The sequence below is a fragment of the Paenibacillus sp. 2TAB26 genome (assembly GCF_052115145.1).
In the GTDB taxonomy this organism is placed as follows: Bacteria; Bacillota; Bacilli; order Paenibacillales; family Paenibacillaceae; genus Pristimantibacillus.
Map to the genome: position 1 here is coordinate 115,343 of NZ_JBFRGC010000005.1, position 57,671 is coordinate 173,013.

Here is a 57,671-nt window from a genome sequence, read left to right on the forward strand (position 1 = left end):
CGGATCGACTGAATATTGGCATAATGGCCGGCATGCGCCACCTCCTGCTCAACCGAGCAAAACTCCTCGCCATTGTTTAAGCTGAATCGCATAAAATCACTTAAGCTGCCTACCATATCGGCCGTCTTCTCATCTTGATTCATGAGCGCCATCCAGTGGATAGAGGATAGAGTATTGTACAAGAAATGAGGATTGATTTGCGCTTGCAGCGCATGCATATCCGCTTCTTTTTTTGATGATTCCTCCAGCTTTACCTGCTCCGTCAAACCTTCAATTCGCTCGCTTAGCTTATTGTAGCTTCGCACGAGCTGTCCTACCTCATCCATCGTTTCCACCGGATACGTTTGCATCGGCTCTTCCGGGTTCGAGTGCTTTAGAAACTGCGTCAGCATAATAAGCGGATTGGTCACGCGTTGAACGAAGTATAGAACGAGTACGGCCACGAGCAGCATCGAAAAAATAATGACGATCGCCATCAGCTGCAGGACGTAATTATTTTGAGCTTTGTATTCTGTGAAGGGCATGACGCCCGTCAGCCGCCAGCCTACATCAGCAACCGTGTCATAAAGTATGGTCTGTTTACTTTCACCATGGCCGTAGTTGAGCGTTCCTGCATTCCCTCTTATCGTCAAGCCGGGCAGCAGGGCTTCCATTGTCATCATTGACCTGCTTTGATCACTGCCGGACAAGATTTGTCCCTTCTCATTGGACAGAACGACGTAGCCCCCCGCTGAAATGCCCGCCTGATTCATCAGCTTGGAAACAGCTTCTTCGTTAAGGCTAATGACCAACGTTCCAATTTGTTTGAAGCTGTTCAGACTGCGAATCGGCCGGACGAGTGAGATTACCTGCTTCACCCCAGCTGCTGTATCCGTCTCGTAACGGCTTGTCCACCATTTTGCACTAGATTGATAATGCTCAATATCTTCTCCAGTCAGCTCGGATAATTCCGTCTCAAAAATCGTTGTATTTGAAACGGGATGGGACTGGCTTTGCGGATAAATCGTGATGTCCGAAATATACGATTTGGAGAACACCAGATTAGATAGAAACTCAATCATTTGCGTTTGTTTAACCGCATTTTCTCCTGAACTGCTCAAATATTGCTGTACATCCTTTTGCCCAATCAAAAATAATGACATATTCTCGATATCTTGAACGATAAATTCGAGATTCGTACCCGTCTGACGCAATAGGCTCTTGCCCGATTGCTTTGCCTTCTCTTCCGTAGCTGTCGCTGCCATGTTGTAGGCAAATAAGCCCAGCGCGAGCAGCGGAATGAGAACCGATAGCAGCAGCAAAAAGGATAACTTACGCTTTAATGAGCTACTAATCCAGCGCATCTCTCATCCCCACTCTCCTTTTCTCGTAGCAATAAAAAGTTTAAAAACATCCTATCACACTTTTTTTTAGGTTAACAGATTTTTTGTTTGATTTTTCGAGTAAGTCGTAGTACCATGTGGGCAATGAGGCTTTAAGAAAGTGGAGAGTGAATGCAAGTGGAATCAATATCTCAAGAATTACTATTTTTGACGGAGATGGCCAAAGGTATAACCGCGCAGTTTGGAGACAATTGCGAGGTCGTTGTGCATGACTGGTCAAAGCCCGTAGACAGCACCATTGTTGTCATCGAGAACGGCCACGTCACCGGAAGAAATGTAGGAGATCCTGGCACGAATCTTGGACTGGAAATTATGAGAGGCACCTCCGAGGGTGATAACCGCCATAATTATGTTACCCAGACGAAGGATGGACGTATTCTCCGTTCGACCTCCATGTATGTAAAAAATAACGCTGGCACCATCATTGGAGCGCTCTGCATCAACTTCGACATTACCGATCTGATGGTTGCCGAGAAAACGCTTCAATCGCTGACAGCGAGCGGACTACAGCCGGTTCGGGAATCGTTTGTCAGCAACGTGAACGACCTGCTCGATACGCTCATACAGGAAGCGCAGGTCACGATTGGCAAGCCGCCAGCTGCCATGACCAAAGAAGATAAAATTAAAATCATTCAATTGCTTGATCAAAAGGGTGCTTTTCTCATTAAAAAGTCAGGCGAGAAGGTTTGCAGCTATTTGAGCATTTCAAAATTTACGTTATACAGCTATTTGGAAGAATCCAAAGGTGTAGATAGCGATGAAGGAGCAAGCGAATGAGCGAGATATTGAACGTACGCAAAGATGAGGAAGCCTTGCTTAAGCTAGAAACACCATGCGTTGTCATCGACAGTGATGCTGTCGATAACAACATTGCTGCAATGGCAGAAGCTATCGCGAAACGCGGCGTAAAGCTTCGTCCCCATGCCAAAACACATAAGCTGCCGGAAATGGCCTCAAAGCAGCTCTCAGCTGGTGCCATCGGCATCACCGTAGCCAAAATTTCCGAAGCGGAGATCATGGCAAGCGGCGGCATTCGTGATATTTTTGTCGCTTATCCGTTAGTGGCCAAATCCAAGCTTGAGCGTGCAGCTCGGCTCAGTCTATCCGGCGTTCGATTAATTATCGGAGTCGATAGCTTAGAGGGTGCGAAGCGCATATCTGAGACAGCCGTGCGTGAAGGCGCAGTGTTGGAAGTACGCCTGGAGCTAGAAACGGGACTTCGTCGTACAGGAGTTGCGATCGACAAAGCCGTGGAGCTTGCGAAGCAAATCAATGATCTTGTCGGCATAAAGCTTAGCGGTATTTTCACCTATCGAGGGGCTATGGTCGGCGGAGCATCGACGCTCGATTTGCAAGCAGCCGGCCATGAAGAGGGGCGCTTAATGGTTGAGGCTGCTGCAGTACTACGGAGCGCAGGCATCGCCATTGAGGATGTAAGTGTAGGCTCTTCGCCTACTGCGCTGTTCGCTGCAGAAGTTGACGGCATCACTGAAGTTCGTCCCGGGACTTACATTTATCAAGACCGAATGCAGGCAGCTTTCGGAACATGTACGCTTGAGGATTGTGCCGGCGTTGTGCTGGCTACCATTGTCAGCAGGCCCTATGAAGATTTAATCATCATTGACGGCGGCAGCAAAACATTCGCAACGGACGTACAACCGGGCAATTCACCTTTATTCCTTAAGGGCTTCGGCCATATCATCGGAGATCCTGAAGCGATTTTGGAGCGAATGAATGAGGAGCACGGCATGATTCGTGTACAGCCGGATTCCAACTATCAGGTTGGCGACTTGGTGCGTATCATCCCCAATCATATTTGCAGCACCGTTAATTTGCACAGCTTTGTCTACATCAAGGATTCCAGTGGGCAGCTTCACAAAACGACTGTAGCGGCTCGCGGAATGCTCGAATAACGAGAAGGAGGAGGCTTATAACATGCTCGATCTTATTTTGAAAAACGGCAAAATCGTCGATGGCAGCGGCAATCCTTGGTACGGCGGCGATGTTGGAGTCAAAGATGGCATCATTGTTTCTATCGGCCAAATTGATCAAGAGGCTAGCCAAATTATTGATGTGGGACGCAAAGTGATTTCTCCTGGCTTCATCGATGGGCATTGCCACTCGGATCTGATGATTATTGATCATCCTTACAGTGAAATTAAGCTGCAGCAAGGGGTAACAACTGAGGTTGTCGGCAACTGCGGCCTCGCCCCTGCTCCATTTATTCGGAGTAAAGGCGCACTGCTGCAGTCGTATGTGCAGCCCGTACTTGGGAGTACAAGCTGGGAGTGGCCCTGGGAAACGGTTGGTCAATATATGGATTTTGTCAGCAAATCCAATCCTTCGGAGCACATCGCCACCTATGTAGCACACGGTGCACTGCGTATCGCAGTCATGGGCTTCGAGAACCGTCCTGCGACGAAAGACGAAATCGAGCGGATGAAGACACTGCTTGAAGAAGGGCTGCGAGCAGGCGCAATCGGATTATCAATTGGTTTGTTGTATGCACCTGGCAGCTATACTTCACGCGAAGAGCTGGTTGAGCTTTGCAGCGTTTTGCCTAAATACAACGGTCTGCTCTCCACACATATTCGCGGTGAGGGCAATAACTTGCTGCCGTCCGTTGCAGAGGTCATATGGATCGCTGAACGAGTCGGCATCTCGCTGCATATCAGTCATTTGAAAGCAGCTGGCCGCGCCAATTGGGGTAAAGCGCTTGATGCGCTGGAGCTTGTAGAAGCGGCAAGAGCACGTGGTATGGACGTCACAGTTGATGTTTATCCCTACGCGGCAGGCTCCACCACCTTAACAACCGTCCTCCCTCCTTGGGTACTAGAGGGCGGCATTCATGCAACACTTGAAGCGTTCCGCGATAAGGCGCTGCGCCTGCGGATCAAAGAAGAGCTAAGCCGCGAGCAGGACACTTGGGATAATCTTGTATGTTCAACTGGCTGGTCCAGCATCATTATTTCTTCGATTCAGACCGAAGCGAACAAGGCGCTCGAAGGCAAATCAATCGCCGAGGTTGCCGAGCTTCGAGGAGAACATCCCGTCGATTGCATGATGGATCTTCTGCTTGAGGAGAATGCTCAAATCGCGATTGTCTACTTCCATATGTCCGACGACGATGTGAAGCAGGTCATCGGTTATGAGAAATCATTGATTGCATCCGACAGCTTGAACTGCGAGATCGGCAAGCCTCATCCGCGCACGTACGGCACCTTTCCACGCGTTTTTGCCAAATATGTGCGTGAAGATAAGGTACTGTCGCTTGAGCAAGCGGTTCGCAAGCTAACCTCATTTCCCGTACAGCGCTTTAAACTTGGCAAAAGAGGACTGCTTGTGCCAGGATATGCTGCTGACATCACGGTATTCGACCCAGCTGTCATTCAAGACACAGCAACGTTCGAGGACCCGCGTCAATATCCGTCCGGCATCTCGCATGTTATCGTTGCCGGCCAGCTCACGCTTTCACATGGTGAACACACGCATAAGCGCGAAGGTAATCTTATTCGCGCGCAGCACTGCTGCACGCATTAGTTAACCCGCAATACACAATTGATAAACAAGGAGCTGTTTTATAATGTCTATTATTGAAAAACGTCTTGCTGAGCTAGGAATTGTTTTGCCTGAAACGACTAAACCTAAGTTCTCCTACATTCCGGTCAACCAAACGGGCAATCTCATCTATACTTCCGGCTTCGACTGCCGTATCGATGGTGTTCTCATGTATGAAGGTAAAATCGGCTCTGATCTAACGATCGAGCAAGGACAAGAAGCAGCGCGCCAAGTCGTTATCAACCTGCTTGCGGCGATGAAAGCTCACCTAGGCGACCTTGACCGTGTCGTAAAAATCGTAAAAATTCTTGGTTTCATCAACAGCGCTCCCGGTTTCGGCGATCAGCCTTATGTGCTGAACGGCGCATCGGATCTGCTCATTGAAGTATTCGGAGAAAATGGACGCCATGCAAGGTCCGCGATCGGTACAAGCGATCTTCCATTCCATACGCCAGTTGAAATCGAACTCATTGCAGAGGTTCGAGAATAGCATAAACAGGCAAAACCCCCAAGGCTCAGGCACTTGGGGGTTTAATACTATTTCAATTAGTGGAAAACGCATTGATTCCGATTTACAAGCAAGCTTTGTTGACTACCAGCATACAGCGCGGGAAATAATAACAAGCAAAATGAAAAGTACCAATATAATACCGATACCAGTTCCCCAGCCGCCAACTCCAGCTCCACAATTGCTAACACCTGCAACTGGATAAGAAGGTCCGCAATTTCCTGCGCCAACCCCTGCTACTCCATAGCCCATTTGTTCATCTCCTTTTTACTAAGGTACAGTATCCTATGATTTTTAGTAAAAAGGGTATAGGCTATTTCGTAAAATGTGCTCCTGCTCATTTTTTATGCCCGCCCACACTTTCTTGCAATGACTAAACGCCTCTGCTCTGGGTGAACAAGTCTATTTATTCTGGCTATCGATGAGCGTCAAAATAAACGTCAATGCTTCTGCACGAGTAGCCTTTGCCTGCGGTTCAAAGCGATTGCCGCTTCTCCCCTTAAGCAGATTACGAGAAACAGCAGCCGCTACAGCCGGCTTAGCCCAAGCTGGTATTTGCGAGGCATCCGCAAAACGAATTGACGGGTTCTCGTCGAGCGGAAAACCAGATGTACGCATCGTCATTGCCACCATTTCCGCTCTTGTAATATGGCGGTTTGGCCGGAAAGTACCATCGTCATAACCGCTAATTACATCAGCATTCACAGCCTCCGCTATGAACGCCTCTGCCCAAGCTGGAAATTGTCCCTTGTCTTTAAAATTAACTTCCTTCGCTTGCTTAGCATTCAACTCGAATGCACGGCCGATCATAGCAACAAATTGCGAACGCGTTACCCAGCCATTAGGTTGAAAAGCACCGTTCTCAAAGCCTGTTACGATGCCAAGCGAAGCCGCTCTTGTAATATTTGCCTCAGCCCAGTGGCCTTTTATGTCACTGAAGGATACTAGCGTCGAAGAGCTTAAGAGCAAAGCCAGCTTCGCCGCATTTTTCAGCTGAACCGCCTTGACCTGACTATCGACCAGCTTTGCTTCTACCAGCTCAACGTTCGCCTTTCCACTCGCAACTCCCTCAAAAGTAAACGTGGCAATAGCTGCCGATCCGCTCACTCCGCTATCCTTCCCAATCTTCGTATGAGCGAATGTTATAACCCCATCCTTATCAATCGGTGAAATGGGCATTCCTTTCCACGCTGCTGTTGCCTGTTTGAATTTAAGTTTTGCTGTGTTGTACTTCAGTTTAATCTCGAAGCCATATAAATCATTTAATTGCTCCCCTTTTACAACGACCTCAACTGGTTGTCCGACTGCCGCATTTTTCTGATTGACGGTAAGCGACAACGTTGCAGCCGCAGCATGTGCAGAAGGCAGCAAGGCTGAGCGGCCAACGCCCGTTAGCGTAGAGACGCCAGAAAACAACGTCATCACTATTAACAAAATTGCTATTTTTTTCACTCTCAACAACATGTCCATTCTCCTTCCAAATCGTGTTTTTCGTTATGTTCAATAGGGAGCGTGCTAGTGAAAAGGCTGACAGCAGCTTAACTAGCGCTTGTCAGCCTTTTTCTTTATACAACTATTATGATTTCGGCTCGCTCTTGCTGTCGTAGCGGTTGCTCCACTCTTTTAAAATAGTATCTCTTTGTTTAGCCGCTTCTTGCAGATCGTATTTGATTAATTGCTCAATCGGGTTTTTAGTATAACCTTCTGGAATGACGCTAGTGTCACTCTTCACAGCTACGATCGGATAGTTTTTGCTATATTCAGCCATTGCATCGTCTGTAATTGCCCAGTCCAAAAACGTCTGTGCTGCTTTTTTCATTTTCGATTTCTTAACCATTGCATTTGCCTCAACATCCCAGCCTGAGCCTTCTGTCGGGAAAACTACTTCAACTGGCGATCCGCCGTTTTTTTCTTTAATACCGCGGTATCCGAAGGAGATCCCGATTGGATATTCGCCAGTACCAGCCATTTTTGCCGGCTTCGAACCTGAGTGCGTGTAGATGCCAATGTTCTCATGCAGTTTGTCCAAGTATTCCCATGCTTTATCTGCTCCAAGCAGCTGCGCCAAGCCCGATACCGTGAGGAAACCCGTACCAGATGATGCAGGGTTAGGCATCGTGATTAGACCTTTATATTCTGGCTTAAGCAGATCCTCGTAAGTTTTCGGTACGGCCAAACCTTTTTTCTCCAGCTCAACTGTATTAGCAATAAAAGCAGTCTCCCATGCATCAATGCCTACCCAATGCTCCGGACTTCTAGTATCTTTAAACTCAGCAAGAATCCGATCTACGCCAGCAGGAGAATAAGGCTCCAGCATGCTGTTTTGATCCAGTACTAGCAAGCTTGTTGCTGCAACGCCCCACACGACATCCGCTTGCGGATTATCCTTCTCAGCAAGCAGCTTTGCTGTAATAATACCTGTTGAATCACGAACGATATTTAATTTAATGTCTGGGTATTTTTCATAAAAAGTTTTCAAATACTCTTTAATAAGATCATCCTCAAGCGCAGTATATACGGTAAGTTCTTTGCTATCTGTATCAAGCGACGATTCTGTTGATTCTGTTGATTCTGTTGCTTCTGAAGTATTGCCCATTTTGTTATTTCCTTTATTGCTCGATCCTCCGTTACCTCCGCATGCGGATAAAACCGTAACAATAACTATCATGCTCACAAGCAGAAACCAGCTTCTTTYCATTTTTTTCTCTCCCTTTGTTTGTTCTTCTTCTCTATTCCTACTATATGCTTGTTTGTTTAACGCACTGTAAAATACAAGTAAATAAATTGTTTTGTTTTTGATTTCCACTAATTAGATGTGTTTTTCCTTTGAGTAATTTGCATTTGGTTGGTATAAAAAAAAGAACCTCCAAGTCTTATTAGACTCGAAGATTCCTTTGCCATAAACAGCTATTCTGCTACAATCCAGTGCACATCCTGATCATCAAGCTTGGAACGCCAAGCCTGCGGAGGCGCTACATCGCTAATAATCATATCAATCTCTTTAAAATCGGCAATCTTATAAAAATGGTTCGTCCCAATCTTCGTATAATCAGCTAACACGATCGTTTGCTTGGCTTGTTTCATGAAAGTTCTAGCCAACACGCCGCGCTCATCCTCATAGCTTGTTACACCGCTATCAATCTGTAGGCCGTCAGCAACGATAAAAGCCTTGTCCACATTAAAATTGGACATAAACTCCATCGCAAGCGTACCGGATGTCCGGTAATGCTTCGGGTTAATGCGACCGCCAATAAGCACGATTTCACCATCAAATATATTGCGATTTTTGTAGCCAATCAGCAAGTTTAAGGTATAAACGGATGTAACAAGAACGGTAAGTTGTTTTTTGTAAGCAAGTGAATCGATCATTTGCAGCGTGGTTGTTCCATCGTCGATGACAACAACGTCTTTATCCTGAATGAGAGAGGAGGCAGCTCGTCCGATCCTTCTTTTCTCTTCAGCCTGCTGCACCTCGCGCCGAACATAAGCGGGCTCTTCCCGCTCCACATTAATCTTAACGGCGCCGCCGTATACTCGCTTGAGCTTAAGCTCATCCTCCAGCTCCTCCAAATAACGGCGGATCGTTTCCGATGATACATCAAGCGCCTGCACAAGCTCCGGCGTTCGAACCTTCCCTTTTAGCTGCAGCATATTAATGATGATCTGCTTCCGCTCTTCTCCGGCTAGCGACATCTCTATTTCCCCTTCGTCTTCAGCTTAGTCTACTGTTTTGATTATTAATCGTATTCTAGCCTACTTCAACTAAACTCTCAATCTTTTCATGAATGAGAATGCCGCGCTTGCTTAGCTGCTCAAATATAATGCTCGGTTCAAAAGCTTCTTCCGGTGTGATGATTCCTGTTTGATCTTTGCATAACGTCTGACCGCTCGCAATAAGCTCCGTCGCTATCGCAAGTGGAATTCCGACGTTTCTAGTGTACGCACGGAGTTTCTCCCAGCCTTCTACTGAACCATCCGATGCAGGATGTGTATGGGTAAGTGTATGTTTGCAAGCTTCGCCAGTCTGTGCCGATATTCCCGTTACTTCAATATGAAGAGAATAACCGTATAATTCTGTTTCATGGCCTTCTTGCGATTCGAATAAGTATTGCCCAATCGCATCCATAATGCCAATTTCCTGGCCTGCAATGTTTATACGATCGTTGCGCATAAACCCATAGTCATATAACGCACGGACGAGTCTCATATTTTGCTGAGGCCATGTACCGCGTACTTCAATTAACTGAACATCCTTGCTCTCAAGCGCTTTTGCCAGCGTTCGTGTCTCTGCGTGCGGAATAATGTATTGAATCGATTTGCCGTAAGGCTCTGGCAGCTCAATTTCACGTGGACGAGCAAACGGCTCCACCTGAATGAATTGCCCCTTCTCATAAACTACGCGTCCCGGCAGCTTCGGATCATACTCATAAACCGTCGTTTCCGCTATCGATTTGGAGAATGCAATCGGCCGGTATGAGCCATGACTAACCCGTACCTCATGCACTTCCTTCAACTGATTAGCAGCATGCATCGCCATCATTTGCGTTACACCCGGCGTCATCCCGAAGCCAGGCAAACACATTTTTCCGTTGCGGACAAATACATCGTGGCTTGCATCTTCTTCGCCAAAGCCGTTCAAATTAATGCCGTGGCAGCCAGCCTCTGCAATACATGCCGTCGACAAGCCGTTTAATGTAATTGTAGTTCCATCCATTACAATATCGTAGCCGCGAAGCTGTTCTACCGTTGCCGCATGATCATGCACATTCACTCTGACTGCATTGACACGTTTATCATTCAGTGAGGCAGCAAGCTGCTGCGCCGCTTCCAGATTGAAATCACCAATCGTAATGACCTCAAATGAGGAGTACTGAACAAGGTCCAGCACCGCTTCCATACAAATTCGACCTGCACCGCCAAGACAAAATACTTTCATCGTCTTCACTCTCCTACTGTTCCTTGTCAAAGGATGAATAAATGCTTTTGATCACATGAACCAATCGTTCCATATCTGCTGGATTAACATCACCGATGCTGCCAATTCGGAAAGTCGGCTCCGAGGTCAGCTTCCCTGGATACAGAACAAAACCTGCCTTCTTCAAGCTTCCGTAAAATGATTCAAATGAAAAGTTAGCGCTTGGGTAACGAAATGCCGTAATAATAGGAGATTGCCACTCACGAGGAAGCAGCGCACTGAAACCAGCAGCCTCCATCCCCTCAGTTATTACTTGTTGATTGCTACTATAACGAGCTTCACGAGCCGCGATTCCGCCTTCAAGCTCCAGCTCCTTCAGCGCTTGATCGAATGCGCGAACAACATGTGTCGGCGAAGTATAACGCCATTTGCTATTCGAGCGCTCCATCATGTCCCATTGGTCATACAAATCAAGCGATAAAGAGCGCGCATGGCCTTTGCATTTGGCAATGGCATCACGGCGGGCAACTACAAAACCAAAACCCGGTACCCCTTGTATACATTTATTGCTGCTGCTAATGAGGAAATCAATGCCCAGCTCATCTATGTCCATAGCTACACCGCCAAAGCTGCTCATAGCGTCAACAATAAACGTGACATTATGGCGCTTAACAACTTGAGCTATTTCATTCAAAGGGTTAAGGATACCTGTTGTCGTTTCGCAATGTACGATGGCAACATGTGTAATCTGCGGATCATCCTTAAGTGCTTTCTCGATGACTTCCGGATTGATAGGGCTGCGCTCGTCAAAACGGATTGGCGTAACTGAAATACCAAGCACGTCAGCAATTTGAACCATTCGCTCGCCATAAGCTCCATTAACGGCAATAGCCAATTTTCCGCCTTGCTTCGGCATCGCCGTGCCTATTGTGGCTTCCACGCTAAACGTCCCGCTGCCCTGCATCAATATAGCAGTATAGTCTTCTGCCGCCGATTGTGCAGCAAGCTTAACGAGCCGCTCTCTTATCGAAGATACCAGCTGATTGTATTGATCATCCCACGTACACCAATCCTTCATCATCGCTTCCTTCACGGTTCGAGTCGTCGTTAGCGGTCCTGGCGTAAGAAGTAGATATGGATTTTCTGTTAGCAATAATGCATCATTATGTGATTTCATGGACGATCCCCCGCTTGTAGTCTTTCGTTGATGTGTGAAATAACGCCATCCAGCTCGCCAATCTCACGAATGATAAAATGTGCTCCCGCTTGCATCAAGCGATCCGAAACTTCAACAAACAGCTTCTCCTTCTCGCCCTCAGACAGGGCTTCCGTTTCCGCTTGTGTCAAACCCACTTCATTTCCGCCGAAAATAACGCCTACTGACCATACGCCTGCATGACGGCCTTCTCTCATATCTGCTTCGGTATCGCCGCATTTGACGATATGGCTCATCGGATACGTACCGAGCAGCTCCGCATTGCGGAAGATCATCCATGGATGCGGGCGGCCTTCGGCTGCTTCATCTGGCGTTACTGTACAATCTGGCGAATATCCTTGCTTCGCAGCTTCCGGTGCAATAATGTCCATCATGGGACGCGTATATCCTGTCGTCGTTCCAATCTTGATGCCCTGCTCGCGCAGTCTCTCAATAAGTGCTAGCGCACCGGGCACTGGTGTTGCATATTGATGAAGAATGGAGAACAACATCGGTTCAAACTTTTCATACATTTCATCAATATCATTTTCATTTGGCATGCTGCCAAACTTCGCTTGCCATGCAGCAGACACATCAGGATCGGAGCAAATATCGCGCAAATGATCTTTTTTCATGCGACCCATCGGCTTCCGAATCGCTTTGAACGACGCCTCAATGTCTCTTTCTTCGAATAAGCGGCGAAACGCTTCAACCGGTGCAAAGCTTCCATAATCAACCACTGTACCTGCCCAATCCAATATGACTGTTTTAATCATGAGTAAAAACCTCCATCGTATAATGTATAATTGTTTTTTTGAAAAATTGTTTTTGGCATCGCCTTATCGCTTCTGCCAAGCTGACATTTTGCGTCTCAGCCTTGCGGTGCCCGCTTCATACAGAAAGCGAACGACAACATTGAGGAGCACTACGAGTACTGACATCGCTGCCGCCGCCGCCGTATCGCCCGCATCGTCCATGCTGACGATGGAAACCGAGGCAATTCGCAAGTCCGACGCATACAGAAAGACCAGTGCAGATACCGTCACCATTGCATTTACGAAAAAGTAAACTGCCATTTCTAATATGGCCGGCAAGGACAATGGCACCGTAATGCGATAAAATGTCCGCAGCTTCGAGACATTCATGGACTCCGAGACGTTGTCGAACTCCTTGTCCAGCATTTTTAAAGTTGCGGTCGCCGTCATGAATGGAACGGAGTAAAAATGCACAACATTAGCCAAAACAAGAATGATCATCGTTCCATAAATAAAGTGAAACGGGTTGGACGGATGATTAAAGAAATAAATAAAAGATAATCCGATGACCAGCCCTGGAAGCGCCAGTGGCAAAATCGACAAGAAATAAGCAGCTTGCCGGATCGGACGATAGACACGTCCATTTTCGATCAAATAAGCAAACAAGAACGTAATGATCGTTCCGATTACCGCTGTCCAAGCGGCCATCTCAATGCTGTTCCAGAACGGATCGAAGCCACCTGCCGCTGCATTGGAGAAGTCGAAGTTGCTCCACGTTAGTGACATGTCATACGGCCACTTCTTCACGACCGAAGCAAGCAGAACAGCTCCCATTAACAGCAAAATCATGGCTGATAAAGCAATCGCATACGTATACGCCCAAACATTGCGCAGCCGATTGTTCTTCACGGAATAAGGAACAGACTTTGATGTGACGTACGCCTGCTGCTTCCGCGTGACGATTCGATCCACGATAAACGCGAGAATGGCGGGAATGGTCAGCACGATGCCGACTACAGCTCCCATAGACATATTTTGCTGGCCGACAACCTGTTTAAAAATATCAGTGGCCAGCACGTTATACTGTCCGCCTACGACCTTCGGTGCGCCAAAATCGGTGAAGCTGAGCGTAAAACAAATGACGACCGCGCTGAGCAGCGCATATTTTACAGACGGCAGCGTTACGGTAAACATTTTTCGCAAGCTGCTCGCGCCCATCGACTCGGCTGCCTCATACAAGCGATAATCGCTGACGGCAAGCCCCGCGCACAAAATAAGAAACGCCTGCGGAAACGTATAGATGACCTCAGAAATGATGATGCCTACTTTTCCATAGAGTGGAATTCGCCATTCGAACGGCAGCAGTCCGAACAACCCCGTAGAGATAAGACCTTGATGACCAAATAAATAAGTAAGCGCGAGCCCGTGCATCATGGTTGGTGCGAATAAGGGCAGCATGGCAAGAGCTTTGAAGAAGGACTTGCCTTTAATATTTGTGCGAGTCAATACGAACGCCAGCCCAAAGGCAAGCGGCACAGCAATCGCGGTTGTAGCTGTGGATACGGTAATCGTGTTCAGCATCGATTGAATGAGTGATCTTGACTGCAGATACGATGAAAAATGAGTGAAGCCAACCAGATTTCCATCTGAATCCATGAACGCCTGCTTAAACATCGCGAACAGTGGCAGGACAATAACAGTAATAAGTGTGAGCAGGACTAGCACTAGCAGGAGCTTTATAACGCCATTGCTCTCCCGTAACTTTTGATTGCTTTTTCTCACCCACTGCGAGGGCAGAGCTTGATCTATTTTCCCTTTCATTCTCTACCTCCCCACGTTCCCAGCGATTGCCGCAGGATAATGAAGCATACGCTCTTGCGGCATTTGAAGATGAAACAGCTTATTGCGCGACCATTCAAATCGATTAGCTATTTGCGCTGATATATCTACCGTTACGCTTATGTCTGAATGATTCCCGTGTTCATTCGCTAGCTGCAAGCTTACACGATAGAATGCGCCACGAAACTCCACATGCTGAACAAATCCGCTAATTCCGCTATCATTAGATAGGCCGCCCGTATGCTTTTCCTCATCAATCTGGATATGTTCCGGCCTTATAGCTAACAAATCATTTGGGCTTGCCCCCATCCATCTTTCTGTTCCTACAGGAAAAAAATTAATAGCTCCAATGAAATCAGCGACAAAAGGCGTATTCGGCTTGTCATATACCTCCTGCGGCGTGCCAATTTGGACAACCCGTCCTTGATCCATGACGACAATCTGATCCGCCATCGTCAGCGCTTCCTCTTGGTCATGCGTAACCATAACCGTCGTAATGCCAAGCCGCTCTTGCAGCTCGCATAGCTGTTCGCGCAGCTTCTCCCGCACCTTCGCATCAAGCGCAGAAAGCGGCTCATCCAGCAATAAAATATCAGGCGATAAGGCGATTGCTCTTGCGAGCGCCACCCGCTGCTGCTGGCCTCCGGAGAGCTGTGCTGGATACCGATCCCTCACCTCAGTCAGTCCAATGAGCTCCAGCATCTCCTTCACACGTTCTTCAATTTGACGCTTCGGCTGTTTCCCTTTGAGACCGTAGCCAATGTTGTCGCTCACGCTTAGATTTGGAAATAGCGCATACGATTGAAAAACGATGCCAAAGTTGCGTTTGGACGTATGCTGCGTCGTAATATCATTTCCATCAAGGATTACGGTGCCGGCATCAGTCTGTTCAAGACCTGCGATAATACGCAGCAATGTCGTCTTGCCGCAGCCGCTTGGGCCGAGCAGACATGTGAATTTCCCTTTCGGAATATGAACGCTGACATCATGGAGTGCTTGAAAGCTGCCAAATGCCTTGCGAATACCATTAATCGCTAATCCTTCATTTTTCATTCTCATTCTCCTTGTGTTCTCGTAATAATCGTTCAAGAACGGTATTATGAAGTTAAAGCATTTGCATCGTTGATCTATTAGCAGTTTAAAATAGATTTGTTAAGTGAGTGTCAAACACAAGTAAAGATTGTGTGTTTAATTGCTTTTATTATGGTTTTAAGTTGTTTTAAAGATCCGAATGCTGTATTTTATGTGCAACAACCTTTTTTTCATTTCTTTAGCAAAGACAACAAACTAAAAAAAGGACGGGTACTACACTTATGACAACGATTATTTTCGACTTAGACAACACGCTGATTTGGGATGAGAAAAGTACAGACGAGGCACTCGATGCGACATGCGAAGCAGCCGAGCAAGCATTAGGTTTACAAATAGGACTTTTAAAGCAATCTATCATTCGATCTGCTCATTCTGTATTTCGTGAATTGGAATGTTACGCTTACTTAGCGAATATTGAAGTAACTGCGATGGAAGCGATGTGGGCTCGGTTTGATGATGGAGAAGCAGCAGAGCTGCAATTAATGAAAGAGGCAGCACCTGCTTTCCGTAAAAACGTTTGGGAGAGAGGACTACAAGAGCTCGGCATCCACGATGAAGACCTTGCAGTCAAGCTTGCTGAACAGTTTCCAGCCGAGCGGCGCAAGCGCCCTTATGTATATGAAGAAACATTTGAGGTGCTCGAAGCATTATCTGCAAAATACCCGCTTATGCTGCTGACCAATGGAACACCTGATTTACAGAAAGAGAAGCTCTATGGCATCAACGGTTTATCCGATTTTTTTCCCCATATCGTTATTTCTGGAGAAGTCGGCTGCGGCAAGCCGGCTCCGCAAATTTTCGAGCACACGATGAATCTCGCGGGGCTAAAACCAGAGCAATGTCTAATGGTAGGAGATAATTTGTTTACCGACATTTTGGGGGCGAGCCGAACCGGTATAGCAAGCGCCTGGCTAAATCGATCGAGACAGCAGCTGCCAGAAGGTGCCGCACGTCCAACTTTTGAAATTCAATCCTTGAGAGATATTGAAGCGCTGCTTCCTCTATAAGTTGTTCTTACTACTATAAAAAGAGGCTCCACCTTGTCGTTTCGACGAGGTGGAGCCTCTTTTTAGTAATTTCTTCATATTCCGATTACACCTGTTTAACAACACAACCTTATGATAAAGAAGAATCAAAAACACACAAAAACAATTAATCACATTATTTAATGACATTATTTGTTTTGTTTTTAATCTATGTGTGGGAAGGATGTTGGATTATGGCCCATATGCCATAAAAGTAAATCTACTGTCCCCTATTCGATTTCACGAGACACCCATTCGAAAAATTGGAGGTTATTATTCATGAATAAGACGATAAAAAAAGCATTTGTATCCACGCTTGCTGCCGTTACATTAATTACCGCATCAGGAGGATTTGTTCCGCTCAGCCAAACTGCTTTTGCAGCTGTCGTGAATGCCGACCTTCATGCAAAATTCAGCTTTGAGAACAATGCCGCTGATAGTTCCACAAACAATCTCACGGCTGACATCGTCGGCACTCCTACTTACGTTCCCGGTAGAATCGGACAAGCCCTTTCATTAAGTTCAACTAGTGCCAATAAACAATACGTAAATCTGGGCAAGCCATCACAACTCCAATTCGGAGTCGATAAAAGCTTCAGCTTCTCCTTCTGGGTGAAGTCCTCCGGCGTAGATTCCGATCCTTCCATTTTATCCAATAAAGACTGGAACAGCGGAGCTAATGTTGGCTACAACCTTTCTCTTCATTCCGATAAGAAATTAAGATGGAATTTCAATACGGCAGGCGGAACACGCATTGATGCTGATATTCCAAACGTTGCTAATGGGAGCTGGCACCATATCGTCATCTCGCATGACCGTACCGTCGGACGCGTAGATTTTTATAAAGATGGCGTGCCTGTTGCAGTCTCTACGTCGAACGGAACCAAATTCAATAATATCGCAAGTGCAATTAGCATTACCGGCCGCACAGGAACGATCGATTCTGGTCTTTCCACAATGCTCGGCAATGACGGCACTGGCAAATATTCTGCAGCTTTGGAAGCACAGCTCGATGAGGTTCTCATATTGAATCGTGCAATCACCCCTGAAGAGGTTACAGAAATTTTCAATAGTGCTCCGCCCATTGTAGTCAGCGATAAATTCAATGGCACGCTAAAATTCGTAGGTGCAACAGCCACAGCTCCTGGCACAGAATTTAGGCAGATGCTCGACCTGCGCACCCCTTCCATGACAACCGCGATCGACGGCGCGAGCGTAGAAATTGCCTATGACAGCAGCAAATTCACATTCTCACGTGCAACGAAAGCAACGAAAGTAGACACTTCAACACCAGGCATCGTTAAGCTGGAGCTCCCAGCTGGAAGCGTATATAACAAAACCAACCCTTTAGAATTCGCGTCATCTACACTGTCCAATGTTTACTTTTTTGCAAAGGATGCAAGTGGACAAGGCACGATTCAAGTGACCTCTGCTGAGTTTTTTGTAGGCGGTAATAAATATGTGAAGGAAACGTTGAACACGCCTGCGCAAACTGTTCAGATTAAAACAAAAGCATCTGAAGATATTAACAAAGACAGTCATATTACGATTGGTGATGTTGCCTTGGCTCAAGGGAAGTCCGTTCAAGAACTAACCAATATTGCTGATAAAGTAAAATATATGCCTTACAAACGAGTTGTCGTAATCGGCATTGACGGTGCCGGCATGTCGGTATCGAAGGATGCGCCCTACTGGGAAACGCCAAGCTCTGTGAAGGAAACGGTAGGCGACCGATTAAATCTGCCCGCACTGCGCGGCATCATCGAGAAAGGTGCTGCTAGTTATTCCGTCACAACGACGCTGCCTACCGTTTCATCTCCAAACTGGGGTGCCATGTTAAATGGTGTGGACTACAGCAAGCATCAAATTGACAATACGATTAGCGCAAATAATACCTATAGTGAAACATCGCCTTACCCGTCCGTCTTCAAAAAATTGCGTGAACAATTCCCGGAGACTAAGCTTGCTGCCTTCACAACCTGGTCCAACATCATTAATGGACATATCGAACCGTCCCTTGGTGCCGAAGGATATTCTGCGGGCGATAAAGCAAACGTAAATGCTTTTGCAAAATATGCGGCAGACGGCAGAGCATACGATGCATCCCTTATTTTCTTCCAATTGGATGATGTGGACGGTGTCGGACACTCGCTCGGTTTCTATACGAAGGATTATTATGCAAAACTTATGGAAACAGATAACCTTGTAAAAACGATCTATGACTCGCTCGGCAGCAAAAACCTGCTGGACGATACGCTTATTCTAATGACAGCCGATCATGGCGGCGGCACAGAAAACGCAGATCATACGCTCGGCAGCGCTACTGCCCATGGACAAGATTCGCCGCTTGCCAAAACGGTATTTATCGCAGCAAACGGAAGAACGATTGCAACGGATGTAGGTAAGGAGAAGCTTTTGCAAGGAGGAACAACGAAGGATATTGCTGCAACGATATTAGCTGCACTGGAGGTCGATTCTCCGATTGGCGATTCCAAGACGATTGATGGTATGTTCGTCCCTCAGAAGGATCAGAACAAACCGGATGCTCCGAATCTCCAGTTAACCAAAATTGTTGACACCACTTCTAAACAATTAAAAGGTTATGAGTTCGCCGTTAGTCATCTGAACACAGATGCTAAAGCCTTGGATATCGAATTAGAGACTGGCGATCTGACTGTTCAATCGATTAAGCCGCTTCAAGCTGGCGTTACCGTATTACGAAATGAAAGTGCCAATGGAAAAACAAGAATCGTCCTCGCAGCAGATTCCGCCATCTCGCCGGATCAGCCTATTGTACGGTTAGTAACGCAGTCCCAAAATAACGGTGCATCTGCGGTGCTTCATCAAGCGATGATCGCAAGTGGACAAGGAACAGAGTCATTGCCTAATTTCACCGCTTCCGTTAAAGAAGAAGAGACAGAAATATCCGGTCCAACTGCTGTATTGGAAGGAAAGACGTCTGTCGTATCCGGTTCAACCTTTACGATTAAGCTAGGCTTGAATGATGTTTCGGACAACGTTTATGCACAAGATATCTCATTTAACTATGACCCGAATGCATTTGAATATGTAGCTAGCCGTTCACTTCTTGAAAAGGTCCAAATTGTGAATACCATCCATGATGAGAAGGGCAAAATCCGACTCATTCTTGCTAGTGAAGGGGTAGAAAACGCGGTTACCGGCAGTAAACAGGTTGTGGAGCTTACTTTTAAAGCAAAAGAAACACAAACGGTTACTACAGGTAAAGTGACTGCGGATTCGATCTTAATTTCAAACGGCGAAACTGAAGTTAATGCTGCTCCATACACATTAAATATCCAAGTAACGCCAAAAGAAACGACAAACCCTGCCGATCAAAACCAAGATGGCAAAGTCAGCATTTCGGATTTGGCCCTCATCGTTATTCATTACGGCAAACGCGAAGGCTCAGCGGATTGGGAACAAATTAAACAAGCTGACGTTAACAAAGACGGTGTCATCGATCTATTAGATCTTATTCTCGTCGCTCGCTCCATTGTAGAATAATAAGTATCATTAGCAACTTGTCCCATATGATAAACTATAACATCCCCATGGCTCAGGCCTATGGGGATGTTATTATACTTTCATTTAGTTAGAAAGCGTTTGGAAAGCCTTGCGTTTACGCTTTGGCTTAATTATGGCTTACAGCCAAGAACGAGAAATGATGACAAGAAGGATAAAAAGGACAAGAATAAATCCAATACTTGAGAATCCGCCACCGCCGCAGCCTACGCCTACTCCTGCAACTGGGTAAGGTGCGCAGTTTCCAGGACCTACATTAGCACCTGCTACTCCATAGCTCATTTGTTCATCTCCTTTTTGTTAACTTACACAGTATCCTATGATTCTGGGGCAAAAGTGTATGGGCTTTTGCAGGAAATGAGCAGATGCCTAAAAAAGCCATCTATTATTGCTTGTCTGCGCATAAAGTAAACGAAGGAACCTTTTTTAGGTACATATGGAATTAGAGGGATGGTGTTAAAATGGGCTTTTTGGACGCATTAATGGGGAACGCCTCTGAAGTAAATCCTGATGAGGCGCAAATAGAATTTGGCAACTTGCTCAGTAGATCGGAGAATGTAGAAAGAGCGTACAAACTGATTCGCGACATGTTCATTTTTACGAACAAACGCCTCATCATCATTGATAAACAAGGAATAACCGGCAAAAAAATTGATTTTCATTCCTATCCTTACAAAAGCATTACTCATTTCAGCATCGAAACAGCCGGAAACTATGATCTGGATGCCGAGCTGAAGATTTGGATATCAGGCAGCGTCGCGCCCATCCAAAAAACATTCAACAAAAACCTGAACATCTACGATCTCCAGAAGGTTTTAGCTGAATATGTCTTAAAATAAATGATGAACCCCGCAGACCTTAAAGGTCGGCGGGGTTCATTTATTTTCGCGAGAGTATCATTGTATTCAGCCATGCCAGTTCCGAGAGCGTTAACGTACCTTGCTCCGCTTTCTCCCTCCATTTGGTGTCTTGTAGAAGCTTTTGATCCTTAAATTGTCCGAGGGTGTTAATTAAAAGCCTTTGTTCTGCTTCTGATAGATTCAGATCTGATTTTCGATTGTCGGTTGGCCGTTTCATTTTCTCCAGTACCTTCTGTTTGAAATGGTCCCATCCTGTCCATTTGCCATTATCGTACATCAATCTTGGACAAATTTTCCCGCTCCAATCGTAATGGCGACGCAGGCGATCGATTCCCCAGCCGTACTGCTTCAGTAGCTTTGCTGCTAATTCGCAAGTATTGGAAAGTGTTTTTTCATAGTCTCCACTCTCGCAAATCTCAATGCTTATCGATGTTCGATTCCCGCTTGCAGCGCCGCTCCCGTCGCCCGCATGCCACGCATTCTCATTCAGCGGCAAACACTCAATGACCTCATGCTCGTCCACAACAAGATGATAGGATGCGGTGCGATTATTAGTCAGGTTCGTGAGCCACGCCCTTTCGTTTCTCGCTGAGCTGGTAGGGTTGCCTGTGTTGTGAATGGTAATAAATTGCGGCAAAAGCAAATGGCCTGGGCGGCGATTGTTGGGGGTGGATGGGGGGATGTGGTTGATTGTATAATTAGCCATTGTTGGACTTCCTTTTATTCGTAGTAGATTCGTTATTAATAGATTGATCAGAATCGTTAATTATATCTGGGCTGCTGCCTCGCTTTGTCGCTCGCTCTACCTTCGCTTTCAGCTCACTATCAATATGCTCGATGACCGATTTAGGAATCCACTTCTCCCAGCCCGCTCTGTAGGCGTTGGCGGTCAAAGACTGCCATGTGTGATAAATGATGCCTAGCGTAATGGCGTAAAAGAACAGCCCCGGCATGCTGAGCATAGAGTCCAGCAGCTTGGCTAGGACGGGTAATGCCAAAAGAAAAAGGGTACGAAGTACCCCAAACATCCCATACTCGGAGGAGTATGTCTTGTCTTTATGTGAAGCGGCAATGCCTGTTATCCAATCCAGTACGATAACTGCTATTAGAAGCGCTATTGGAATTAATCGACCTCCTCCATAAATCGAATCAATCACAGGGGCAAAAAAAGCGCCCACCGCGGCTGCGGTGAGCTTTCCTTCTGATAGATATTGGGATAGGAATTGTTTGTACATGGAAAGCTCCTTTCTGGAATTTCTGAATACGAGAAAGAACGGGTTAAACTCATGTCCATGGTAATGAAACTATAGTAGTTTATTCCCTAAAGCATTCTACTTCATTATATAACGATAATAAGTCAATCTAGCCCTTATTCATCCTGCAAGATCCGGACGTATTTCATAGAAAGCTTTAAGAACTTTAACAAAATCAATATCGGATAAGGCATAAGTTGAAATGATTTCTTCCGGTGTACCTTCTCCGTTGTTATACCTCGTATTAGTTCCATTTGCATATATTCGAACTTTAAAATTCAACATCATTTCGCACCTCCGAACAACTCAATAAGAGAGAGTTCAATATCAGCAACTCTTGTCTTAAGTGCTGTATTTTCTTCCTCAAAAACAGAGAGTCTAAAAGAATGTTTAAGTTCATTGTTTTTCATTTCGTCCTCTGAAACCCCATAGTTTTGGTAAAGTAAACCTCGAACGATACGGTTTTTCATAAGCATCACTTCCTCGTCAACGTTAGCTAAAGTAAGCGCACCACCCGCATCGGAAGTGGTTTGTATTGTTTCTACAGTATTAACTTTTAAAACGTAATAAACTGTTTCCTCAACACCGTTAATGTTTTCTGACTGTTTCCCGTTAAAAGGTTGATTATATGCATGGATTGTATATGAAGACACTATTTTCGAAAGAAATATATCTATGTCTGCTTGATCGGCATCTAATATCATATCGTCATAATTTATCATTTTTTCTACCTCCTTATACTTTTACAGATCGAGTTCCAGTTATTTTTACATTTCTATACATTGATTGCCAACCACCATTTTTCAACTCAATTTTTAGCAATTGACCAGCAAATAGTTTTGGTGAGTTGACTACAGTAGTTGCATATCCATAGTTATTCCCACCATTTGCAGGAGAAGTTGTCTCGTAAGTAATATATCCATTGTAATCAATCGCTTGGGTATTAGTAAGGAGAAAATATGGTCTAACTCCTGAATCTCCCATTTGAGTGGATTCTGACGTAACTGTATAAATACCATCATAAGGCGCCTGAAAATAAGTTGGATTGCCAGAGAATCTATCTACATTATCAATCCTTGAATAGAATTGCTCACCCGTCCCTGCAACAATTTCGCTTGTCTGTAACGGTGACCAAACTGTCCAAGCACTTCCATATCTCGTCCTAGCCCATGATAAATTGCTATAAAAATCATATGAAATTTGCTTGCAGTAATTTGGTGTATTTGAGTGAACAATTACATCCAAGTATATCCAATCCGATGCACCACTTGGTCTATTAAGTGCACCAGATACATCGTAACGCCCTGGATTAGTTATAGTATCCAAATTTGTTCCAGCATTCAAAATAGTACCTAAAGCACTTCTTACAAATTGAGTAGTTGCGATTTGCGTGGTATTTGTTCCTATTACAGCTGTTGGCGCTGTTGGCGTCCCAAAAAATGCTGGGCTTGCAAGTGGTGCGCGACTTGTATCCGTCGGGTGTACGTGGTTTTCCCGTGCTAACTTTAAGCTATTACCTGCAGTGGCTACTCCACTCATTGGTGGCGCAACCGTAGCAAGGTCGTTAGTTATCTCTTGCTGTACAAATGCTGTCGTAGCAACTTGTGTTGTGTTTGAGCCCATAGCTGCTGTCGGTGCAGTAGGAGTACCTGTTAACACAGGACTTGCGCTATTCGCCTTCAAACCTAGCGCGGTAATAATTGCGGTAATCGTCATCGAAGGCAGCGTGTACCAGTTACCAGAGCCTGTCACACCTTTAATCATATTCGCCAACTTCGACCATAACCGTGTAGGTGTGTCTGCACCCGCTGCAGCTGTTATCGTATCATCAATCGTTCGTGTACCTATTACGGGATCCGTTGCACTATTTACGCTTCCTGCCCCAGCCGCAATCCCATCCAGCTTCACCTTATCAGCCGCAGACTGAAGACCAGCTGCGGAAGTGGTAGCTACAGCCGTGCTCGCCTTAGCGTTCCAAGCCGTTTTCTCAGCGTCAGTCACAAATCTGCTGCTCGCATCCTGAGTAATAACGGATGCAGGATGATTAGCCGGATGCACATATGCATTAGCCCCAGTAGCAACGCCTGCCAGCTTCGTTTTCTCCGCTGTCGTATAGTCCTCTGTAGATAGCTGCTTCCCAGCCACTTTATCTACTTTGTTACTAACAGCCGCATCCAAAATATCCGCATTCCCATTCAAATCCGCAATATCGACAACATCTGTTCCTTCCGGTTTTTTTAATCCTAAATTCCCTGTCGTTTGCATATTTTCACACTCCCTCGTAAACTCTTAATTCACTCCATGTCTTGCTTCGCGCTTGATTCCATGTCATTGTTCCTATCTGATTCCACACTGTATAGGTGTATTTCAATGCAAAAGCTAAATGAGCCGGCTTAATATCCTCTAGCATTTGAATAAAGCCAGCCATATTGGGCGGAATCCCCTTCGTCCCGACAAATACGACCTCGAAACGACTCTCTGCCGGATATTCAACTACATTCACCTCACCGCCAGAGAAAGCGATAGCTGTTTGGATAATTTTAACCTTAGTCGTCGTACCAGCTCCGCGCAGCTTGGCTAAAATACTCTCGCGTCGTCGAGCATCCGGCAAAGAGGAGTCGCTTTTCAGTCCAAGCACATTTTCCCAGCGCGTCAGTCCCCATGTAGCCGAATGTACAAAATATTGATCAAATGCCGTTTCAATTGCCTCAGCCTGCTCCCCTATTTCGCCGCCAAGCTTAGATTGAATAGCTAGCATTTCTACGATTTCATAATAATAGGGAGGCAAATATTTCATGAGATCTATTTCCGTATGGAGAGCCTCCTCCCCGTCGTCCCTATCTTCCCCATACGTCTGTTCTCCAAATAAAGCTAGACTATAGGACAATACCTACACCCCCTTTAGCTGATTCCAGGTTACTCCCGGTCCAAGCTTTCCGCTGGCTAGATCATAAGCGAGTTTCACCGCATTGGCCGTCGCCGCTTGTACAACACTCGTGCTGTTAACCGCATTGGTTAATTGAACAACACCAGCAGCAGTTACCGATGCAGCAGGCAATCTGGCCACGGCAACGGTACCCGAGGTAATATCTGCAGCCGCGTGAGCATGCGCAGCCGGGGCAAAACTTACAGGTTTGCCGCTAATACCAGCCCAAGGCGCGCTGTCCGCTGCTTCTGCACTATCGATCTTTCCGTTGTTGTTCGTATCGTAAATGCTTTTCAGCATGTCGCCCGTCGCCTGCGCTGCAGCAAGCACAATATTCCCGCCTGCTGTACCGATGTACAGCTTCTGGGTATCTGTGCAGTACCCTAGTTCACCGACTTCAAGCAGCCCAATGCTCGTTTCCAAACCCCGCCTCAATTGAATGAGTACTTTTCTTGGCATCTGCTCGCCTCCTTAGAACGTACCGCCATCAATGACGGCAACCCTTAAGCGATTTCCGTTCGCGGCATCATAAACGATGCTGTCTGCATCAATATTCGCTTCTATGCCTGTCGCATTAACGAGCACACCTTTGCCAGCTTTTGCGCTAACTGCTGCACCTGCAACCGCAATCCCGTTCCCCGCTCCAACGCTAAGGGTGACGGTATCGGCTTGCCCTCCGCCTGTAAGTCCGCTGCCAGCTGTAATCGTCTGAAGCGCACCGCCAGTTCGTACCCATGCGCTACCGTTCCAGCTAAAAATCTTCTGCTCATCATCGATGTAGCATGTCCATCCTACTTGCGGCGTGTATAAATCCCAAGCAGTACCGTTCCACTCGGCAATTTTGTTGACTTGCGAAGCCCACACGCCCGTTGCGCCTGCAGGAATCAAATAACGATCCGCCAAAACAGGTGAAGCTGGCGGGGTCACTAAGTCCTTATCCTTAACCGAAGCTTGCGGCTCGATGTTATGCTTCGCCAGCTCAATTTCATTTCTAATCTTTTGCGCTGACCACAAATCGGTGATAGCCAAGCCCGCATCATTAATAAGCCTGTGCTTAGTTGGATCGTCCAGATGCGTCTTAATCTCAGCAGCTGTTTTCACGTTCACACCATCGGACACCTTATTTACATTGCCGCTTGTAACGTTAGCTTTTAGCACCTTTGCATAGGTGGCACCTTCTGAAATATCATCCAGCGTTCCTGTCAAATCGGTAAGCTTCTGCGCATTGATTCTTCTCCATGTGGTACCGTCGTCAGCATACAAATATCCATTGTTTGTACCGCTGCTCACGTAATACAACCTACCCATGGCTGCTGCGGCTGGTCTAGCTGCTTCTGTGCCGGATAACGCGCGACCTACCATGCTATTTGTTGTACCATCACCGACATAAACTTCCTTCGTATCTGTGCAAAATCCCATTTCGCCAGCCAATAAAGCACCGAATGCAGTTAGCTCTGCTTTTGTTCCACGCTTGATCTGAATCGTCTGTGACATTTAATTCCTCCTCAAAAATGATCCGCCATCGATACTTCCACTTTTCTTGTATCTTTCCATTTCTAATTGCGTTGCAGAAATACTCACCTGCAAATCATTAATATCTGCTGCTTCCACCCGATCGCCTGGCGTCTCGTAGGTAACAAAGACAGCTTCAGCTTGCGCAAAAAGCTTAATTCGGAGCCTCCAAGGCGTCTCAGCCGGTACAGTCAGAAAATAATTCTGTATCTTCTCACCCGATAAGCCGGGTCCTGTATAGACCTGAATGCTGTCCTTGCGTATGTCATCATGTGCAAGGTCTCCCTCAAATACCCCTCCAAGAACGGAAAGCTGCTCTTCTATAACGTACAGCTCGCTGCCTTCCTTTTTGTTCAGCTTCACCGTAAATTGATCTACCTCCGCAGGATATCGCATAGGCTACACCTCCAATTCAACAAGCCCCGCAATAGGTACTTCATCAATTTCAAGTCCGATATTATCGCTTCCGCCATTCAGTAAAAGTCGATCGTAGTCTAAGACCCCGGGTACTGCTAAGAGCAAAGTACCGAGCTTAGCGATACTCACATAATTAATGCGGAACGCCGTTTCATCTAAATAAGCAGTGAGTGCTTTAGCAAAAGCCGCGCTCACAAGCTGAATCGTATATCCTGCTGCAAGTGTAACCTTAGCCTTGATGCGAATAGGTACACTCGAAGCGGAAACGATTGAAACCTCTGCACCGATTGGCCTGTTCTCATTGATAAAATCAAGCACCGCATGCTGCAGCACCTCGCTCGCTGGCTGCTTATCCGAATTGACGATAACAACCTTCACGGTTCCCGGACCATCCCATAAGGGCATCACTCTTGCTCCGCCAACACCGGGAACCGACAACGCCCATTTCATATAATCTGATACATTGCCGCTCGTCCCTGGATTTTGAACCTCGGCAAAAAAACGGCTGCGCAGCTGTGCATCCGACTCCTCGTTCTCACCTGGCACCAGCACATCGACTAGCTCTGCACGAGCAAGCGAGCTAATATAATCGATAGGCAGCATATCGCCAAATTGCTGATTGCCAGCTACTCCCTCTGTTTCACTTTCAAGAACAAAAGAGCCGGCTTCCAATCTCTCTCTTACAATGTAATTAACCGAATCTGCCGAAAAACGGCTTCCAATCGGCACGTCCATTGCCGCTCCGCTGGAGCCATAAAATTTACCGAGCCGCTTCGCTCTCGTAGCCGCTTGCCTATTGACGCCAAAATCTGCTGTACGCCTAGACAAATATTCCCCGCTCGATGTATCTGCAAAAGCTAAATCAATATTGACGTCCAGCTGAGCATACAGCTCAGAAAGCTCTGCAGCCGCCGGTGCCAGCGCATCATAAATAATGCTGCCTTCCCGCTTATCTACATTCCCTTGTACACGATCCAGCATTCGCTGGAGCAAATAGCTAAAGGTCATGTTTTCATACATTTTGGCTTACCTCCTCTCCAAAGCTTCCAAACTCCGTTACGACAGTAAACTGGACAATGATAGCTTCATCTTTAACGTCGTACTGAAAATCAATGACATCACTCACCCGCTCATCTTGCAAAAGCGCCTCTTGAATGCTGCGCTTTAGCTCTGATTGAACATAAGATGGCGATCCTCCAAGTAAGCTCTCCAGCTCGGTACCATAATTGGTGCTGTAGCAAAAATAGCGGTATCGCTCTGTTTGCAATATTTTGAATACAGCCTGCTTTACCGCTTCTAACCCGTCAGTCCTGCCTACGATCCGTTTACTTGCTAAATCAAGCTTATAGGTCTCGCTCGTTTCGAGCTCCTCTACCGTCGTTACCTCCGCAACATTTGCTCCCTGTGGAATCATGGCTTAGCCACCTTATCGAGTACTACAAATTGTTGACCGCCTTGTACGCGGAGCATTAACACCGCATCTCCCGCTTCCAAGCCTGTGCGGATGACCAGCTTTTCAGATGTTTGCAGCTCAATTTCATACTTAACGAGGCTTTCCGGTATAATTAAAAAATCCTCTGATAAAGTAAAACGTTGATCGACGTTTACTACCAGAGGATTGATTTGAATGACTTTTCCTACCATGACGGCTAGCGGATTCCCTGCAGCGTAGGCTGCGGCTCCCGCTTTCTTGATCGACTCCAATAATGCCATTAAATCACCCTCAATTCCAGCTTCATCGTATGCGAATCCGCTTCGAATTTATGCGAGCATTCATCTACGAGAAAATATTGGTGAATGCCGAGCTCATCAATCACTACGGGTACATAACATCCCGCTCTAACTCGCAAATCACCAATGGCATCAATACTGATGCTCTTTTGCTCACGGTTTTTCAGCTTCATCAGCTGATTAAGCTGTTCATTTATTTGTGCCACATTCATTTTCTCATCCGCCTGCTGATAAAGCAGAAGCCGTCCCCATTTCGCGATTGAAGCGTCATCCTTCTTGGGATGATGCTTACGTATGCCTGCTTCTTTATTATCCTCAAAAATAATAATGTGGTTATAGGTATCGCCGTCAATCGATCGCTTCATTCCATAATCAAACATAAGGCTGTAATCGCCAATTACAAAATCAACCTTCATCTCCTCCACATTGCGCAAGGAAAGCTTTCCGAAATCATCCAAAAGTATAAAATTTCCGCCTGAATGAATGAGTGTTAGATCAAGTGCCTTACAAATAATATCAAGCAGCTTTTTATTATCCTCCAGCATGGATGGAATTTTGTACTTGGTATCCACCAGCACGCCTGTCTCCAAGCCAAAATCATCGGCAATTTTCTTTACAATTTGAGAGGCGGTAACCCCTTGAAATTTATAAAAATAATTGCTTAATAAATAGCGAATCTGATCATAGGCTTTTATCGAGATTCTCTCATCCATACCGGTACTCACTTCAAATACATATCCGTAAAATACATTGATATTATCTTTGCGGACACGAATGACATCGCCATTGTTCACCTCAAATGAAGCACTTTGAAATGGACTTCCTTTAAGCACCGTCATATCCAAACTAGACGCCGCTCCAATTCGTTTCGTCTTGTAGGTGAGCGAAGGAACAAGACTCGTAATATTCCACACTTTACCATTTCGGTTATCAATTAATATTTCCAGCATATGATCACCTCGGCAGCTTTAGCGTCATCCCGATGGGCAGCTTTTTGAGCTGTGCATCCTTAATGCCGTTCAGCTTCTGAATTTCCCGCCAACGCTCTTCTTTGTGAAGCTGAACGCGAGCTACTTTAATAAGCGTATCCCCGGCAACCAGCTTATAGGTGCTTGGAGCTTGCTTATCCGATGGCCGTGAGTTGGGCTTCACGCTTGCCGCTCCCTTTTTAATCACTACGGGCCTGGCACCATAAAAAGCAAATTCTTTCAGTGATATACTGTACTCAATATCTCCAGAGCCCGCCGCTTCCTTCCATTCGAATTTTTCAATGCTCATCGCCAAATTAATATCGAAGGTTGCCCCGGTATAAACAAAACGGATCGGCCACTTTTTCTCCATCCAATCGAGGATAACCGTGACATAAAAAGCAGGGTCTATCCATGTTTTGCTGACGACAAACGGATAGTTCGTCTTTGGGAAAAAGCTTTCAAAGGAGATCGTCGTGAGCTTCGAGCTTTGAATGAGATTGATTTCGCCTAAACCGGACACCTCGTAGGTCTTGCCCCCAGCACCATCATTAATTTTAATTTCTGGAGGATTGACCGGGAGCTGGAAGCCCTGCTTTTGATCATTGTAGCTAAGCCAGATTTCATAATCATAATGCGCATTTGAAATCATCTGTTGTACACCCCTTCCGCAGATGAGGCAATTTCATCGTTCAATGAACGCTCGATACGCCCGATAATCGTATCGATATCATAGCCATTGTTAATATCACCAGTTTGCACGCTGACCGTAGGCTGCAGCGACACGAAGTTCTGAATGTTCTTCATCTCCGCAAGCTCCCTCATCGTCTTCAAATCTTCGCTGGAAATCTCGACGGTATCGTTGATTTTTCCAACTTCGCCGACTCGGTCGATGTTAGGACTTGCTGCTCCAAATCCACTGCCTGCATCAGCAGTTGGCTTAAGGAAGCCTGATTCCTTATTTAAATCATAACTTGTATTGTTTTTCTTTTTCTGCAAATCATCCATAAATCCCTTACCATAACTCGATCCATTATTAAAGGCTTCTCCAAGGTCAGATTGAGCCATTTTGTATTTAGAGAAATCCACAACATTTTTATCGCTCGTTGGTTTAAACTTATCGATTTGGCTCGTGTCGAATCTGCCTTTTATTTCATAATCTTTACCAGTAATCTTGTTCAATTTAGTAAGAACCCAGTTTATTCCATCAATAAAGCTGTTAATCATCCCGCCAAAGAAACCAACCACATTTTGGGTGAGATCAAAAAAAAGCTTTTTAATCGCATATACAGGGTCAATAAAAATGTTAACCAAAAACTCAGCAACCGATAAAATGATATTCCACAAATAGGCGAAGCCATTTTTCAATGCCGTAAATAATCCGAAAAATAAGCCGGAAACGAAGCCAACTACCTGCTCCGTCGTACCGCCAAAGTATAGAAATAGACCTACCAATAAACCTATCACCGCGATAATGAGCAATATAGGCCAAAGAGCCAGAAGCCAAGCACCTGCTTGTGCCAAAATCGGTGCAACCATTGCCCATAAGGCAGTAAGTATGGTTGGCAGAAGCACTGCTCCAGCAAGCATAAGAATAGAAGCGATAAACGGCCAATTGTCCAAAAACTGACTAAACAACCACAGTGCCCCTTCGCCGACTATGGCAAGCTGATTGGCTACGAACGTTAATCCGTCTCCAAAAAGAGTGAAAAAGGCTTGAAACTTCTCACTCGCTACTAGTTCATTAAGCTTATCCAGCAGCGGTGACATTGCCGCGACTGCTCCCATACCTGCAGCAGCAAAACCAGATTGAATCGTATTTTGCAGCTTGGCGATTTGGTTTACTGGGCTAGCGCCGACTGTGTTTAAAGCTTCTGTTCCCAAATTTGCTTTTTCTCTCATCGCATCGAGCGCATTAAGAAAACCATCCATATCCTTGGCTTTTTCGAAACCGACATCTTTAAAAGCTTCTTCACTAATATTAAATTGATCCATTAATCCGGAATAATCACCTTGCATAGCTGATTTTATTGCACCTGCTGCATCCTCTGAGCTGCCACCGTTTGGATCTAAGCTAGACAACTCCATGGCCATATTGGTCATACGATCCAACTGTCCCGTATTTTGAGCAGTTGGCATAAGTGACAGTGCAGTCTTTATGGCTTCGTTTACATCTACGCCATTTTCAATCGCATTTCCACGTATATTCTCGTATAGCGGCTCTCCAATTCTAGTACCGCCGGAACGAGCAATCAGCAACGCTTTTGAGTTGCTCTCTTCCATAGCCCCGGAAATCGCCATGCCAATCATTTGCGTAAGCTTTTGTCCAGCGCCGAGTATTGCAGATTGCCATAATGATGCCCCCTCTTGAGCGGCATCAACGATTGCGTCAGGTGCTGGTTCGCCACCTGCTGGGTCAGCTGGATTTGCTTCATTGTTCTGAAACATCTCCATGATCGTATTAAAAGCTTGTACAGCAGAAAAAGCACCTTTTAATATATCAAGAGGTTCAAAATCCAGAAACCCTCGTCTAGGCCTTCCTTCACCAGAACCGTCTGGATTTCCTGAACCATCAGGATTTCCAGAATCTCCTGAATCACCACCCGGAGGAACTGCTGCTTCTCTTAATCTTTTAACCGATTCAGTAAACTCATTCATAGAGGAAGTTGCCTTCGTCAATTCAGTGTCCAGCTGAACGGTTTCAACACGCATTTTATCAAAAGCATTCACTAATTTTTCGCCTTGCTTTGTTGCTTCAATAAAAGCAGCATTCAAACGATTCATGAAATTAATAAAGGCTTCGGCTGAACCTGTATTGGCAGACCCGCCATTCTCAATGATAGCAGGGGAATTACTCGCCATCCTTCCACCCCCTTCACACGGGCAAAAGCGCTCCCTCATGGGAGCGCGGCCCGTCCTTATTTTCGTTTTGCTTTGGCGCGCTGTTTCTTCTCGTTCTCGATACGAACGTCAATCATGGCATAGATTGCCGCTTTCTCTCGCCGAGTCATGGTCATGAGCTCATGCGGAAGTATACGAAGCTCGTGGAGGGCGTAATAAGCGTAATTCGCTTCTCCGTCGCCCTCTTTTATTAGTTTTTTACTTCATCTGCCAAATCGTTTAGGCTTTGGTTAAAGCCGTTGATTTCCTGCACTCGTTGTACGAGTGAGGCATATTCGCCAGGGAGAAGCATTTTGCGCAAAAGGTTCTCAGCACCGATGATGCCGTACGATTTTTGCAAATCTGCATCCTTTAGGTTCGGGAATTGAATGCTGCTGACAACAAGCTTAGCCAAATACTCGTCTGTATTGGTTTCTGGAGTGAATGCGCCATTTTTCCCCTTTACCTTGCGGGTAGATGACTTGCGGCACTCCTCGTTCTCCGCTTCCGTCATGCTGCGCAGCTCCCAAGCAACAGCCTGCCCTTCTGCATCCTTAAACCGATCCGATACGATAAACGGCTGCGTTGACTCCACAGCCGCATTTTGTGCAAAAAATACACTTAAATCACTCATTGTCTCTTGCCTCCATCATTTTTAATTTCGCCTTAAGAAAGAGCTGAAAATTGCTCCGCAATATCCAATCCTTCAAAAGTGAATTCCAGCTCTTCTTCAAGAGCTTCGCTTTCCGTATCCAGCTTACCGATTATGACCTTATTCAGATTCACCTTATGAAGGAAAACCGTCTGCTTGCCCGTAGCCGAAGACGGATCTTCATTAATAATGGAAATATCAAAATAAGCATCCACGCCGGTATTCACATAATCCAGCATCATCTGGCGGAATTTTGACGTTACATAATAGATGGTCATCGTACCTGTACCCGACCATCCCGTCGCTTTATGCTGCAAACCGCGGTGGCCAAGCGTCTTGATCTCAGCCTTTTGCTTCTCAATGCTTGCCTCCAGCGTCTTGATATAAAACATCTCTTCCTGCAAACCATTAATTATTGTATAAGCCCGTCCTTCGCGGCCCGAAATCGTATCTCCTGCGTTCAAAAATGCCATATTACTTCACCGTCACTTTCATATATACTTTTTCTACGCTATCAACCGGTTGGATATGAGCCTCGATAATAATGCTGTCCGTATCGACACCAGCTGCAACCGATAAATCGGCTTGGGCATCAAAGTTTTGAATAGCATTGAGCGACTGAAGATTGTTCAAATATTTCAAGCACTCGTTGCGGAAGAGGCTTCTGCCATCTGCGTTATTATCAACTTTTCCAATATAAAACGACTCGAAAATATGTTTAAAATCGTTCGCAATGCCGTCCAGCACACGAATGACTCGGTTTTTGGAGAAGGCTTTGCCTTTCTCTGGCGAGTAGCCAGTGAACGTATTAATATCCTGCTCAACAATGACTCTGCCGCCGCTTACCGTGAACAGAAACTCACCAGCTTGCAGCGCCTCTACCGTTTGCGAATTCGTATAACGAATGTCCGCATCAGCAGCCTCCTCATAGGCTTCATAGGTCAGCGATTTATTCATAGGTGCTCCGGCAGTTGCCGCAGCAACCCAAACCGTTGCCTTCTGTGCATCAAGAACCGTTCCATCCAGCAGCTTGACGCCATTTTTGACACTGATAACCCCTTCAGAATCAGCTGACGGATAATTCGCCAGCACGACCTGAATTTTGCGGCCTTCTTCCTCGCGCAGACGGCGGGCAAAAGCAGCATATACCGATTTTAAGGACAAGTCGGCGGATACTAGAGCAATGGTATTAAAATCCTTCAACTCAATTTGCGCCAAATATTCGGTATGGTCTTGATTCGTTACGGTACCGTTGGAGCCGCCAACAAGTGGAACGCCTGCTGCTAACGTCAATGCTCCTGTACCGCCGAAGCTTACAAAGGCATTCGATTTCAGCTCTGCGATATTCACTGCTGTTTGTGAGTCAACTGCCTCTTTAGCAACAAAAGTGATGACATCAAATCGTGCTTCATCGTCAACATTTTGTTTGACCGCAACGGTGATGTCATTGCCTCGAACACCACCGAATTTAGCTGTAAGCGTTAGGCTGCCAGCGACAGCCGTCGCTTTTATTCCTTCGTTTAGTCGGTATAAGAGCAGTGTTTTTGCTTTCTTGAAGGCTTCGCGTACCAGCAATAGCTCAGGCGCACTTAGATCATAACCAAGCAAGCTTCGCAGATCATCGCCAGCGTTGATCGCAATAACGGCCTTCGACTGCCCCCAGTTAAGGTTTAGCGGTACGGACACCGTTCCGCGCTCTCCCATGCTGCCTACCGTTTTCTTCTCGCCAACCAGGTTAATGTAAACGCCGGGGCGCACCTTATTTTGTGATGTATAAGTTCCTCCTGCCATGTTCTACATGACCTCCTTTTTCAAATAGGCTGTTATCATCGATAACGCTTGTTCGTGAGTATACGTTTCTTGCTCCAACAGCACGGCGGATAGTATATCCTTCTGGGAAGGCGTATACCGTCTAGCCGACTTCAGCTGCTCCTTGCTGAACCTTGGTTCCAGCTCAGCTTCCTGCAATCTGCTTTTGTTCATTTTGTTCTGCCTCCGCCCTCTTACGATTTGCACCATTTCACCCACCCGCGCTCACATCTCAACCACCTCCTCATCTGGATAAGACAAAAGGGACGCTCGGTGTCGTCCACCGCTCGTCCCCGTTTATGATCTTTGGTACAATATCATAATATCACGGTTATTTGAGCGAAAACGGACATTAGGCGGACAGAAAGCGGACAACTTCTTGAAGCGCCTTTTGCTTCCATCTTCGGAACGTGCGATCAACGATACCCAGCTCCGAAGCAACAAACTCTGTAGGCTTTCCTTCTATAAAACGAAGCTTCAGCAGCCGAGCGTAATCGGGCGCATATGCTTCTAACGCTTCAAGCGCTTGATCGATAGATTGCAGCTGCTTCTCTATATCCTGAAGCTCGCTTATTTTATCGATGACGCCCATATAACCTTCAAAGCCGCCCGAGCCTTCTCGCGCTTCAAGCACCTTCTCAATCTTTTTCTCCAGCTCTCGCAGCAGCTTTTCATCCGCTGGACTTGCTGTAGCACGGCTTTTCTTTACTTCGTTTAGCTGCGCTTTCGTTCCAATAGGATATTTCGATAGATTCGCATGCGCCGCTGCTTCGATACGCTGGTCCTGCTCATCCAAGTACATATAGGAAGGCAGCTTGCGCAGCTGCCGATGAAGCTCCTGCAAATGATCATCCTCAGATACTGCACTTAGCCTCATGCCTGGTCCTACCGAGGTACCCTCCAGCTGTTTCTTTCTCGCTTTTAGCCTTTTATACGCATGTAATTGATCAATCACCTGTTGTTCTGCATTCATTCAAATAACCTCCCCTAGGTTTTAATGAATATTGAGTATTTAAAATACCACTCACAACAAAAAAATATAGCGACTTCTCCGGTATTGACAATACTCCTAATCAAAAATATACTTACTTTTAAGTAGTTAAAATAGCGATTATGATCTACTGATACATTTCTTTAAGTGTTCGTCTGATGAATCTCATTGTATTTGGTATTTTAATTACCGTCAAGTATTTAAAATACCAAATATTCAAAAACGGAGGGTATTTATAATGTCATTGGGTGCACGAATTAAACAACTGAGGGTTGAGCGCGGATTAACGCAGCAGGATGTCGCCGCAAAGCTCGAGATGGGCCGCTCTAACTTTGGTCATATCGAGAATGATCGGGTAACACCAACAAGTGAAGATTTGCAAAAAATGGCGGATATCTTACTGACAACAACCGATTATTTGCTTGGCCGCGATGCAGCCTCGGCAACTATACCTGAGTGGGCTACGTATAAAGATAAGCGCGACTTTAAAAAGCTGCTTGAGGAAGACGGGGAAATTATGTTTGACGGCGTGCCGCTTAGTGCTACCGATCGTCAGCGCGTCATGGATGTGCTTACAGGGTTGTTCTGGGAAGCTAAGCATATGAATAAGCACAAAAAAAAGACCGAGCCGACTAACGATGCTCCTGATGATGCCAAAGGGTAGGTGTTGCTATGGATAAAATGATTTTGAAGCTCATTCGAAAATATAAGACTAACGATCCATTCATCATCGCTGAGGGCCTTGGCATTCATATCCGTTACGCCGACCTCGGAGAAGGCACGCGTGGTCTCTATTTCAAAAAACTGCGCCGCCGGTTTATTGTCATTCACGATTCACTTCCGGATAATTGGCGCCGCTTCGTATGCGCGCATGAGCTCGGGCATGACCGCTTGCATCCTGGCTTCAACCGTTTTTGGCTGGATGAGCAATCGTTTTTTAATGTTGGAAAATATGAGCGACAAGCTAGCAAGTTTGCCGTAAGGCTGCTGACAGCAGGCGATTCTCCTGCTCCTAGCGAGACGCTTGACGAGCTGCTTCGAAGAAATGGTGTGCCTACGGAAATGCAGAAGTTTTATTTTTAATTAGCTGTATTCTGCATTGTTCGATGAGGATGCTGCTGTGCAAATTCACGCTTACAGGAAAAGCTCCCGCTAATCTAGCTGAAATTGACGTATTTACCGCGTTTAACTGGAAATACTCCTGTTAATATCGTGAATACAGCCGTAAGTACTTGCGATTGGCTGAATTAGCTGGAGAAATTCCTTTTAACGGGCATTAAATGAGCAAAGCTGATTATTTAACAGGAGTTTTTCCCTTTACTTCGAGTACAAATCACATACGAACTCCCAGCTGCACCAATAAACACAAAAAGCTCCTATACCACAGCCAATACTGCGGAATAGGAGCCTTTTTACATAGATTTTCACATAGTTTTTTACATAGACGTCATGAAATCAGACGAATTAAATCGCCCAATTGCCTTTGCGGAAGATAGGCTCGCGAGTGCCATCCTGCGTCACACCGTCAATATTCATATCAGCCGAGCCGATCATGAAATCTTCATGCGTAAGGCTTCTGTTTGCACCATGAGCGAGAAGCTCTTCAGGTGACATTTTTGTACCGCCTTGGATATTGACCGGGTACGCTTGACCCAGTGCAAGATGACAGGACGCGTTCTCATCATACAGTGTATTGAAAAACGTCACATTGGAGTTCGAAATCGGTGAATCATGCGGCACTAGCGCTACTTCACCGAGATGTCTTGCCCCTTCATCCGTGTTCAGCAAATTAGTGAGCGCCTCATATCCCTGCTCAGCGGAATGATCTACTACTTTGCCATCCTTAAAGGTCAAACTGAAGCCATTAATGACTTGACCGTTGTAATTCAAAGGCTTGGTGCTGCGAACCGTTCCGTTCACACCATCCTTATTTGGCATAGTGAATACTTCTTCCGTTGGCATATTCGGATTAAAATAAACGCCCTTAGCATTTGCTTTGGAGCCGCCTAACCAAATATGTCCATCCGGCAGGTCTATCGTCAGATTCGTGCCTGGCGCTTCATATTGAAGCTGTTTGTAGCGCTTGCCATTCAGCAGCTCAACCATCTGAAGCAGCTTGGCATTATGCGCTTTCCACGCTTGAACAGGATCTGAAAGGCCTATCCGGGTAGCATCAACAATGCGTTCCCAAAGCTTCTGCACCGCTTCTTCCTGTGAGAGATTCGGGAATACTTTAGCTGCCCATTCCGGAGTAGCATAGGATACAAGCGACCAAGCATTCGTATGATTCATTAGTGAACCGCGATAGCCGCTAAGCGCAGTTGAAGCTGTTTTTGATGCTGTTGCAACGCGCTTCGCATCTACATCGTTAAGCAAGTCTGGGTTCGGAGAGTAAATCGTAATAAATGCCGCCCCATTTTCCACAAACTCTTCCCAAGCTTTGGCACGCCACATCGGATACTCCGAGAAAGCCTCTTCAGGAGCCTGCTTGTATTTGATGCGGGAAAGCTCCTCATCGTTATATTCCACATGGACATTTTTTGCGCCTGCTTTATAAGCCTCAGATGCAATAAGCCGTACGAGTGGAGCTGCTGTAATTGGTGCCATGACAACAACCGTTTGTCCCTGCTGCACGTTGACGCCAACCTTAACGACCAGCTCTGCGTAATTTTCTAATTGTTGCGGTGTTGGATACATGTATGTAAATCCTCCTTCATAATCAGTTCATTTGTTGCATCGTCCATAACCTTCTTCTATTATAATCCTCCAAGGTAAATTGCTCAAATAATGCAGGCTCGAACATATCCATCTTACTATTAGAGGCAATATTCCAGCTTAAAAAAAAAGCCCCCCAACGCTCAACGAATGAACGAGGGAAACCTTTTATAGAAAGCTCATATGTTATTGCTGCCCGGTTATGATATTAATAAGGGCTTTCCACCTTCATAATATCCATGAAAGGAACCTTTGTTACGCTGCCCATGTATTCCACATGAACCTTCTTTGTTCTTGAATCGAGCACCGTAATGACGCCTCTTACTTGCTCTGCTGCCCATATCGTAAGAAGCAGCTCTGTGCCTTCTTGCTTTGCTTCAACCAGCCGCTCGCCCAGCTCTTCCAGCTCAAATTCATCTCTAGTAGGCCTCTTTGGTCCTTTTGCCACCTTGTTCCCCTCCTGCTAGGTATGTACCCGTATTTTCAATAAAAAAGGGCCCCTCCGCTCGAGGAGACCCTGTTCCTATCGATCTAAGTTACGCGAATATATCTATTATAGCATGCCGCAACTTTCTCTGTTAGCGATATTGCGAGAGTTTCAGCAACAATTATTGGAATGCGAGATCATAGCCTGAACCTCTCTATTGAATAAAAAGAAGCCCTCCGTATGGCAGTCCATAGCAGAGGGCTTCGTTACTATTTATGAATGCTTAATCCCAATGGTCAAAATCTCACAAGGACCAACCGATACTTCAAGCAGCGATTGTCCATCTACAGCAAGATTTTCGACTTCATGCTCAAGCACATTACTTTTATAAGCTTGTTCAAGTGACACAGCTGCTGCTTCTGACAGCTTAAGCGCCGTTTCAGAAGGCTTCATATTATACCATCTAAGCATGAAATCGCCAGATTGCTCATTCACCTTCATGGAGGAGAATGCTAGTCCATTGCCGTCCCAAGCGAATAAAGCGCCGTTTGGAGCAAGCTTGCCGGCATGAACGCCTGTCTGACTAACCGTCCACGGCACTTGGAACTGATATGCCGCTGCATATGCGCCGGATGCAACTCCGTCGCCGTTATGCGGAAGGATCGTCAAGCTGAAGCTTTGCTCACCCAAGCATTGTGCTTCTGGTGTAGGGAATACGCCCCAATCGCCAAGCTCAGCAACTGCACGAAGCAATGTAATCGCAATGGTATTACGTCCATCGCGCAATACTTCGTATTCATTCAGGCCAAGGTTAGCAACCGTCAAACCAGCTTGCTCGCCGCTCACATCGACAAACGCCTGTTGATGCTGTGCGTTGCTAGGATTGATCCACTCTGCTGCCGGCTCGTTATCACGCGTTGCAACCTCAAAGATGGAGTCCGCTTGATGAACCGTTGTTTCCAAATCTGTTGGGAACAATACGCGAACCCGGTGATCCTTCGCTTGGTTGTTGAAGGAGGATTTCCATTCTACCCCTTCGCCTTTGCGGCTTATTGCAATTTCAGTCCGGATTGTAAGTGGAACTGTCGTTTCTGTACGTTGTGACTTCCGCTCAGGGAAATAAACAGCCTCTTGCTTCTCTACTTCGAAGTATGGTTCTGCTGAAGCAGGAACTGCCCATTCATGAACGATCTCGAATGCCGCACGGTATGCCGTATTCTCGATTAGACGAATGCTTGCAGGTACACCCTTCGTTGTCAACGTTTGCTCGCCGGTTGGCTGCTTGTACATATATTCGTTGCCGATATCGCCTGTATTCTCATACACGCCAAGCTCGCGATAGATTTGACCGCAGCGTTTATCGGTCAAGTTAAACGATCCGTCCTGCGCGATATCAATTCGAAGCCATTCGTTCTCAAGCGCATGCTCGCAAGCAACAAGCGATTGTGATGGCTGCAATTCTGCTTTCGCATTCCGAACATAGCCATAAGCTGCCAAGCCTAGCGCAGCAACTTCCGCTGCTTCGAATGTCAGCTTCACTTTGCGGCTCATATATGGCTGACGGAACTTGTCATCTGGCAGATCATAACCGAATTGAAGTCCCATATCAGAAGCTGTATGCGCAATGGCTTCGCCGCTTGAATTAACAAGCGTTCTGCCCGTTACATCGACAGCATACATTTTCTTGTTCATCTCATCCAGCGACAAACCATCACGGAAGTAAATGCGAGCGATGTCCAGCTCAACCTCTACTACTCCGCTGCGATCCCAGCCCGTTGTATTGTAGACAACAAACGGCAGTGCATCTTCGCCATATTGTTCAAATATGGAAGTGTCAACCGCATCGGCAATTATCACTTTGCTATCGTCAATAATTGCTTCTGCAATATGACGGCTCTTATCGAAGCGAGTCACCATCTCACGGTGAACCTCGTCCACGCTGCAGCCGCAAATGCTGTCATGCGGATGGTTCTGCATCAGTGTTTTCCAAGCGTAAGTAAACAAGTGATGCGGGTATTCGTGGCCAAGTGAATAAGCAAGCGCAGCAAGCGGCTCCGCTACCTTCTCCAGCATGGCTTGACCAAGCTGATTCATTTGCTTCAAGTAAACACGTGCGGAAGCAGTATTCACAAGCGTTGACCAGCCGTCTGTACGTTGGCTGCGAAGCTCACCTTTCACGACAGACAGCTCGCGTGTAAGTGAAGCATTCACCGACGCCAAATAATCTTGGAAATTCGAATGAATGAATTCTGTATCAGGGAAAAGCTCTCTTGCTGTTTTCAGCGCAGCAGACAAATCCTGCTGAATCGGCTGATGGTCGCATCCGTTCATGAACAGCAATTGGCCTGTAGCAGCATACTTCTCTGCCTCAGCCAGCTTGCGCTCCCAATATTCCTTGGCGCTTGCTTCATCTGTAGGCACTTCCATGCCGTTGCAGTACCAGTTGGCGAACAACACGCCCAGCACTTGCGAACCGTCTGGCCCTTCCCAAATCAGCTCCGAGAAGGATGATTCATAATCGGAATCTGCTACTGTATTGTTAAAGCCCGTTGGCTTCACGCCTCTACCAAATACCGCATTATCGATGCCTGCTTGACGCAAAATTTGCGGAGCTTGACCGATATTTCCGAACGTATCTGGAAAATATCCAACTTTGGCAATCGTTCCATAACGGCTCGCATCCTGATGACCGATTTGCAAGTTGCGAAGATTCGCTTCACTGCTCGTCAGGAAGGCATCCTGCAAAATATACCAAGGTCCGATCGGAATACGGCCTTCTTTAATATAACGTTCTAGGCGCTCACGATTCTCGGGGCGAACCTGCAAATAATCTTCCAAAATGATCGTTTGGCCGTCCAAATAAAAGCTTTTGAAGTCCGGATCCGTATCAAGTGTATGAAGCAGCGTATCCATCAATTTTACTAGCAATACATGGTGCTTCTCATATGGCAAATACCATTCCCGATCCCAGTGGGTATGCGAGATGATATGGGCTGTTCGTTTGTCTTTCATCACTAGAACACCTCTTCTTGTTAATCGTTGTTTGCAGGAATTACGTTCACATTCACCTGATCAGGTCGGTAAACGGACAGCAGCTGACCGTTTTTATCCACTGCAAAGAGTACAGACCGCTCCTTCTCCAGCGTAAAAGCGTAGGAAACGCCGGTTACAGGGTCTTTCACCTCAATATCAACATCCAAGCTGAACTCGGATACGAATGTGAATAACGCGCCGTCTTGGAAGGACAATTTACGACCATAAACGCCTGGCAGTTGCCCGCCTTTAATCCAATCCAGCTCCACGCTGCAGCCTGCATAGGTGAGCGCAAACTCATAAATGGCTGAGATCGGCTCAATGCGATCATTCAGCTCTACTGGCAGCGGACACCAAAGGATGTTTCCTTTGCCGTGCGATAGCTCGATAAGCTGATCGACTTCAGCTGCAGACGTTCCTTTTTGCGCTTCCTTCCATACCTGAGCAATTCTCCGATTGCCATAAGAAACAGGCAGCAAACGATCACCGATGCGAAGCAGTTCTTCGCGGCGTACATTGACAAGCTCTCTTGATCCAAACAACTCAGCATGACGATCGACTTGACGCCAGTATGCATCAAGGCTTGTTGGACCCGTCAGCAGCAAAGTTGCTCCTGTACGTTCAACGTAGCTAAGCAGCTGGTTCATTGCAGCATCTTCAATATTATGGGCACTTGGTACAATAACAAGCTTAACCGGATTTGCTTCCAGCTCGTCCAGGTGATATTCCGAAGCGCCGCGGAATGGCTTGTTCAGCTCATAGGCCAGCACCCGCGTTGCTTTAGTTGTTGCATCAAATGCCAGCTTGCGATTGGAGAAATCATTGGAATAAGGGAAAACAACTGCGGTATCCTCAAGCTCCCGCCCTCTGAACAAATCTCTGATTTCACCCATGAAGCGTCCGAAATCATAAGATACATTTGCCTCAGGTTTCTCCGTGCCATCTGCACGAAGTGCGCCAATGTGCGATTCATTCGCATTGTCCATATAGAAATTTGTATTCCAAATCCATTGCACCGCACCTGCGCCACCTGTTGCAAAAGCATAGGCATATTTGCGCTCAAGAATATCGCGTAGTTCTGCTTCCGAACGTTTCGCGCGTCCTTCTGGTGTTTCCACGTACATAATGCCCGTTTCCTGCACCAAATTCGGCTTGTCTGCCGTCTTAGCAAAAATACTGTCCCAAACCAAATGATCATTCAACCACCAGGAATGCACGGTTGTATAATCGACAGCCTCGCCATAGAAGAATGGTGAAGGTCTCTGCGCGCCAAGCGCTTCATCCTGTCCGACCGTAACCATATGATCTGGGCATTCTTCTTTAATGGCCTGGTACAGCTCCTGTGCCCAGCGATTGTGCATATCCATGGAGAACAATACATAATCAAGCCAGCGCGTACCCTTCTTGCCTTGATGCATATCTTGAACGTCAAAGTTGATTTCCTCTGGCTCAGGCACTTTCACCGCTTCAAAGCTCGGCAGCTGCTCTGGCGTCATATTCCATAGCTTCTGCAGCTTCTCCACAGATTCGTGGCGTTCCTTAAGCCAAGCTGCATAGGCCGCCTGCTCGAATGGATCGCGTGCTGATCTTGGTCCATCAGAAAAAATACGAGGAGGATCAAACATTGACGGCTCGTTAATTAAATCCCAATCAACATGCTTCGATTGTTTGTGACGCGAAATGATCGAGCGGATAAACCGTTTCTGTGCTTCTAAACTCCGCGGATCGAGATAAGGATTTTGGCCTTCCCAAGTTTCCGGAGTGAATGAGAAGAAAGTAAAGGTTACCTGCAAATCATGGCGTTTGGCCGTAAGCAGAAACGCATCAATGGAGCGAAGCGCCTCTTCCGATGCATGGCCATCAACCTGCATTATATTGCGATAAGCCGTCCATATGCCGGTTCTGATCCAGTTGATGCCTGCTTTGCGCATCTGAGCCATATCACGATCCCAAACCGATGCGTTTGGCAAAAATAAAAACTTGCGCGCAACATCCGACGTCATGTAGGTCATGCCGACAACCGGCATCGGTCTGCCGTCTTTTACGAAATAATCACGTTCGCTCGTAACCGGAGTTCCCTCTGCAAGCAGCTCAGCATCAAAACCCCAGAAGCCTTGGCGAAGAATACGTACTTCTCCATCCGTTGACTCCGCGATACAGTCCACCTTGTAGTAACCGCTCACGATTGCAAGTGGAACGGGAATACGAACGATATGCTGTTTGCTCGCTGCTTCCGCTTTGATGCTGCTCGTCCACCGCTCATCTTGCTTGCTTTCATGCTGGATCGTAATCGAAAAGTTCCAGCTTGCAGCTGGCAAATCTGTCGCAGAAGCATAACGGCTAAGCTGTTGTACTTGCAGCGTCAGCATCGCACGCTCATCCAGCTCGAAGGACGCATAATTAGGCTTCAGCCACAGCTCTGTTACGCCTGCTGAGCAGAATTCCGACCAGCGGCGAAGTTCGTCCGCTCCTCCGCTTTGCCAGAATAGCTCCGTTAACGGCTGATTTACGAACAACCAGCGCGCGCCTGCGAACATTCCCTTCGTGTTCTCCCATAGTACGACAGGTGCTGCTACTTCTCTTCCTTCAGCTGAAACACCCTTTAGAAGCGGGTACAATTGTGCATCCATCGGTCCAGCGGAACCCATCTGATGCGGCAAATCACTCGTTTTGGTTACATGAGGCACTAGATTCCAAGTACTTGAAACCTCAAACATGGATTCTTTGCCTTGCAGCAGCGGAAGATCTTCCATCGCACGCAATTTCATAATCGGTGCTGCATCTACAGGCAAAGCCTCATGAATATGAAGCTCGCGGTGATAAGCGGTTTGCTCAGATTCTGGCTCCCAAACGCCAGCTTCGTTTTTTGAAACTGGTTTTTTGAATGGAACGCCGCCGATGCTGATTAAACCTCCACCGCGCTTTAAGTAGGCTAAAATTTCAGACCATGCTTGCTTAGGGAAATACGGTGCATGCATATTTATAAAGCTTCCGCCATCTGCAGCAGCGAGTGCCGCTCCAAGATTATTCGCGCGAACGACGCTGCCGATTTGCAGAAGCTGTCCTTCCGCATCCGAGCTTATGCGAGAATCGATTGGAAACGATGGATCATAGAAAATAATCATGCTCATAGAATCTCATCCTTCATCGCTTGATAGACAAGCTGTGAGAAAAGACTGTTCGACCAAGCGAACCATTTGCGCGTGAACACAGTTGGATCATCCGCATGGAAACCTTCGTGCATGTAGCCTGTGTCCGCGTCAGTCGCTTCCAGCATCGCAATCAAATCTAGCTTTTCTTCGCTGCTAGTAGCTGTAATGCCTTGCATCGACAATGCCATATGCCAGATGTAGCCTGGAGGCGTATGCGGGCTGCCGATACCTTTTGCTGCCGTTCCTTCATAGTAGAAAGGGTTATGTTTGCTTAGAGCAAACTTTCTCGTATTCACATAAATCGGATCTTCTGCATCCACATAACCAAGGTATGGGATCGAGATCAAGCCCGGAGTTCCTGCATCATCCATCAAGCAGTAGTTGCCGAAACCATCCGTTTCATAAGCATAAATAGGTCCGAATTCCGGATGCTGATAAATACCGTAAAGCTGAATGCCATGGTTGACATCCTCTTCTAGCTTTTTCAATTCTTTAAGGAAATCCATGTCACGGAATACCCATTCCGCTATTTCCTCCATTTGACGAAGCGTAACAACCGCAAACATGTTATCCGGGATGTTGTAATGGAAATCACATGCATCATCGCTTGGACGGAAGCCTGACCAAATCATACCCGTATAATTTACAGGCATGCCTAGACCAGAATTGCGAAGTGAATCAGTTGGAATGCCATTATCACGAGTAAAACGATAAGGCGATTGTTCAAAATGGCGCTGTTCTGTCTTCCAAAGCTCTACGATGCGGCGCATCGCTGCTTTAAAGCCGGAATCGAAAATATCCGTCAGCTCCGTTTCTTTCCAGTAAGCATGCGCGAGGCGCATGGAGAAACAAATGGAGTCAAGCTCGAACTTGCGCTCCCATACCCATGGAGACATATCAGTTTCATCCGTAGTATTCCAGTGCCAATCATTAGCGGACTCATTGAACGCATTCGCATAAGGGTCGATTTGAATATAGGAAATATGGCGTTTAATCAAACCACTAAGAATTCTTTGCAAATCTTTATCATGTTTTGCGAATGGAACGTAGTGCATCACTTGCTCGACGGAATCACGAAGCCACATCGCAGGGATATCGCCAGTGATTACAAATGTCGTGCCATCGTCCATCAGCTTTGTCGTTGTTTCCAGCGTATTCGGAAAGCAATTTTTGAACAATTGAAGCAGCTTCGGGCGATGTGCCAGCTTCTGCTCCGCTTCCTTCAGCACGTCTTGAATCGCCTGCGGCAGCGTTAGCTCAGGCATCGGAATTTTCGGTAATCTAAATTGCTCCATCGTATTTGCTCCTTTAGAAATATAATTCGTAATTATTCCTTAACGGCACCAACCGTCAAGCCTTGAATGAAATATCTTTGGAAGAAAGGATAAGCGAATACGATTGGGCCTGTTGCCAGCACCACCATCGCCATACGCGAAGTATCCTGCGGCATCGACTGCAGCAAACCGGTGCTGAGCGATGCATTTTGCGAGTTTTGCATAATGAATTGCATACTATTCTCGATCCGCATCAGCATCGACTGAAGCGGCACTAAATTCGGCGTGTTAATGTACAGCAAGGCGTTAAACCAATCATTCCAATAGCCTAGTGTACTGAACAAAGCGATGGTTGCAAGCCCTGGAAGCGACAAAGGCAGCACCAGCTTGAAGAAGGTTCCAAATTCTCCCGCACCATCGATTTTGCCTGATTCTATAATAGCATCTGGCACCATGGTCGAGAAGAATGTCCTTAGGATCATAATGTAGAAAGCGTTGACCGCAAGCGGTAAAATAAGCGCCCAAATGGAGTCTTTAAGTCCAAGCAGCTGTGTAACAACAATATAAGACGGCACGAGACCACCGTTAAATAGCATCGTAAAAAAGGCGAAAAATGCGAAGAAACCGCGATATTTAAAGCTTTTGCGTGAGATTGCGTAAGCGAAAAGCGCTGTACATACAACACCAATGACAGTACCAATAACGGTAACAGCTATCGTTACCCCATAAGAGCGAAGCAGTTGATCCCCCGCTTTAAATAAATAGCTGTAAGCCTCAAAGCTCCATTTTTCAGGAAAAAGCGAATAGCCGTTTTTAGCTAGCGTCGCCTCATCCGTAAACGAAATGATGGTGACGAATAAAAAAGGAAATACACATAACAATGCAAAAATACCAGCCACGGAATGGAATCCTATATTCCAAATGGGCGTCAACCTATGAAAGTCGCGGGTTTTCGTTTGAGCGGACATAGCGGTTTTCCTCCCTGCGCAATGCTTGTTCCAGCAGTATAGCCTTTAGACTAGAACAAAGCATTGTCTTTGTTGAATTTACGAACAATTCCGTTCGATGTAATAACGAGTACAAATCCAATGATCGACTGATACAAGCCTGCTGCTGTACTCATACCGATTTCACCAGTTGATTTCAATCCGCGATACACATAAGTATCGATAACATTCGTTACGCTGTAGAGTGTTCCAGAGTCCCTTGGCACTTGATAGAACAGTCCGAAATCCGCATAGAAGATTTTACCGATTGCAAGCAGCGTCAATATTGTAATGAGCGGTGTAAGCATCGGGATCGTAATGCTGCGAATTTGCTGCCATTTATTTGCGCCATCGATCATTGCCGCTTCATAAAGGGATTTATCAATACCCATGATGGCTGCCAAATAGATGACACTGTTGTAGCCGACTGATTTCCAAAGAAATACGACGACGATAATAATCGGCCAATAGGTTGGATCAGAGTACCAGTTTATCGGATCGATGCCGAACCAGTTGAACACTTGGTTCACAACGCCTTTATCCAAGCTCAGGAAGCTGAATACGAAATAACCGACGATAACCCATGATAAGAAGTATGGAAGAAACATACCTGTTTGGTATACTTTTGCTAATTTCTTGTTCGTAATCTCAGCCAGCATAATCGCCATTGCAACGGCAATGACTAGACCAAGCACGATAAAGAAGATGTTATAAACGACGGTATTGCGTGTAATGATGTAAGCATCATTGGTACTGAATAGAAATTTAAAGTTTTGCAGGCCTACCCACTTGCTCTCGATAATGCTGGCAAGAAATCCATCCCGGCTGTATCTGTACTCCTTAAACGCAATAACCATACCGGCCATCGGCAAATAAGAGAAGAAGATGAACCAGATTGTTGCTGGCAGCACCATAATCAACATCGCTTTATTTTTATTAATATCTTTGAAAAACCGTCCTATGGCTCCCACGTGATCACCTCTCAGTTGTCAGATTAATGAGCAAAGGTATGAAACGAATGCCGTGCATTCGCTTCATACCTCCCGCATGTTTACTTGTTCGCCGCTTTCCATTCGTCAAGCTGACGTTGTGCTTCAGCCATGATTTTATCAAGTCCAGCTGCTTTAAATTTCTCATTTGCACGTTTGATGTAAGTCTCAGGATCAACTGTTCCTGTCATAAGCGGTGCCCAGAACTCTTCTCTTACGTTTTGTACGGAAGCAATTTCTGTCGTTACTTTCGACGGATCGAAGTTGAAGCCAAGAAGAGGTGCTGGTGTTCCTGCATCGTTAAACTTCTTGAACTCTTCCCACTTGTTCGTAGGATCTGTTGTATTCAAGTACGTAAGCATCACGTTGCCGAGTGAGAATGTTGGCATGTCATAGTTTTTTGACTCATCAAGGTTTTCCATAACATTGTCGCCTGTTTTCTTGTAGTGAACGTTTTCGATACCGGAATCAATCATGTTGCGAAGCACAGGATCTGTGTTCAGCAAGTTTAGGAATTCCATTGCTTTTTCAGGATATTTCGAGTTAGCCGAAATAGCTTGCATCGAGCCCATAACAGACCAGTTGTAAATAAGCGCTTTGCTTGCAGGAGTTGAAACTACTGGGTAGCCATAGCTTGCAGACCATAGGTTGTCAGCGAAAGGCTGAGTTGTCGCACGGTCTGAGAACCATTTGCCAGTCGTTTGAACATCTGTCATCGAATCCATTGTTGCTGCTTCAGTTGGAATGTAGCCAGCTTTATAATATTTGTGCATTGTAGTCAAAGCTTGTTTCATTTCTGGTGTATCTAGAACGTTAACCAATTTGTAATCCTTTGTATCGAGGGAAACAGCCATTGGCAGCTTCTCGATTACATAGTCATATGGCACGTAAGGCATTTGGTTTTTATCAACCGCGAAAGGATATACGCCTTGTTCGTTTTCTTTGATCGTTTTGAGCAATGGCTCAAGGCTCTCAAGTGTGTTCACTTTTGAAATATCGATTTTGTATTTGTCCACATACTGCTTGTTAAAGCGCCATACTTCTTGTGCTGGCAGCTCTTTGTTAGCAGGGATACCATAGTTGTGGCCGTCAATTTTGGAACCTTCAAGGAAGGCAGGATCAAGTGTATCGACGATGCCTTTACCGTGCGATTTCAACAAATCATCGATTTGCATGAATGCGCCTTTTCTTGCGTTCTGCACGTAATCAAACGCCCATGAAGACGTAAACATAATGTCTACTGCTTCACCGGAAGCCGTCATAACTTGCAGCTTCTGTGAGTAATCGCCCCAGTCGATCATGCTCATTTTAACCGTAACACCAATTTTTTCTGCTGTATATTTGCTTACTTCCTGCATAACCTTGTCCACATCTTTTTGAGGCGTACCAATTGTGTACCAGAGCAGTTCTACTGGTTTCTCGGCAGTGCCTTCACCTTCGTTTTTGCTTCCGCCGCACGCGCTAAGCACGATTGACATGACCAGCATCAGCGCAAGCGCCGGCATAAATCTCTTTTTGTTTCTAATCATTGTAAGTCCTCCCTATGTCTAGTTACGAAGCACAATTCAATTGCGTAAGCATACGCTTACTTTATTGCTCTGACCTTAATTCGCGATGCGTTTTAGGGCTAACTTAAAAATAACGGATGTAACGGTTTTCAAATAGGGAACAAATTAAAGGTATGGTGTACAAATTAAAGAAAGAAAGGACAACTCCATCTTGCATTAGAGTAGTCCTTTGTAATCAGTCGGCGAAATGCCAACATATTTCTTAAATTGCTTGTAAAAATATCCAGTTTCCCAGTAGCCGACTTGAAGCGCAATTTCCTGCACCTTCAGATTCGTCTCCTTCAACATTTCCTTAGCCTTGCCTATTCGATATTTGTTTATGTACTCGGTAAAGGTTTCATTTGTCTCCTTCTGAAACAGATGTCCGAGATAAACAGGATGGATGTTGTATTGCTGGCTGAGCGATTTGAGCGACAGCGCCTGGGCGTAGTTCTCATGCACATATCCGAGCAGCAGCTGAATGATTGGGCTTTTCACGTCGCGCATAAGCGAATCCACCGTCAAGGTAGCTGCTTCTTTGACGACGGAGGAGAGCCCTTCAATCGTCTCGGCTTGCATGATTTGCGTGAAACCTGCTTTGAACAGCTCAGGCTGATCTGCCTGCTTAATTTCTTTGAGCTCCATTTTGAACCGTATCATCATCTCAATGGCCATACTTTGAATATATTCCGGCGTAACGCCGTCCAGCGTCTGATAATGCTCAAATTCAGCATCGATTGCCGCATGAAGCTGCTCTAGATCCTTCGCCTTAATCAGCTTCGAGAATAAGGACCAATTCAGCGGCTGCGACGTTACATTCTCAATGCTGTTCTTCTCCGACAACAAGCTATAGTCCAAAATAGCCGGCTCGTCGGATAATAAGAAATATTCCTGCGCTTTCTTCGCATGCGCGTAGCTTTGCGGCGCACCCTCGCCTACCGCCTCCACACTGCCAAGCGAAATACGCATCGGGCTCGGAGCGAACCGCTTCTGCATATTTTCAAGCATACTTATCGCCTTTTCCTTACCCTGCTCCTTGTCCTCCAGCATAAACACGATAACCAAGTCGCCATCAATGTCCACAAACGGCAGCATCGACGAATCTTCCATGGCAAGCCGCTGTACGGCTTCATAGGACGGCTCGAACTGACTTTCCGTTCGAATAATCGCAGTCACAAGATAAGGAGCATCCATCCGGATTTCAAGCATATCGGTACGTTCGATCAGCTCATTAGGCGCAATGCGTCCAGTCAGCCACCGATACAATATATTATCCCTAAGAATTCGAATATCATAATCACTAAATAATCGGTCAGGCCTTGTCGTGTTCAATTTGTCGATTGTATTAGCCAGCGTCTCTTGCAGCTCGTCAATATTAATCGGTTTAAGCAAATAATTTTCCACACCAAGCTTTAGCCCTGACTTGATATAGTCAAATTCGTTGAAGCCGCTCAAAATAATGACCTTCAAATCCGGCCGGAATTGCCGTGCTTCACGAATCAATGTTAAGCCGTCCATCACAGGCATTGAAATATCCGTAAGCAAAATATCAGCCGATGACTCCTTTAACGCTTCAAGCGCATCCTGGCCATTCTCCGCTGCACCGACGACTTCAAGGCCAAACGCCGCCCAATCAATAATGTCGTACAAGCCTTCTATAATAAACGGCTCGTCATCTACAAGAAATACTCTATACATGCTGCGCCTCCTCTAGCACTGGGAATTCAATCGTTACGATCGTTCCGACGCCTGGCGTGCTGTTAATTTCAACACCATATTCCGTTCCGTACAGCAGCCTCAGTCTCTCATGCACACTGCGAAGACCAAAAGAATCGCCGCTTTCCTCCAGCATGTCCATCGACTCACGAATGGACTCGAGTCGCCCAGGCGCTATACCTCTGCCATTATCCTCGACTTGAATTTGTATGCGATCCTCTATCTGCCGAACATTTATTTTCACTTGGTTATCCGGCCTGCGCGCTTCTAGACCATGTACAACGTAATTTTCAATGATCGGCTGCAGCGCCATTCGCATTATATTTTTGCTTGCCAAGCTCTGATCGCAATGAATTTCGTAAGAAAGCTTATCCTTATAACGAATCCGAAACAGCTCCAAATAGAGGCGCGAAGTTTCTAGCTCATCCTTGAGCGTGTTTTCACCTTTGGGCTGAACGAAGCTTTTGAATAACACCGATAAGCTGTATATCATTTCGCCTACGTCCTTCGCTCCTTGCGATACGGCCCGCATCCGAATCACTTCGAGCGTATTGTACAAAAAGTGCGGATTCACTCTAGCCTGCAGAGCAGCAAGCTCTGTATGCTTTTGTTTAATCTCCGCTTTATAGACGCGGTCGATATGCTTTGTCAGCTCGCCGAGCATATCGTTAAAGCTTCTGGAAATTTGCCCAAGCTCGTCCTCTTTCTCGTCTTGGATGCGTGCGGACAAGTCGCCGTTCTCCACTTTGCGCATAAATCGTATTATTTTATTCGTTCGTTTCGCGAAATTGATAACAACCAAGGTCGGAACTAGCAGCACCATAATGATACAAATGATACTAATCAATGTAATCGTGTGCTTCAAGCCTTGATAGGCAGCAGCTACCTCCGCCTTTGGCGCTACACCAACTACGGTATAACCCGCTTCGGTTTGCGTGAACATCTTGACATAAGATTCCTGCTCAAGCATCACAGTGTCATTCAAGGAATCAATTTTATCGATATAAGGGTACCGTTTACCATAAAAGTTGTCTGAGGAATCGAAGAGCACTTCCCCTGTTGGTCCGAGGACAAGAATGTAGCCCTTTAATTGCTCTTTATAGCTCTCAAGTGCTTTTTGAATCCGTTCTGAGTTGAAATAAACGAGCAGCTGCCCTAGGTTTTTCAACGTATTTTTGTCCGTAATGGGGACACGTATCGCGAATAGCTTTGGATCCTGCTGTCCAATTGCCGTTCGTACCCATGCATTCGGCAGCGTTACTTTACTTGCTTCCATCGCCATGGCATCCGGGATATAGGAATGTGCGGCATTCGTAGATATTAACTTCGTTACATGCCCCTGCTTGTATGCGTACAAAAACTGCTTTTCCGAGCTGTATAGCAGCAGGTTCTCGATATCGGCATCATTTTCAACCTTATTTTCAAAATAATCCAGCCCCTTCGGCATGTCGATATTAATAGAAGAGGCATATTGATCCAATTGATAATTGATGTAATCCTCGAACGGATTTTGAAGAAAGTAAGTAAGATGAAGAGATAAGGCTTCATTCCGATACACATCAAGCATAATGGACTCCACCGATTCAAATTTACGAGCCATGTAACTATTCACGCTATCGATCGCTTTTTTCTGATTTTCAAGCTCATTGCGTACAATCGATTCTGACATGACATTAAACATAAAATACGAAAAGGTTACGATCGTCACTGTTGTGATCAATGCAAACAACAAAATCATTTTCATGAAAAGATTATTTTTGACATAGTTGCGGTACAAGCTTTTTGCCTTCAAAATAAGCTCCTTTCCCGTGAATGATCGTTGCTCTATAGGTTGATCGGAGTTCACGATATGGGGTACAAGGTTTAATAATACTTCAGTATGATTTGCTGGCACAAGTATGCTCCTTAATAATCGGCAATTGAAGGGTACGGTTGAATGGCGCCTCGGAAGGGGCGTATAATGTAAAGGTGAGAGAATCCGCAAGATTGGAGATGAGAGCATGACAATTGGTAAAATGCTTCGAAATGTTTCCGTCGGACTGATATTCGGCATACTGGCCATTGGATTACTGCCGTTTCTGGTCATCTTTAACTGGGCGGAGATGCTCAATCTTGTCGAACTCGAAACCTCGCCATTATTTATGCTTCTTGGACGATTTATTAGACCGACCGTTCGCAAGAAAAGCATGAACAGCGTGAACAGCATGGACAGTCAGGAACACAAACAAGAGCTCAATCAATAAATAAGCAGCAGCCTAAACCGTTTGCATGAACGGAGACCCGGGAGAGCACCTTATTTTGGTGGCATTCTTCCGGGTCTTTCTTTCTCGCTTAAACGAGCGATTTATAGTAAAATGGGGCGATGCAACACTATACGATTATGAGGTGCCCTTATGTCCATTAGCTTCACAACATCCATTATCAGCCGCTTAAAAAGAGAAATCGCTGACATGCAACAGCAAACCAGCAACGATAAAAGCAAAAAAGAGAAAGCTCTCTCTAAAATAAAACAACTGCAAAAAAACATCAAAATGAGCTCTTCCCCCACCGACCTTAGCAGCAAGATGACTCAAATTACGAAATTAAACGAAGAGGTAGCCAGAATTGATGCTTCGCAGGCTGCTTTAACTAAACAATTAGCTGCAAAAAATGCAGAGCTTCGGCAGCAGCTTGCCAAAAACGAGCAAAAAAGCGAAAAATAGCTTTAGCATAGAGACCTTTCACAAGTTCAAATGAGCTTGCGAAGGGTCTTTTTGTTATCGGCTTGATATGGTGAGATTGTCCATTCCTCGTATACTTTAACCAAACGCGCGCATCCTATGGAAAAAAAGCAGGGCGGGGATTGTATGCATACAGTTTGGAAAGGTGCGATTAGCTTTGGATTGGTTCATGTGCCTGTTAAAATGTTTACAGCAACAGAAGATAAGGATATTCATTTCCGCCAAATACATAAGGTTTGCGGCATGCCTATTTCCTATGTGAAGACTTGTCCTCACTGCGATGAAGCCGTTAAACCAGAGGATATCGCTAAAGGTTTTGAATACGAGAAGGACAAGTTTGTCCTCTTTAATGAAGAGGAGCTTGAAGCGCTAAAGCCTGAATCTGCACGGGTTATTCAAATTCTCGACTTTGTCGATTTAACGGATATCGATCCTCTCTATTATCAAAAAGCATATTACCTCTCCCCCGACATGTCAGGGGCTGGAGCTTATACGCTGCTGCTTGAAGCAATCAAGCAAACAGGTAAAATCGGCATCGCCAAAATATCGATCCGCAGCAAAAGCAGCTTGGCGGCGATTCGCGTTGTCGGAAACTGCTTATGCATGGAGACAATGCATTATCCAGATGAAATTCGGCCGCTAGCAGAAGTGCCTAACCTGCCTGGGCTTTCTAATGTCAATGAAAAGGAACTGCAAATGGCCAAACAGCTCATTGAGCAGCTGTCTGAACCGTTTCATCCTGAAAAATATACCGATGATTACCGGGCTGCCATGCTTGAAGCTATTCAGCATAAAATGGCGGGCGAAAGCGTTGATATGGTTTCGGCTCCGGCTGTTGGTCGGACAAATGTCATTGACTTAATGGCAGCGCTTCAAGCTTCCCTCGAAGCGGCCAAAACACCACCTGCTGCTCCAAAGAAAAGGAAGAGCACCACTAGAAAAACGAAGGATGCCGGATAATGAACACGATGTCTTTGCTTCCTCTGCCGAAGGTGCCCATGGCGCCAGTTACTTCACCCGATATCCCTACTGGCTCGGAGTGGGGATATCAAATCAAATGGGATGGCGTTCGCACGCTCGCTCGATTAGATGGCAGCGGCGGTGTTGAACTATTTTCCAAACGAGTAGAGCCGAGAAATACCACTTTCCCTGAAATTGTAGCTCTCTTGTCGCCGCTGCGTGTTGGGCCTTGCATCCTTGATGGTGAAATCGTCTATTTTGACGGTACTCGTCCAAACTTTCAGCGCAGCCGCCTAGGTGTACAGAAAAGGTCAGGCAAAGATGATCTTTTATTCGTCATGTTTGATGTGCTCAATGATAACGGTGAAGATTTGCGCAGCTTTCCCTTCCGTGATCGTTACAGCCGGCTTGCTGCCAAGTTTCCTGAAAAATCGCCGCGCCTGTTTGTCACCGACTTGTTTGATGATGGTCAGTCCTTATGGGAATGGCTTATCGAACGGGAGTGGGAAGGGCTCATATCCAAGCGTCTGGATAGTCCTTACAGCGAGGGCAAAGGCCATAAGGATTGGTTCAAGAAACGGAAGGAAGTACGAATCGTCGCGGACGTTGTTGGGGTGAAATTAAGGGATGGCCTCGTGTCGAGCCTCGTGCTGCAATATGAGAATAAATATATTGGGCATGTGTCGGGGCTCGACAACGCGTCCAAAAAACTGCTGCTCCAGTTCATACATGACCACCCGGGAGATTGCCCCTTCCCGTCGCTTTCGCAAGGCATGAAGAAATCCGACGTAGTCTGGCTTGCCGTACATTTCCCATGCAGGGTGACCGCACTCGAGTTTACCGATACGGGCCTGCTTCGCCAGCCGAAACTGCTAGGTTTCGGTGCGGGAGACGGCGAGGTTTAGCGCTGATGAGAAGTTTGATCGGACGATTAAAGAGGAGGTTACCCCACAAGGTCATTTACTTGCGGGACAACCTCCTCTTACACTTTTCCGCCCACAACCCGACAAATACCCCACTATGCGTTGATTGAGTAAAAATAGCGATAGAATCTAGACCTATTTTCAACAAACATTAGCTTTTCGCGGAAATAGGTCTAGAAAGTAGGCTTATTTTGAAAAACTGACTTCCTCTTGTGCTTCAGAGCCGCACCGTACCGCAAAGCAACTTCCCAATGCAGCTACTCCTTAAGTCCTTCATATATCGCGTGGAGCAAACGGTGCGTTTCATCGCAGCTGTATTCCCAGAACATTACGCCGCCAAGCTCACTCGCTTTCACATACTCACATTTATGATGCAGCGATTGTTCGTCGTCATAGGAGATAAAGCTGCTTCCGTCGTAGAGGTATGGCGCCTTCGCTTCGTCGTCCCAATATCGAACATAATTGTTTTTATTGATGTATTCCGCAGCAAGCTTGGTGAAATCTGGTCCATATCCGCCTGTGCTGCCCGCCATTTGATGAAGCCCATTCGCACGATTAGGAACGTTATGCCAAACCCGAGTATAAAACGCCGCGCCAATAACGATCTTTTCCTTCGGCACGCCTGCTCGGATGAACAAGTTAACGGATGCATCCGTACTGATGCGGAATAAATCCCCGGTTGGAGTATACAGATTCGTATGATGCCCCGTTAAAATTTGAAATCCACCGCGCATATCATAGGTCATCAGCTGAACAAAATCCAAGTATTGCTGGACTTGATCCATTTCCGTACCGTCTACGTAATATTGGTCCGCGCCTGCCGCAATCGTAAGCAAATAATGTTTTCCGTCACTTGCGCCCTTCTCGTCCAAAGCTTCGCGGATGGTTTTGAGCAGCAGAGTAAAATTGGTCTTATCATCTGGACTCGACGCTATGCCCGCTTCACCATAACAAGGATATTCCCAGTCGAGATCGACTCCATCGAATGGAAAGTTGGTTAATACACGAACCGCCGAATCTGCGAAGCGGCTCCTCCCTTCAGCGGTAGATGCAGCTTCAGAAAACCCGCCTGCGCTCCATCCGCCGACAGACAATAGAATAGTCAGCTCTGGATGCTCGTGTTTAATCTTGCGAAGAACATCAATATTTTTCAAATGCTCTGTAATAATTTCATCATTGCGCACATGGCCAAATGCCACATTCAAATGGGTAAGCTTCGTTAAATCTTCCCGCGTCATATCTGGAAGCTTCGAATCTGATGCATAACCCGCCACAATATATTTTCGACTTGCCATTACGTATCACTCCGTTTCGTTGGCTGCTGCCATATGCTAGTGAGAATCTGCAATGCTTCTTTTCCCGTACCGATCTTATATCCTGATGCTGTATAACGAATTTGATCTTGGCTATCCAGTACG

Annotated in this window: 56 protein-coding genes (2 of these 56 running past the window's edge); 13 read left to right on the forward strand and 43 right to left on the reverse strand. The window is 46.0% G+C overall.

Translation table 11 applies throughout. The annotated features are described in order from the left end of the window. Positions 1-1,343: the 5' portion of a cache domain-containing sensor histidine kinase gene (locus AB4Z50_RS06480; RefSeq protein WP_441877088.1), read on the reverse strand. Its footprint begins 430 nt before the window's first position; only the first 1,343 of its 1,773 coding nucleotides appear in the window; the start codon lies at positions 1,341-1,343; its stop codon lies beyond the left edge, outside the window. A 156-nt stretch (positions 1,344-1,499) separates the two neighbouring features. Between AB4Z50_RS06480 and AB4Z50_RS06485 the strand changes: the two genes are divergently transcribed. Genes AB4Z50_RS06485 through AB4Z50_RS06500 form a run of 4 tightly spaced genes read left to right on the forward strand, consistent with a single transcriptional unit; the run spans position 1,500 to position 5,430 of the window. Then, positions 1,500-2,159, forward strand: coding sequence for a helix-turn-helix transcriptional regulator (locus AB4Z50_RS06485; RefSeq protein ID WP_076269800.1), 660 nt, complete (start codon positions 1,500-1,502; stop codon positions 2,157-2,159). After that, a complete protein-coding gene (locus tag AB4Z50_RS06490; protein WP_441877092.1) occupies positions 2,156-3,295 on the forward strand; it encodes an alanine racemase in 1,140 nt (379 codons plus the stop codon). The genes AB4Z50_RS06485 and AB4Z50_RS06490 overlap by 4 nt, the downstream gene beginning before the upstream one ends. Positions 3,296-3,317: 22 nt before the next feature. After that, positions 3,318-4,922 carry an N-acyl-D-amino-acid deacylase family protein gene (locus tag AB4Z50_RS06495; protein ID WP_441877095.1) on the forward strand — a complete coding sequence of 535 codons (1,605 nt, stop codon included), beginning with the start codon at positions 3,318-3,320 and terminating at the stop codon, positions 4,920-4,922. Positions 4,923-4,965: 43 nt separating this feature from the next. Continuing rightward, positions 4,966-5,430 carry a RidA family protein gene (locus tag AB4Z50_RS06500; RefSeq protein ID WP_076269751.1) on the forward strand — a complete coding sequence of 155 codons (465 nt, stop codon included), beginning with the start codon at positions 4,966-4,968 and terminating at the stop codon, positions 5,428-5,430. A 102-nt stretch (positions 5,431-5,532) separates the two neighbouring features. On the opposite strand, the gene AB4Z50_RS06505 is transcribed toward AB4Z50_RS06500, so the two are convergent. From AB4Z50_RS06505 to AB4Z50_RS06545, 9 genes are all read right to left on the reverse strand, one after another. Continuing rightward, on the reverse strand, positions 5,533-5,700 hold the full coding sequence (locus AB4Z50_RS06505) for a hypothetical protein (protein ID WP_441877098.1): 168 nt from the start codon (positions 5,698-5,700) through the stop codon (positions 5,533-5,535). A gap of 150 nt (positions 5,701-5,850) precedes the next feature. Then, positions 5,851-6,912: an S-layer homology domain-containing protein gene (locus tag AB4Z50_RS06510; RefSeq protein ID WP_441877101.1), complete on the reverse strand. Its 1,062-nt coding sequence runs from the start codon at positions 6,910-6,912 to the stop codon at positions 5,851-5,853. Between the two features lie 112 nt (positions 6,913-7,024). Then, positions 7,025-8,146, reverse strand: coding sequence for a putative 2-aminoethylphosphonate ABC transporter substrate-binding protein (locus AB4Z50_RS06515; RefSeq protein WP_441877104.1), 1,122 nt, complete (start codon positions 8,144-8,146; stop codon positions 7,025-7,027). 209 nt (positions 8,147-8,355) lie between these two features. Further along, positions 8,356-9,141, reverse strand: a complete 786-nt coding sequence (locus AB4Z50_RS06520) for a DeoR/GlpR family DNA-binding transcription regulator (protein ID WP_076269749.1) — start codon at positions 9,139-9,141, stop codon at positions 8,356-8,358. Positions 9,142-9,196: 55 nt separating this feature from the next. Beyond that, entirely contained in the window at positions 9,197-10,384 is a 1,188-nt protein-coding gene (locus AB4Z50_RS06525) for a saccharopine dehydrogenase family protein (RefSeq protein WP_441877107.1), read from the reverse strand. 13 nt (positions 10,385-10,397) lie between these two features. Next, positions 10,398-11,540: a 2-aminoethylphosphonate--pyruvate transaminase gene (phnW, locus tag AB4Z50_RS06530; RefSeq protein ID WP_441877110.1), complete on the reverse strand. Its 1,143-nt coding sequence runs from the start codon at positions 11,538-11,540 to the stop codon at positions 10,398-10,400. Then, positions 11,537-12,334 (reverse strand): phosphonoacetaldehyde hydrolase, encoded by a 798-nt coding sequence (gene phnX / locus AB4Z50_RS06535; RefSeq protein ID WP_441877113.1) that lies wholly within the window; start codon positions 12,332-12,334, stop codon positions 11,537-11,539. Before phnX ends, phnW begins: the two co-directional genes overlap by 4 nt. 63 nt (positions 12,335-12,397) lie before the next feature. Then, on the reverse strand, positions 12,398-14,134 hold the full coding sequence (locus AB4Z50_RS06540; protein ID WP_441877116.1) for a putative 2-aminoethylphosphonate ABC transporter permease subunit: 1,737 nt from the start codon (positions 14,132-14,134) through the stop codon (positions 12,398-12,400). Between the two features lie 3 nt (positions 14,135-14,137). Then, the gene (locus AB4Z50_RS06545) at positions 14,138-15,205 is read right to left on the reverse strand and encodes an ABC transporter ATP-binding protein (protein ID WP_441877119.1); all 1,068 of its coding nucleotides are present in this window, start codon (positions 15,203-15,205) and stop codon (positions 14,138-14,140) included. A 260-nt stretch (positions 15,206-15,465) separates the two neighbouring features. Between AB4Z50_RS06545 and AB4Z50_RS06550 the strand changes: the two genes are divergently transcribed. Then, the gene (locus tag AB4Z50_RS06550; protein WP_441877122.1) at positions 15,466-16,251 is read left to right on the forward strand and encodes an HAD family hydrolase; all 786 of its coding nucleotides are present in this window, start codon (positions 15,466-15,468) and stop codon (positions 16,249-16,251) included. A gap of 297 nt (positions 16,252-16,548) precedes the next feature. Continuing rightward, entirely contained in the window at positions 16,549-19,794 is a 3,246-nt protein-coding gene (locus tag AB4Z50_RS06555) for a LamG-like jellyroll fold domain-containing protein (RefSeq protein ID WP_441877125.1), read from the forward strand. A 138-nt stretch (positions 19,795-19,932) separates the two neighbouring features. On the opposite strand, the gene AB4Z50_RS06560 is transcribed toward AB4Z50_RS06555, so the two are convergent. Continuing rightward, positions 19,933-20,094, reverse strand: a complete 162-nt coding sequence (locus AB4Z50_RS06560; RefSeq protein ID WP_179089868.1) for a sporulation protein YjcZ — start codon at positions 20,092-20,094, stop codon at positions 19,933-19,935. A gap of 179 nt (positions 20,095-20,273) precedes the next feature. On the opposite strand from AB4Z50_RS06560, the gene AB4Z50_RS06565 reads away from it, so the two are divergent. Next, positions 20,274-20,651 (forward strand): PH domain-containing protein, encoded by a 378-nt coding sequence (locus AB4Z50_RS06565; protein ID WP_441877128.1) that lies wholly within the window; start codon positions 20,274-20,276, stop codon positions 20,649-20,651. A gap of 40 nt (positions 20,652-20,691) precedes the next feature. Here AB4Z50_RS06565 and AB4Z50_RS06570 read toward each other — a convergent pair whose 3' ends face one another. The 20 genes from AB4Z50_RS06570 to AB4Z50_RS06665 form a co-directional block, all read right to left on the reverse strand. After that, complete coding sequence (locus AB4Z50_RS06570; RefSeq protein WP_441877131.1) at positions 20,692-21,378, reverse strand: peptidoglycan recognition protein family protein; 687 nt, start codon at positions 21,376-21,378, stop codon at positions 20,692-20,694. After that, positions 21,371-21,907 carry a phage holin family protein gene (locus AB4Z50_RS06575; protein WP_441877134.1) on the reverse strand — a complete coding sequence of 179 codons (537 nt, stop codon included), beginning with the start codon at positions 21,905-21,907 and terminating at the stop codon, positions 21,371-21,373. Before AB4Z50_RS06575 ends, AB4Z50_RS06570 begins: the two co-directional genes overlap by 8 nt. Positions 21,908-22,045: 138 nt before the next feature. Then, a complete protein-coding gene (locus tag AB4Z50_RS06580; protein WP_441877137.1) occupies positions 22,046-22,210 on the reverse strand; it encodes a hypothetical protein in 165 nt (54 codons plus the stop codon). Next, positions 22,210-22,647, reverse strand: a complete 438-nt coding sequence (locus AB4Z50_RS06585) for a hypothetical protein (protein WP_441877140.1) — start codon at positions 22,645-22,647, stop codon at positions 22,210-22,212. The genes AB4Z50_RS06580 and AB4Z50_RS06585 overlap by 1 nt, the downstream gene beginning before the upstream one ends. 13 nt (positions 22,648-22,660) lie before the next feature. Further along, positions 22,661-24,190 (reverse strand): pyocin knob domain-containing protein, encoded by a 1,530-nt coding sequence (locus AB4Z50_RS06590; protein ID WP_441877143.1) that lies wholly within the window; start codon positions 24,188-24,190, stop codon positions 22,661-22,663. Positions 24,191-24,194: 4 nt separating this feature from the next. Further along, positions 24,195-24,812, reverse strand: a complete 618-nt coding sequence (locus tag AB4Z50_RS06595; protein ID WP_441877146.1) for a putative phage tail protein — start codon at positions 24,810-24,812, stop codon at positions 24,195-24,197. A gap of 3 nt (positions 24,813-24,815) precedes the next feature. Further along, on the reverse strand, positions 24,816-25,310 hold the full coding sequence (locus tag AB4Z50_RS06600) for a tail fiber protein (protein ID WP_441877149.1): 495 nt from the start codon (positions 25,308-25,310) through the stop codon (positions 24,816-24,818). Between the two features lie 12 nt (positions 25,311-25,322). Continuing rightward, positions 25,323-26,345 (reverse strand): DUF2793 domain-containing protein, encoded by a 1,023-nt coding sequence (locus AB4Z50_RS06605; RefSeq protein ID WP_441877152.1) that lies wholly within the window; start codon positions 26,343-26,345, stop codon positions 25,323-25,325. After that, the gene (locus AB4Z50_RS06610) at positions 26,346-26,759 is read right to left on the reverse strand and encodes a phosphoglucomutase (protein ID WP_441877155.1); all 414 of its coding nucleotides are present in this window, start codon (positions 26,757-26,759) and stop codon (positions 26,346-26,348) included. It lies immediately after the preceding gene. A 3-nt stretch (positions 26,760-26,762) separates the two neighbouring features. After that, on the reverse strand, positions 26,763-27,800 hold the full coding sequence (locus AB4Z50_RS06615) for a baseplate J/gp47 family protein (protein WP_441877158.1): 1,038 nt from the start codon (positions 27,798-27,800) through the stop codon (positions 26,763-26,765). Beyond that, the gene (locus tag AB4Z50_RS06620) at positions 27,793-28,194 is read right to left on the reverse strand and encodes a DUF2634 domain-containing protein (RefSeq protein ID WP_441877161.1); all 402 of its coding nucleotides are present in this window, start codon (positions 28,192-28,194) and stop codon (positions 27,793-27,795) included. Before AB4Z50_RS06620 ends, AB4Z50_RS06615 begins: the two co-directional genes overlap by 8 nt. Then, entirely contained in the window at positions 28,191-28,493 is a 303-nt protein-coding gene (locus AB4Z50_RS06625; RefSeq protein ID WP_441877164.1) for a DUF2577 domain-containing protein, read from the reverse strand. Before AB4Z50_RS06625 ends, AB4Z50_RS06620 begins: the two co-directional genes overlap by 4 nt. After that, a complete protein-coding gene (locus AB4Z50_RS06630; RefSeq protein WP_441877167.1) occupies positions 28,493-29,461 on the reverse strand; it encodes an XkdQ/YqbQ family protein in 969 nt (322 codons plus the stop codon). Before AB4Z50_RS06630 ends, AB4Z50_RS06625 begins: the two co-directional genes overlap by 1 nt. A gap of 4 nt (positions 29,462-29,465) precedes the next feature. Beyond that, the gene (locus AB4Z50_RS06635; RefSeq protein WP_430057291.1) at positions 29,466-30,131 is read right to left on the reverse strand and encodes a LysM peptidoglycan-binding domain-containing protein; all 666 of its coding nucleotides are present in this window, start codon (positions 30,129-30,131) and stop codon (positions 29,466-29,468) included. Next, a complete protein-coding gene (locus tag AB4Z50_RS06640) occupies positions 30,128-32,341 on the reverse strand; it encodes a hypothetical protein (protein ID WP_441877171.1) in 2,214 nt (737 codons plus the stop codon). Before AB4Z50_RS06640 ends, AB4Z50_RS06635 begins: the two co-directional genes overlap by 4 nt. 229 nt (positions 32,342-32,570) lie before the next feature. After that, positions 32,571-32,993 carry a phage tail assembly chaperone gene (locus AB4Z50_RS06645; RefSeq protein ID WP_076269726.1) on the reverse strand — a complete coding sequence of 141 codons (423 nt, stop codon included), beginning with the start codon at positions 32,991-32,993 and terminating at the stop codon, positions 32,571-32,573. 32 nt (positions 32,994-33,025) lie between these two features. Continuing rightward, a complete protein-coding gene (locus AB4Z50_RS06650; RefSeq protein WP_076269725.1) occupies positions 33,026-33,484 on the reverse strand; it encodes a phage tail tube protein in 459 nt (152 codons plus the stop codon). Position 33,485: 1 nt separating this feature from the next. After that, complete coding sequence (locus AB4Z50_RS06655; RefSeq protein ID WP_441877175.1) at positions 33,486-34,802, reverse strand: phage tail sheath family protein; 1,317 nt, start codon at positions 34,800-34,802, stop codon at positions 33,486-33,488. Between the two features lie 3 nt (positions 34,803-34,805). After that, positions 34,806-34,994, reverse strand: coding sequence for a hypothetical protein (locus AB4Z50_RS06660; protein WP_339207325.1), 189 nt, complete (start codon positions 34,992-34,994; stop codon positions 34,806-34,808). Positions 34,995-35,172: 178 nt separating this feature from the next. Continuing rightward, on the reverse strand, positions 35,173-35,793 hold the full coding sequence (locus AB4Z50_RS06665; RefSeq protein ID WP_339207323.1) for an ECF-type sigma factor: 621 nt from the start codon (positions 35,791-35,793) through the stop codon (positions 35,173-35,175). Positions 35,794-36,049: 256 nt separating this feature from the next. Between AB4Z50_RS06665 and AB4Z50_RS06670 the strand changes: the two genes are divergently transcribed. Together AB4Z50_RS06670 and AB4Z50_RS06675 are read left to right on the forward strand one after the other, a co-directional pair. Further along, on the forward strand, positions 36,050-36,475 hold the full coding sequence (locus AB4Z50_RS06670) for a helix-turn-helix domain-containing protein (protein ID WP_076269721.1): 426 nt from the start codon (positions 36,050-36,052) through the stop codon (positions 36,473-36,475). A gap of 8 nt (positions 36,476-36,483) precedes the next feature. Next, a complete protein-coding gene (locus AB4Z50_RS06675; RefSeq protein ID WP_441877180.1) occupies positions 36,484-36,894 on the forward strand; it encodes an ImmA/IrrE family metallo-endopeptidase in 411 nt (136 codons plus the stop codon). A gap of 381 nt (positions 36,895-37,275) precedes the next feature. Here AB4Z50_RS06675 and AB4Z50_RS06680 read toward each other — a convergent pair whose 3' ends face one another. From AB4Z50_RS06680 to AB4Z50_RS06725, 10 genes are all read right to left on the reverse strand, one after another. Further along, on the reverse strand, positions 37,276-38,508 hold the full coding sequence (locus tag AB4Z50_RS06680; RefSeq protein ID WP_441877183.1) for an aminopeptidase: 1,233 nt from the start codon (positions 38,506-38,508) through the stop codon (positions 37,276-37,278). 226 nt (positions 38,509-38,734) lie between these two features. After that, a complete protein-coding gene (locus AB4Z50_RS06685; RefSeq protein WP_076269718.1) occupies positions 38,735-38,974 on the reverse strand; it encodes a YolD-like family protein in 240 nt (79 codons plus the stop codon). Between the two features lie 252 nt (positions 38,975-39,226). Further along, a complete protein-coding gene (locus AB4Z50_RS06690; protein ID WP_441877577.1) occupies positions 39,227-41,965 on the reverse strand; it encodes an alpha-mannosidase in 2,739 nt (912 codons plus the stop codon). Positions 41,966-41,985: 20 nt separating this feature from the next. After that, on the reverse strand, positions 41,986-45,117 hold the full coding sequence (locus AB4Z50_RS06695) for a beta-galactosidase (RefSeq protein ID WP_441877186.1): 3,132 nt from the start codon (positions 45,115-45,117) through the stop codon (positions 41,986-41,988). Further along, positions 45,114-46,433 (reverse strand): glycoside hydrolase family 125 protein, encoded by a 1,320-nt coding sequence (locus tag AB4Z50_RS06700; protein WP_076269715.1) that lies wholly within the window; start codon positions 46,431-46,433, stop codon positions 45,114-45,116. Before AB4Z50_RS06700 ends, AB4Z50_RS06695 begins: the two co-directional genes overlap by 4 nt. A 32-nt stretch (positions 46,434-46,465) precedes the next feature. Further along, positions 46,466-47,380: a carbohydrate ABC transporter permease gene (locus AB4Z50_RS06705; RefSeq protein WP_076269714.1), complete on the reverse strand. Its 915-nt coding sequence runs from the start codon at positions 47,378-47,380 to the stop codon at positions 46,466-46,468. Positions 47,381-47,430: 50 nt separating this feature from the next. Then, positions 47,431-48,369 carry an ABC transporter permease gene (locus AB4Z50_RS06710; RefSeq protein WP_179089866.1) on the reverse strand — a complete coding sequence of 313 codons (939 nt, stop codon included), beginning with the start codon at positions 48,367-48,369 and terminating at the stop codon, positions 47,431-47,433. A gap of 80 nt (positions 48,370-48,449) precedes the next feature. Next, on the reverse strand, positions 48,450-49,916 hold the full coding sequence (locus AB4Z50_RS06715) for an ABC transporter substrate-binding protein (protein ID WP_441877191.1): 1,467 nt from the start codon (positions 49,914-49,916) through the stop codon (positions 48,450-48,452). Positions 49,917-50,111: 195 nt separating this feature from the next. Beyond that, complete coding sequence (locus AB4Z50_RS06720; RefSeq protein ID WP_441877194.1) at positions 50,112-51,632, reverse strand: response regulator; 1,521 nt, start codon at positions 51,630-51,632, stop codon at positions 50,112-50,114. After that, the gene (locus AB4Z50_RS06725) at positions 51,625-53,544 is read right to left on the reverse strand and encodes a sensor histidine kinase (RefSeq protein ID WP_441877197.1); all 1,920 of its coding nucleotides are present in this window, start codon (positions 53,542-53,544) and stop codon (positions 51,625-51,627) included. Before AB4Z50_RS06725 ends, AB4Z50_RS06720 begins: the two co-directional genes overlap by 8 nt. Positions 53,545-53,650: 106 nt before the next feature. Between AB4Z50_RS06725 and AB4Z50_RS06730 the strand changes: the two genes are divergently transcribed. From AB4Z50_RS06730 to AB4Z50_RS06745, 4 genes are all read left to right on the forward strand, one after another. Further along, positions 53,651-53,893 (forward strand): hypothetical protein, encoded by a 243-nt coding sequence (locus AB4Z50_RS06730; RefSeq protein ID WP_339207313.1) that lies wholly within the window; start codon positions 53,651-53,653, stop codon positions 53,891-53,893. A 150-nt stretch (positions 53,894-54,043) separates the two neighbouring features. Continuing rightward, positions 54,044-54,352, forward strand: coding sequence for a hypothetical protein (locus AB4Z50_RS06735; RefSeq protein ID WP_441877200.1), 309 nt, complete (start codon positions 54,044-54,046; stop codon positions 54,350-54,352). 144 nt (positions 54,353-54,496) lie between these two features. After that, positions 54,497-55,330, forward strand: coding sequence for a non-homologous end joining protein Ku (ku, locus tag AB4Z50_RS06740; RefSeq protein WP_441877203.1), 834 nt, complete (start codon positions 54,497-54,499; stop codon positions 55,328-55,330). Beyond that, positions 55,330-56,235: an ATP-dependent DNA ligase gene (locus tag AB4Z50_RS06745; protein ID WP_441877206.1), complete on the forward strand. Its 906-nt coding sequence runs from the start codon at positions 55,330-55,332 to the stop codon at positions 56,233-56,235. The genes ku and AB4Z50_RS06745 overlap by 1 nt, the downstream gene beginning before the upstream one ends. Positions 56,236-56,510: 275 nt before the next feature. Here AB4Z50_RS06745 and AB4Z50_RS06750 read toward each other — a convergent pair whose 3' ends face one another. After that, positions 56,511-57,548, reverse strand: a complete 1,038-nt coding sequence (locus AB4Z50_RS06750) for a glycoside hydrolase family 18 protein (RefSeq protein ID WP_441877209.1) — start codon at positions 57,546-57,548, stop codon at positions 56,511-56,513. Further along, positions 57,548-57,671, reverse strand: the end of a protein-coding gene (locus tag AB4Z50_RS06755) for a transglutaminase domain-containing protein (RefSeq protein ID WP_441877212.1). 2,522 nt of this gene lie beyond the right edge of the window; only the last 124 of its 2,646 coding nucleotides appear in the window; its start codon lies off the right edge, out of view — the gene reads right to left on this strand; it ends in the stop codon at positions 57,548-57,550. The genes AB4Z50_RS06750 and AB4Z50_RS06755 overlap by 1 nt, the downstream gene beginning before the upstream one ends.

What these genes read in the sequence shown, in the direction of transcription:
- AB4Z50_RS06570 (WP_441877131.1), bottom strand. Translation starts at nt 21,378, where the DNA reads ATGGCTAATTATACAATCAACCACATCCCCCCATCCACCCCCAACAAT.
- AB4Z50_RS06495 (WP_441877095.1), top strand. Translation starts at nt 3,318, where the DNA reads ATGCTCGATCTTATTTTGAAAAACGGCAAAATCGTCGATGGCAGCGGC.
- AB4Z50_RS06690 (WP_441877577.1), bottom strand. Translation starts at nt 41,965, where the DNA reads ATGAAAGACAAACGAACAGCCCATATCATCTCGCATACCCACTGGGAT.
- AB4Z50_RS06720 (WP_441877194.1), bottom strand. Translation starts at nt 51,632, where the DNA reads ATGTATAGAGTATTTCTTGTAGATGACGAGCCGTTTATTATAGAAGGC.
- AB4Z50_RS06545 (WP_441877119.1), bottom strand. Translation starts at nt 15,205, where the DNA reads ATGAAAAATGAAGGATTAGCGATTAATGGTATTCGCAAGGCATTTGGC.
- phnX (WP_441877113.1), bottom strand. Translation starts at nt 12,334, where the DNA reads ATGATTAAAACAGTCATATTGGATTGGGCAGGTACAGTGGTTGATTAT.
- AB4Z50_RS06670 (WP_076269721.1), top strand. Translation starts at nt 36,050, where the DNA reads ATGTCATTGGGTGCACGAATTAAACAACTGAGGGTTGAGCGCGGATTA.
- AB4Z50_RS06615 (WP_441877158.1), bottom strand. Translation starts at nt 27,800, where the DNA reads ATGTATGAAAACATGACCTTTAGCTATTTGCTCCAGCGAATGCTGGAT.
- AB4Z50_RS06490 (WP_441877092.1), top strand. Translation starts at nt 2,156, where the DNA reads ATGAGCGAGATATTGAACGTACGCAAAGATGAGGAAGCCTTGCTTAAG.
- AB4Z50_RS06700 (WP_076269715.1), bottom strand. Translation starts at nt 46,433, where the DNA reads ATGGAGCAATTTAGATTACCGAAAATTCCGATGCCTGAGCTAACGCTG.
- AB4Z50_RS06650 (WP_076269725.1), bottom strand. Translation starts at nt 33,484, where the DNA reads ATGGCATTTTTGAACGCAGGAGATACGATTTCGGGCCGCGAAGGACGG.
- AB4Z50_RS06705 (WP_076269714.1), bottom strand. Translation starts at nt 47,380, where the DNA reads ATGTCCGCTCAAACGAAAACCCGCGACTTTCATAGGTTGACGCCCATT.
- AB4Z50_RS06620 (WP_441877161.1), bottom strand. Translation starts at nt 28,194, where the DNA reads ATGATTCCACAGGGAGCAAATGTTGCGGAGGTAACGACGGTAGAGGAG.
- AB4Z50_RS06655 (WP_441877175.1), bottom strand. Translation starts at nt 34,802, where the DNA reads ATGGCAGGAGGAACTTATACATCACAAAATAAGGTGCGCCCCGGCGTT.
- AB4Z50_RS06640 (WP_441877171.1), bottom strand. Translation starts at nt 32,341, where the DNA reads ATGGCGAGTAATTCCCCTGCTATCATTGAGAATGGCGGGTCTGCCAAT.
- AB4Z50_RS06520 (WP_076269749.1), bottom strand. Translation starts at nt 9,141, where the DNA reads ATGTCGCTAGCCGGAGAAGAGCGGAAGCAGATCATCATTAATATGCTG.
- AB4Z50_RS06605 (WP_441877152.1), bottom strand. Translation starts at nt 26,345, where the DNA reads ATGTCACAGACGATTCAGATCAAGCGTGGAACAAAAGCAGAGCTAACT.
- AB4Z50_RS06500 (WP_076269751.1), top strand. Translation starts at nt 4,966, where the DNA reads ATGTCTATTATTGAAAAACGTCTTGCTGAGCTAGGAATTGTTTTGCCT.
- phnW (WP_441877110.1), bottom strand. Translation starts at nt 11,540, where the DNA reads ATGAAATCACATAATGATGCATTATTGCTAACAGAAAATCCATATCTA.
- AB4Z50_RS06735 (WP_441877200.1), top strand. Translation starts at nt 54,044, where the DNA reads ATGTCCATTAGCTTCACAACATCCATTATCAGCCGCTTAAAAAGAGAA.
- AB4Z50_RS06625 (WP_441877164.1), bottom strand. Translation starts at nt 28,493, where the DNA reads ATGGCATTATTGGAGTCGATCAAGAAAGCGGGAGCCGCAGCCTACGCT.
- AB4Z50_RS06695 (WP_441877186.1), bottom strand. Translation starts at nt 45,117, where the DNA reads ATGAGCATGATTATTTTCTATGATCCATCGTTTCCAATCGATTCTCGC.
- AB4Z50_RS06635 (WP_430057291.1), bottom strand. Translation starts at nt 30,131, where the DNA reads ATGATTTCAAATGCGCATTATGATTATGAAATCTGGCTTAGCTACAAT.
- AB4Z50_RS06645 (WP_076269726.1), bottom strand. Translation starts at nt 32,993, where the DNA reads ATGAGTGATTTAAGTGTATTTTTTGCACAAAATGCGGCTGTGGAGTCA.
- AB4Z50_RS06675 (WP_441877180.1), top strand. Translation starts at nt 36,484, where the DNA reads ATGGATAAAATGATTTTGAAGCTCATTCGAAAATATAAGACTAACGAT.
- AB4Z50_RS06750 (WP_441877209.1), bottom strand. Translation starts at nt 57,548, where the DNA reads ATGGCAAGTCGAAAATATATTGTGGCGGGTTATGCATCAGATTCGAAG.
- AB4Z50_RS06525 (WP_441877107.1), bottom strand. Translation starts at nt 10,384, where the DNA reads ATGAAAGTATTTTGTCTTGGCGGTGCAGGTCGAATTTGTATGGAAGCG.
- AB4Z50_RS06745 (WP_441877206.1), top strand. Translation starts at nt 55,330, where the DNA reads ATGAACACGATGTCTTTGCTTCCTCTGCCGAAGGTGCCCATGGCGCCA.
- AB4Z50_RS06555 (WP_441877125.1), top strand. Translation starts at nt 16,549, where the DNA reads ATGAATAAGACGATAAAAAAAGCATTTGTATCCACGCTTGCTGCCGTT.
- AB4Z50_RS06510 (WP_441877101.1), bottom strand. Translation starts at nt 6,912, where the DNA reads ATGTTGTTGAGAGTGAAAAAAATAGCAATTTTGTTAATAGTGATGACG.
- AB4Z50_RS06600 (WP_441877149.1), bottom strand. Translation starts at nt 25,310, where the DNA reads ATGCCAAGAAAAGTACTCATTCAATTGAGGCGGGGTTTGGAAACGAGC.
- AB4Z50_RS06715 (WP_441877191.1), bottom strand. Translation starts at nt 49,916, where the DNA reads ATGATTAGAAACAAAAAGAGATTTATGCCGGCGCTTGCGCTGATGCTG.
- AB4Z50_RS06680 (WP_441877183.1), bottom strand. Translation starts at nt 38,508, where the DNA reads ATGTATCCAACACCGCAACAATTAGAAAATTACGCAGAGCTGGTCGTT.
- AB4Z50_RS06560 (WP_179089868.1), bottom strand. Translation starts at nt 20,094, where the DNA reads ATGAGCTATGGAGTAGCAGGTGCTAATGTAGGTCCTGGAAACTGCGCA.
- AB4Z50_RS06660 (WP_339207325.1), bottom strand. Translation starts at nt 34,994, where the DNA reads ATGAACAAAAGCAGATTGCAGGAAGCTGAGCTGGAACCAAGGTTCAGC.
- AB4Z50_RS06630 (WP_441877167.1), bottom strand. Translation starts at nt 29,461, where the DNA reads ATGCTGGAAATATTAATTGATAACCGAAATGGTAAAGTGTGGAATATT.
- AB4Z50_RS06610 (WP_441877155.1), bottom strand. Translation starts at nt 26,759, where the DNA reads ATGCGATATCCTGCGGAGGTAGATCAATTTACGGTGAAGCTGAACAAA.
- AB4Z50_RS06580 (WP_441877137.1), bottom strand. Translation starts at nt 22,210, where the DNA reads ATGTTGAATTTTAAAGTTCGAATATATGCAAATGGAACTAATACGAGG.
- AB4Z50_RS06540 (WP_441877116.1), bottom strand. Translation starts at nt 14,134, where the DNA reads ATGAAAGGGAAAATAGATCAAGCTCTGCCCTCGCAGTGGGTGAGAAAA.
- ku (WP_441877203.1), top strand. Translation starts at nt 54,497, where the DNA reads ATGCATACAGTTTGGAAAGGTGCGATTAGCTTTGGATTGGTTCATGTG.
- AB4Z50_RS06730 (WP_339207313.1), top strand. Translation starts at nt 53,651, where the DNA reads ATGACAATTGGTAAAATGCTTCGAAATGTTTCCGTCGGACTGATATTC.
- AB4Z50_RS06585 (WP_441877140.1), bottom strand. Translation starts at nt 22,647, where the DNA reads ATGATAAATTATGACGATATGATATTAGATGCCGATCAAGCAGACATA.
- AB4Z50_RS06505 (WP_441877098.1), bottom strand. Translation starts at nt 5,700, where the DNA reads ATGGGCTATGGAGTAGCAGGGGTTGGCGCAGGAAATTGCGGACCTTCT.
- AB4Z50_RS06590 (WP_441877143.1), bottom strand. Translation starts at nt 24,190, where the DNA reads ATGCAAACGACAGGGAATTTAGGATTAAAAAAACCGGAAGGAACAGAT.
- AB4Z50_RS06550 (WP_441877122.1), top strand. Translation starts at nt 15,466, where the DNA reads ATGACAACGATTATTTTCGACTTAGACAACACGCTGATTTGGGATGAG.
- AB4Z50_RS06565 (WP_441877128.1), top strand. Translation starts at nt 20,274, where the DNA reads ATGGGCTTTTTGGACGCATTAATGGGGAACGCCTCTGAAGTAAATCCT.
- AB4Z50_RS06575 (WP_441877134.1), bottom strand. Translation starts at nt 21,907, where the DNA reads ATGTACAAACAATTCCTATCCCAATATCTATCAGAAGGAAAGCTCACC.
- AB4Z50_RS06665 (WP_339207323.1), bottom strand. Translation starts at nt 35,793, where the DNA reads ATGAATGCAGAACAACAGGTGATTGATCAATTACATGCGTATAAAAGG.